We start from the raw sequence: 55160 nt of genomic DNA, 5'->3' as shown, positions 1-55160 counted from the left end.
CGTTGCCCGCCCCCTCTCGTCAGGAGGCCGAGGCGCTCCGGCCGTCGGGCGGGCCGGCCCGGCGTTTCCGACGGAGGCGCAGGGTGCGCAGCAGCGCGGTCAGCGGCCGCCGGCGCTCGCGGACGGCGGGGGCGCCGGCGCCCGGCGCGGCCGCGGTGTCCGCCGCGTCCGGGGCACCCGGCGCCGGATCGGCCGGGCCGCCCGACGGCGGCCGGCCGGGCGGCGGTGAGGTGGCCGGGGGAGGGGTTTTCGGGTGGGGGACGGTGCGCGAGGCCTCGGCGCGGACGAGCGCGCCCAGGGCCCCGAAGATGTCGCGGGGCATACCGGTTCTCCTGCGGTGCCGGTCCTGTGGGCGGATGGCGGCAGGCCGCGCCGGCCGCGCCCCGGTGTCCCCTCGAGGGGTGGGGGCAGGCGGGCGCGGCCGGGCCCGGTCAGCAGCGCAGAACGGTCACGCCCCCCGAAGGCGCGGCGGCGGCAAAGGCGCGGGCGGCACCGGACACCGGGACGCCGCTCGCGGTACGGGCGGCCGCCACCGGTGACGCCCCGAGCGCCTTGCCGGCCGCCCCGGTCGGGACGTGGTGGCGCAGATGGCAGACCGACCCCTCGCACCGGTGGCGGACGCCGCTGCCCGGATGCCTGTGGTCGTCGTCGGCGGACGCCAGTACCGGTGCCTGCGCGGCGCACGGCCGCTCGGCCGGTGCGGACGCGACGGGGGCCGCGGCCCGGGTGGCGCAGGCCCCGGCAACGGCACCGGCCGGCGGCGCCTCCGGGGAGTCCGGGGCGAACGCCGCGTGCAGCAGGGCCAGCAGAGCGATCAGGAACAGCACGCGCCGGCCCCGTGTCGCCGCGGAGCGGCCGGTGCTGACGGTGTCCCGCATACGGATCTCCCCAGGCTCTTCAGGAAGGGATCCCCGGTACGACAGCGGGACACTCCGGAGAGACCGGAATGAGCCCCGCATTCCACCCGTTCCGGCTACTGCCCGTACGTATGCCCCGCAATCGGACAGGCCGTTACGGGTTCCAGCAGCCCGGACAAGGACGTGGACGCGGGGCGCCCGCCCTACTTGTCCGCCGTGGCCCGCTCGAAGTGGTGCGTGAACCGCTCCAGGGGCTCGCCGTCGAGGCTCCACGGCCAGGGCGTGGCGATGCCCTTCGTGGCCCGCAGGACGATCGCCGCCTCGGTCATCCGGGCGGACTTGATCAGGGCGTAGGCCAGTACGTTCAGGTCCGCCATGGCCTGGGCGTGATGCAGGTAGCCGGGGGCCGGCCAGTACCGTGCCGCCTGGTCGAGGGCCCGGGCGGCGTCCGGGCGGCGCCAGATCTCGCCCGCGCCCAGGGCGGACAGCCCACCGGTGGCCACCGCCCGCTGATGGGCGCGGACCAGCGCGGTCAGTTCCAGGCCGGCGGCGGGGGCGTCCGGCGGCATGCTGTTGCGGACACCGTCGAGCAGGTCCAGCACCAGGGCGCTGGATCCGCACTCGTCGGGCGAGAGGTAGCCCAGGGCCTGGAGGTGCGCCTCGCGGTTCCAGGGGTCGCGGGCCTTGATCTCGCGCCAGATCGCCGACAGTTCCTGGGACGGGCGGCGCTCCAGCCGCAGCACGGCCAGCTGCAGGGTCCACGGTGTGGGATCGGCGGGCGCCAGATCGGCCGCGATCCGGCAGGTCTCCCGGGTCTCGGCCAGATCGACGGCGGAACCCGGCTCGCGGGCCCGGAGGAGATCGGACCAGGCGTGCAGCAGCAGGGCGCCCGGGTCGTGCGGGCTGTGCCGCCGCCAGATGCCGGGCAGCCCCCGGCCGGCCGACGCGGCCAGCACCGCCAGCCGGTGCGCCCTGCGGTCCCAGTCCTCGCCCGTGTCGTCGAGCAGCTGGCCCATCGTGGCCATCACGGCGGTGTCCAGCGAGCCGCGGGACCAGGCGGTCTCGACGCGCTTCCGGGTCCGGCCCAGGGTGACGTCGTCGAGTTCCGGGGCCATCCGGGGAACGTTGTCCTTGCGGCGTCTGAAGACGGGCATCGTCGTGGGCTGGCCTTCCGGAGGGGAGTCGTGGGCGGCGGGGGGCGGCGGTGAAGGGATGGTACGGGGCGGTGGCGTGCCGTGCACACCACCGCCCCTACGGGTTCGCTTTCTGCTAGCGGGCGAGACCCGCCGTCTTGTCGGACCTGCCGCCGATCCGGTCGCGGATCAGGGAGATCCCGACGACCACGACCGCCAGCAGCACCGACAGCAGCACCTGGATGCGGCCGCCGCCCGCGCTGTCGTCGGTCAGCATGTAGGCCAGCACGAAGGTGATCATCGCGATCGTGGCCCAGGTCAGGTACGGGAACAGCCACATCCGTACGACCAGCTTGTCCGGGTTCTCGCGCAGGATGATCCCGCGCATCCGCAGCTGCGAGAAGCAGATCACCAGCCACACGAAGAGCGCGACCGCGCCCGAGGAGTTCAGCAGGAACTGGAAGACGGTGGTCGGCCACAGGTAGTTGAAGCCGACCGCGACGAAGCCGAAGATGACCGAGGCCAGGATCGCGGCCTGCGGGACGCCGCGCGCGCTGGTCCGGGCGAAGCTCTTCGGCGCGTCGCCGCGCTGGCCGAGCGAGAACGCCATCCGCGAGGCGGTGTAGAGGCCGGAGTTCAGGCAGGACAGCACGGCGGTCAGCACGATGACGTTCATGATCTCGCCGGCGTGCGGGATGCCTATGGAGTCCAGGGCCGCGACGTAGGAGCCCTTCTTGGTGATCGAGGGGTCGTTCCACGGCAGGAGGGAGACGACGACCAGGATCGAGCCGAGGTAGAAGATGCCCACCCGCCAGATCACGCTCTTGGTGGCCTTGGTGACCGCGCGCTCGGGGTCCTCGGACTCACCGGCGGCGAGGGTGACGATCTCGGAGCCCATGAAGGAGAAGACGACCATCAGGACGCCGGTGAGGATCGCGCTGGGCCCGTGGGGCAGGAACCCACCGTGCGAGGTCAGGTTGCCGAAGCCGGTCGCCGCGTGGCCGGTGCCGGGCAGCACGCCGAAGATCGCCAGGCCGCCCAGGACGATGAAGGCGGCGATGGCGACGACCTTGATGCCCGCGAACCAGAACTCGAACTCGCCGAAGGAGGCGACCGAGGCGAGGTTGGTGGCGGTCAGGACGACCATCACGATCAGCGCCCAGGCCCACTGCGGGACGGCCGGGACCCAGCTCGTGAGGATGGCGGCACCGGCGGTCGCCTCCACGGCGAGCACGACGACCCAGAAGAACCAGTACAGCCAGCCGATGGAGAAGCCCGCCCAGCGGCCGAGCGCCCGGTCCGCGTACGCGGAGAAGGAGCCGGAGGTGGGGTTGGCCGCCGCCATTTCGCCGAGCATCCGCATGACGAACACGACCAGCGCGCCGACCAGGGCGTAGGACAGGAGGATGCCGGGGCCGGCCGCGGCGATGCCCGACCCGGAGCCGACGAACAGGCCCGCGCCGATGACGCCGCCCACGGCGATCATGGACAGGTGGCGGTTCTTGAGGCCGGAGCGCAGTCCTGACTGCTGCGACGCCGACCCGCCTTCCGGGGGTGCGGGCGGAGCGGTCAGATGGCTCTGGGGAGGTGTGCTCATTGCGACATCCGTTGAGGGTTTGGAGGGGTCATGCATGGGTGACTGCTGGGATCGCCTCGGTATGGACGCACGACGGGGCCGGGTGCTACCAGGTGGCGATCATGGCCCTGTCGAATGTCGGAAGCGGCGGCACGGGGCCGCGGATTCCGGATGCTCGCGCGGGTGGGGAGCGCTGATCGCGCCGCCGCAGCGTGCCCGGCCTCCTCGTGAGAGGTGAGCGTCATCACGTCCGAATGGATTTGCGTCAGCGTATGTGGCGATGCGCTGCGGCGTATTTGTGAGGGCCGACAAAGTCACCCCTGATGGCTGTGCGACCGGCCAATGCGGAATCCGTTGCCGACCGCCTACGAGGGTTCCCTCCGGTGCGGGGCGCGCCCGCCCTCGGCGCGTTCCCGGCGGTCCAGTTCGGCGAGCAGCCGGTGCAGGAACGCCCTGGTGTCGGTGACCGCGGACGCCGGGAGCGCGGGGGCCAGGGCGCGGTGGACGGCGGTGGCCCGCTCCGTGACGCGGGCCAGCGCCCGCCGCCCCTCGGAGGTGAGCACCAGCAGCGGGGAGCCGCGGTGGTCCGGGTTGGGTTCGAAGGTGAGGTGGCCCAGGTCCGCGAGGTCGTTGGCCACCCGCTGCACGTTCTGCCGGCTGACCCCGAGCCGCCGGGCCGCCTGCGGCACCGTCACGGTCGCGTCCGACACCACGCTCAGCACCTGCCACCTGGCCTGGGTGAGCCCTTCCGCCTGCGCGGTGCGCTCGCCCAGGCGGCGCAGCGCCCCGGCGGCCTCGAAGACATCGGCCACCAGTAGGGCCATTTCGTCCGGCACTCGGTCCTCCTTCCGGCGCCCTTCCCGGGCCGCCTCCCGCATATTGACAACGTCTTGTCAGAGTAGCAATGTGTTGTCTATATGCACAGTACGGCACCAGAAAGGCCCGCCATGAACACCAGTCGCTCGGTCACCAAGACCGTCACCATCGACCGCCCGCCGGACGAGGTGTTCGCCTTCCTCGCCGACCCGGCCAACTGGCCGCAGTGGGCCGTGGTGAACGTCCGGTCCGTCGAACCCACCGAGGACCCGCAGTGGTGGCGGATGTCCACCCCGCACGGGCCCGCCAGGCTCCGGATCCGCCCGCACGCCGCCCTGGGCGTCCTGGACCACGACTACCTCGACGACACCGCCTCCTGGCAGGTGCCCGCCCGCGTCGTGCCCAACGGCGCCGGCGCCGACTTCATGATCACGTTCTTCCGCCCGCCGACCCTCTCCGACGAGGACTTCCTCGAACAGGCCGCCCTGGTCGACACCGAACTGGCGACGCTCAAGGACGTACTGGAACGCCCGCGGCCGTGACCGGGCCGGACGGGTGCGCCGGCCCGCGACGCCCGCTGCCGGGCCGGGCCGTCACGCCACTTCCGCCTCGGACGGCAGGTCCTGCTCGGCCCAGATGATCTTGCCGGTCGGGGTGTAGCGGGTGCCCCAGCGCCGGGTCGTCTGGGCGATGATGAACAGCCCGCGGCCGCCCTCGTCGGTCGTCCGGGCATGGCGCAGATGCGGCGCGGTGCTGCCGCCGTCGAAGACCTCGCAGATCAGCCCGTCCTGCCGGATCAGCCGCAGGGTGATCGGGCCGGTGCCGTGCCGGATCGCGTTGGTGACCAGCTCGCTGACGACCAGCTCCGTCGTGAACTGCAGCTCCTCCATGCCCCAGGCGGCCAGCTGCCGGCCGGCCAGCGCCCGGGCGTTGCCGACCACGGCCGGGTCGGCGGGCAGGTCCCAGGAGGCCACCTGGTGCGCACCCAGCGCACGGGTACGGGCCAGCAGCAGCGCCGCGTCGTCCGACGGCGGCCCGGTCAGCAGCGCCTTGACCACCCGGCCGCCGATGTCCGTGAGCGTCGCCCCGGGCGACGTCAGCGCGCCGCTCAGCCGGGCCAGCCCGACCCCGATGTCCGGATCGCAGGTCTCGATCATTCCGTTGGTGTAGAGGGCGAGCAGACTGCCCTCGGGCAGCTCACGCTCGACCGCCTCGAACGGCAGCGAGCCCAGCCCCAGCGGTGGACCGGGGGGCAGGTCGATCAGCTCGACCGTGCCGTCCGGCCCGGCCACCGCGGGCGGGAGGTGCCCGGCCCGCGCCAGGCAGCACCGCCGGCTGACCGGGTCGTAGACCACGTACAGACAGGTCGCGCCCAGGAAGGTGGCCGCCACCGTGGCGTTCTCGGTGTCCGGTGCCGGCTCGGCGCCGTAGGTCTTCACCAGGCCGATGACCAGGTCGTCCAGCCGGGCCAGCAGCTCGTCGGGCGGCAGGTCGAGGTTGGCCAGGGTGTGCACCGCCGTCCGGAGTCGGCCCATGGTGGCCGCGGCGTTGATGCCGTGACCGACCACGTCCCCCACGACCAGCGCCACCCGGGCGCCGGACAGCGGGATCACGTCGAACCAGTCGCCGCCCACCCCGCTCGGCGCGTCGGCCGGGAAGTACCACGACGCGACCTCCAGGGCGGAGCCGCCGGTCAGTTCGTGCGGCAGCAGGTTCTGCTGCATCACCCGCGCCGCGGTCCGCTCCCGCGTGTAGCGGCGCGCGTTGTCGACGCACACCGCGGCCCGCGCCACCAGCTCCTCGGCCAGCCGCACGTCGTCCGCGGTGAACGGCCCCAGCCGGCGCGAGCGGAAGAACGTCGCCGCGCCCAGCGTCACCCCGCGGGCCTGCACCGGCGCCACCATCACCGACCGGAACCCGTACGCACGGATCACCGCGCCGCGTGCCGGGTCCTCGGTCACCCAGGCGCTGGTCGCCTGGTCCAGGGCCGTCTCCACCAGGGACTCGCCGGCCAGCAGACAGCGGGTGATGGGCGAGGCCGGGGAGCGCTGCACGGCCTCGCCGACCGCCAGCCCCGCTTCCGGGCAGCCCTCGTTGACCGACTGCTGGCCGCAGCGCCGCATCAGCAGACTGCTGTCGACCGGCCCGGGCACCGGCTCGTCGCCGCGGAGGACCGAGTCCAGCAGATCGACGGCGACGAAGTCGGCGAGCGCCGGCACCGCGACCTCGGCCAGCTCCTGGGCGGTGCGGGTGACGTCCAGCGTGCTGCCGATCCGGGCACTGGCGTCGTTCAGCAGGGCCAGCCGCTCCTGCGCCCGCCAGCGCTCGGTGACGTCGATGACCATGTACCAGATGCCGATCCGCCGGCCCTGCGGATCCGCCAGCCCGAAGAAGGACGCCGAGTAGGCGCGCTCCTGGCTGGGGTCGGCATAGGTGGGGCTGCGGAATTCGTAGTCCATCACCGGGGTGCCGGTGCGCAGGACCCGCAGCATCCGCTCGTGGAAGGCTTCCGCCTCCAGCGGCGGCAGGACCTGGTCCACGGTCCGCCCCAGCCGGCGTTCGAGGGGGATCAGCCGCTCCAGCACGTCGTTGACCCACACGTAGCGCAGCTCGGTGTCCAGCACGGCCATGCCGACCGGGGCGTGCGCCAGGAACGGTTCGAGCATCAGCTGGTTGACCCCGCCGCCCGGCGTCCGCCACTCCTCCAGGGCGAACACCGACCACCGCTCCCCGCCGGCGCCGTCGAGCACCGGCGTGACCTGGACGGCCAGCTGCAGATCGCGGCCGTCGCGGTGGCGCGCGGCCACCGAACCGCCCCAGCCGTCGCCGGTCCGGCACCACGCGGCGACCGCGGCCGCCCGCTCCTTGTCGCCGGGCAGCGCCAGCAGTTCCGCAGCGGGGTGGTGGAGGATCTCCTCGGCCCGGTAGCCGAGCAGCCGCTGCGCGGCCACGGTCCAGGAGATGATCAGCCCCTGTGCGTCCAGTTCGGCCGTGGCCGCCTTCGCGAGGTCACCTGCCCGGCCGGAACCGCCCGGTCGTGCCTTGTCGGAGCTCATGATCGCCAGTCCGTCGGCTCAACGAAGCGTCTCGCCCAGTCTAGGAGTTTTACCGACCGACAGCCGCTGCACTCGGTGACGGATCAGGGGGCCGGCGGCAGCCGCAGTTGCAGCATGGCCAGCAGGCGCTGGTCGGGGCGGCTGAGGTCGAGGCCGGTCAGCTCCTCGGCCCGCCGGATCCGGTAGCGGAGGGTGTTGGGGTGCACGTGCAGCTCGGCGGCGGCGGCCCGGACGTCGCCGAAGGCGTTCAGATAGGCGAGCACGGTCCCGGCCAGCTGCCCCTGGTTGCGGCTGTCGTGCGCGACCAGCGCGGTCAGCCGCGGATCTCGCATCTCCGGATGGCCGGAGAGCAGCGTCAGCACCTCGCTGACCAGCACCTCCGCCTGGATGTCCGGCAGCGCGGCGACCGTCGTGGCGACGCCCACGCTCATCATGGCGTCCAGGATGCGGTCCGCCTCCCGCCGCGACTCGGGGACCTCGCCCAGCGCCGGCACGATGCAGCCGACCGAGCCGCGCAACGACAGCCCCAGGTGGCGGCGGACCGCGTCGGTGATCTCCTGCCCCCAGCAGCGCAGGGTGCCGAGGTCGATGCTGCGCGGCAGCTGCGGCAGCAGCACATAGGTCCGGGAGTCGGCCTGGGTGACCAGGGCGCTGCGGTGCCGGGCGGCGGTGTGCACCGAGACCAGGTTGCCGACCTCGGCGCGGGCCAGCTCCGGCGGCGGGGCCTCGGGCCCGTAGGAGAAGCCCAGGACGGCCGCCGGGCGGGCGGCGTCGAGGCCCAGGTGGGAGGCGAGCGGCTGCGGCCCGGTGGTGCCCTCCAGCAGTCCGGCTGCCAGGGTGCGGGTCAGCGTGACGTCCGCCGAGAGCTCCCGGCGGCGGCGCACGAGATGCTGTGCGGCGACCCGGGCCGCGCCCAGCAGCGCCTGGTCGCAGTGGTCGGTCAGCGGCGTCGAGCCCTCCTGCACCCAGATGGTGCCCAGCTGCCGCTCCCCGGCCCGGATCGCCACCGCGAGCCGGGCGCGGATGCCCAGCTCCGGATGGCTGTCGATGCGGATCACCTCGTCGGAGGCGCGCAGCCGCTGGAAGACCCCCCACTTCCGGAGCCGGGCCAGATACGCCTCGGGGCCGTGCCAGCCCAGGATGGACAGCCGCCGCAGATCGTCGACCTCGTCGGAGTCGGTGGAGCGGGAGTACGCCAGCACCCGGTTCGCGGTGTCCTCGATGCTGACGATGCCGCCGGTGAGGACGGCGGTGGTCTGGGCGAGCGAGAACAGGTCGCCCTCCTCGTCGCCCGCTCCGGGCAGCCCCGGCGGCGCGCTCTCCAGGGCCGCCCGGGCCAGTGCGTCGATCTGCTCCCAGCGCGCCTCACTGCGGACGGACAGCAGCGCGATCCCGGCCTCGACGGCGGTCTCGCTGAGCGCCGCGGCCTGGCCGGGGGCGTCGAGCTTGACCGCGACCGCGGCCGCCCCGTCGCGCCCGCCGGCCCGCAGCGCGGGGAACGCGGCGCGGCCGCGGGCGCCTATGGCGAGGATCAGCTCGCCGGGGCGGGCCATCGGCGGGTCCTCGGGGTCGAGCAGGGCGACGCTGCGGATCTCGACGTCCAGCCCGGCGGGCGCCGCCTGCAGCTCGACCAGCGGCTCGCCCAGCGACATCAGCAGCTGGCGCAGGCTGATGCCGGTACGGGGTGGTGATGCCGCCGCGGCGGTGTCCATGATCGGCGCCTCTGCTGGGTCGGTTCGGCCCGGGCCGGACGGCGCCGGCCCTCTCATGGCGCATACGATCCCGGCCGCCAAGCAGCCGGTCGGCCAAAGTCGGGGCTGTTACGGCACGTATGAGCCACGCCAACAGTACTGCTGCTCCCCGCCGGGAGCTCCGCGGCCGCGGGGCGGCCGGCGGAAGGCCCAGGGCATCCGCGGCTCCACCGCGAACCGGAAGACCCGCCGTACGGGCGGGGTGCACAGCAGCGTCACCACCACGGCGGCGATCAGCGTCACCACGACGTGGCCCCACGGCGTACCGACCCAGGCCGCGTCGTACCAGTGCCACCAGCGCGAGCCCTTGGCCAGGAAGCCGTGCAGCAGATAGCCGTAGAGGGTGCCGGCGCCCAGGGCGGTGCACCACATCCGGCGGCCCGGCACCCAGGCGAGGAAGCAGGCGGTCAGCACCAGCGAGCAGCCGAACATGGCCAGCTGCATCAGCATGCCGCCCCACCACTGCGCTCCCAGCTTCTGGGCGCTGTCGGTGTGGTAGAACCACGCGTCGTTCATCCGCGGCACGGCCCAGTACGCGAAGGCGGTCGCACCCAGCACCACGGGCACGGCCGCGATCCGCACCGCCCTGCGCCGCAGCAGGCGGAAGTGCTCGGGGGTCAGGCACAGGCCCAGCACGAAGAACGGCAGGAACTGCAGCACGCGTTGGAGATCGAGATCGCTGCCGATCTCCGGGGAGGCCGAGGCGAGCGCGGCGATCGTCAGGGCGACCGGCACCGGCAGGCGGATGATCCGCCACAGCGGGGCGGTGAGCCGCCAGATGAACAGCGCCGGCAGGAACCAGGTGAGGAACCACGGATCCAGCAGGCCGACCGAGAGGTCCGGCTGATCACCGGCCGCGTAACGGAACAGGGCGTAAGCCGTCCGGAACAGGACATAGGGGACGGCGATGCCGGTGATCAGCCGCTGCAGCTGGTCGGGGCGGAAAGTGAAACTCCGGGAAAAATAGCCGGAGATGACGATGAACGCCGGCATGTGGAAGGCGTAGAGGACGAGGTAGAGCGCGGCCGAGGTCCGGCTTCCGGCGTAGAACGGCTCCCAGGCGTGGCCGATCGCCACCCATACGATGGCCAGGTATTTGGCATTGTCGAAGTAGGCGTCGCGCCGAGTGCCGCCGGGTTCGTCCGCGGCCGGCGGCGGGTCCTGGGGTGCGGCCGGGGCGGGGGCGCGCGCGGCGGCGGTGGTGGAGCGGCGGCGGAGCGGGGCCGCGGTCATGGATCGTTCCTCCCCTCGTTCGTCTACAGTGTTGTAGACCGTCCCGCACTGTAGGGGCCCGGGCAGGCACCGCGCATCCCGGTCCGCTCAGCCGGCCCGCGGGGGCCTTCCCGTCGGCCCGACGACGAAACCCCAGTAAAGTCACTCATCGCGCCAGGCGTGTCGCCCGGGTCGGCCAGGCCGGCCCACCGGACCCGCCCCACGCGCCGAGGCGTGCCTGCGCCCACCGTCCACCCGTCCCGAGAAATGGATCCCATGAGCGCGATCAGCATCGGCCAAGCCGTCGTCCTCGGAGCCGTGGAGGGGGTGACGGAATTCCTCCCCGTCTCCTCCACCGGCCACCTCAAGATCACCGAGGGGCTGATGGGTATCCCCGTCGACGACAAGGCCGTCGTCGGCTTCTCCGCCGTCATCCAGGTCGGCGCGATCGCCGCCGCGCTCGTCTACTTCGGCAAGGACATCGTGCGCATCGTGGGCGCGTGGTTCCGCGGGCTGGCCAACAAGGAGGAGCGCTACCACCACGACTACAAGTTCGCCTGGTGGGTGATCTTCGCCACCCTCCCGATCGTCGTCGTCGGCCTGGCCGCCAAGCCCCTGATCGAGGGCCCGCTCGCCTCCCTGTGGGTGGTGGCCGGCTCACTGATCGTCGGCAGTGGCGTCATGTGGGCCGCCGACCAGATGGGCCGCCACAAGCGCGGTGAGGACGACACCTCCCTGAAGGACGCCATGTGGGTCGGCTGCTCGCAGATCCTCGCGCTGCTCTTCCCCGGCTTCTCCCGCTCGGGCGCGACCATGTCCACCGCCCTCATCCTCGACCTGGAGCGGGTCGCCGCCACCCGGCTGTCCTTCTTCCTCGGCATCCCGGCCCTCACCGGCGCGGGCATCTACGAGCTCAAGGACGCCATCGGCTCCGGCGCCGCGATCGCCCCGCTGGCCGTCGGCACCGTCGTCTCCTTCGTCGTCGCCTACGCCTCGATCGCCTGGCTGCTGAAGTTCGTCGCCAAGCACTCCTTCAACTCCTTCGTCGTCTACCGCATCCTCATCGGTGCCCTCCTCTTCGGCCTGCTGGGCATGGGCGTGCTCAGCTGACCCCGCCGCGGCCGCCGCGCCGGACCGGGATCCGGTCCCTCCGGTGATATGGGTGCAACACCAGCAAACCCGCCCGTAGCGGGCGCAGCGCCCTGGAGGTGGCCGTCATGAACCGGGACCGCTCGGACGACGCGGGCCGGGACGCCGAGGACACCCGCCTACGGGCCCGGCTGCGCACCGCGGAGGAAGCCGCCGAGTGCATCGGCACCACCCTCGACGCCCGGACGACCTGCACCGAGCTGTCCCGTTTCCTGTGCCGGCACATCGGCGACGCCGCCGCGGTGGAACTCCTCCCCGAGGACGCCACCGCGGCCGGCCGGCCCACCGGGGCCCCCGAGCTCCGCCGGGTGGCCTCGGCCGGCCTGGTCAAGGTGCTCGAAGCGCGCTTCCCCGGCGACGACCCGGAGAACCCGGAAAACCGGCCAAGCCCGGGAAGCCCGGAAAACCCGGAGACCCCGGAAAGTCCGGTAAGCCCGGTAAGCCCGGGAACCGGCTCCCCCCTCCTGCGTGCCCTGGCCGAGGACCGCCCCGTCACCGCCCGGGCCGTCCTCCCCGGCGGGATGTCCGCCCAGGCCCTCGCGGTGCCGCTGTCCGCCCAGGGCCGCCGCCACGGCGTACTGCTCGTCCTCCGCGCCGGCGGCAGCTTCAGCGCGGACGAGACCGCCACCGTCCGGCACGCGGCCCGCCTGGCGGCCGCCCATCTCACCCACGCCCGCCGGCACTCCTCGGTGCAGCGCACCGCGATGGACCTCCAACGGGCGCTGCTGGCCGAACCGGGCCGCCCGCACCCCAACCTCGAACTCGCCACCCGCTACCTCCCCTCGGGCAGCAGCGCGCTGGTCGGCGGCGACTGGTTCGAAACCGTCCGGCTGCACTACGGGCGCACCCTGCTCGTGATGGGCGATGTCATGGGCCACGGACTCGACGCCGCGGTCGACATGAACGCCTACCGCTCCAGCCTCCGCTACGTCGCCTCGACCGACCTGCCGCCCCACCGCGTCCTGCGCCAGCTCGACACCACGGTGGCCGAGGACGAGTCCCGCCGCCCGGCCACCTGCCTGCTCGCCCGGGTGGACCCGGCCCGCAGCATCGCCGCGTTCGCCAGCGCCGGCCACCTCTCCCCGGTGGTCTTCGGCGGCGACGGCACCGCCGATCTCCTCCGGGTCCCCGTCGGCCCGCCCCTGGGCACCGGCACCGGCGGCTACGAACAGATCACCCGCACCCTCACCCCCGACGACACCCTGCTGATGTTCACCGACGGCCTGGTCGAACGCCGCGGCGAGGACATCGACACCTCGCTCTCCCGGCTCTCCCGCCTCCGCCTCCCCGCCGGAGCCGACGTCGAGCAGGTCCTCGACGAGGTCCTCGACCACCTCGACGGCCTGCACGCCGAGGACGACGTCGCCGTCCTCGCCGCCCGAATCCGCCGCCACCCGGAACCTCCGGCCGGGGAGTAACCCGCCAAAGCTCTGACGGCTCGTCAGGAAGGTCCGTAGGGACGGCTCGTCAGGTCGACTCGTTGCACCGAGACCCCGGCGGCGTACCGCGCAGCGACATGGAGGAAGATGCCCAGGTGGCAGACCACGCGGACACGGGGGAAGTCGTGAGACCGAAGATCAAAAGCGGGAGCGGGAGCAGGAGTACGGGGATAGCGCTCTCGGCGGCCGTACTGCCCTTCCTCGCCCTGGCGGTGCTTCTCGGGCGTACGGACACCGACAGCGCCTCCGGGGTACGCAACGAGGGCCCGGCCTATCCGGGGCCGCACCCCACCATGATCGGCTACCTGCACGAGGAAGAGGGCAAGGACGACTGGATGGTGCTGGTCCCCGCCACGGACAAGCGGTGACCACGCCGTCCCGATCCGCCCCCGACGGAGCCCGGCGAACACGCGGTCCCGGCCCGCCCCCAACGTAGCTGTGACGACCAGGACATCCCGGTCCACGCCGAACTGAGCGCAGACGCCTGCCCGTTGGGGAGTGAACAGCCCGCCCCAGGTGGCGGCGCGCGTGGCCTACGGGCCTATGGGGCGCCCTATGCCCAACAGACGTGACCGGTCCGTCGAGCCGTCCCGGCCTGGCGCCCACCCTCGACGGCCTCGACGCCTTCGACCGCTTCGACGGTCTCGCGCGCCGGGCGGCCCGGCTCGACTCCGTAGCCGCCCGCCACACCACCTGACCGAGGCGCCCCTCCCCAGGGGGTGTCCCAGGTCAGCGGTCGGATGGGTACGATCTTCAGCCGTTGCCGCCGCGCGCCGCGCCGGCACCGTTTTCGATGTCTCACGGGGGATCGCACATGTTCGGAATCGTCAGGCCCTGCAGCCATCGCCTGTCCCAAGGGCTCAAGGCCGAGTGGATGGCTCACCTCTGCGGCCTGTGCCTCGCGCTGCGCGGCGACCACGGCCAGTTCGCCCGGGTCGTCACCAACTACGACGGGCTGATCGTATCCGTCCTGACGGACGCCCAGGCCGGACGCACGGAGGCCGGCCGGCGCACCGCCGGGCCCTGCCCGCTCCGCGGCATGCGCACCGCCTCCGTGGCACAGGGCGAGGGCGCACGGCTCGCCGCCTCGGTGTCCCTCGTGCTCGCCTCGGCGAAGATCCGCGACCACGTCGCCGACCGGAACGGTCTGCTGCGCCGCCGCCCGGTGGCCGCCGCCGCGCGCCGGGTCGCCGCCGGCTGGGACCGGGCCGGGGCCCGCACCGGCGCCACCCTCGGTTTCGACACCTCCGTCCTCGTCGACGCGGTCGACCGCCAGCCGGCCATCGAGCAACTGGCCGGTCCGGGCACGCCGTTGACGGTCATCACCGAACCGACCGAGACCGCGACCGCCGCCGCCTTCGCCCACACCGCCGTACTCGCCGGCCGACCCGGGAACGCCGCGCCACTGGCCGAGGCCGGTCGGCTCTTCGGGCGGCTGGCCCACCTCCTCGACGCCGTGGAGGACCGGGCCGCGGACGCCGCCGAGGGCGCCTGGAACCCGCTCACCGCGACCGGCGCGAGCACCGCCGACGCCCGCCGGCTCTGCGACGACGCACTGCACGGCATCCGCCTCGCCCTGCGCGACGTGGAGTTCACCGACTCCGCCCTGGTGCATGTGCTGCTGGTGCACGAACTGCGGCGGTCGGTCGACCGCGCCTTCGGCACCGCGGCCTGCTCCCACCAGGCGCATGCCTCCCACCCGTATCAGGGCGGACCCGGCCAGCAGACTCCCTACGGCCAGCCGCCGCAGTACGGTCAGCCTCCGCAATACGGGCAGGCGCCGGCCGGGGGGCCGTACGCCCAGGGGCCGTACCTGAACGCCCCGCAGAATCCTTATGCGCAGAACCCTTACGGGCAGAACCCTTACGCGGGGGGATCGGTGCCGCCTGCTGGTCACGGCGGCGGCCACGGCGGAGGGCACGGTGGCGGTCACGGCGGAGGGCACGGTGGCGGCGGCAACGGCGGGGACGGCGGCGGCCTTCCGCACTTCCCGCACCAGCCGAAGAAGCCCCGGGGTTTCTTCGCGGGCTGCGCGGTGGCCATCGGGCTGTGCTGCACCTGCAAGGTGTGCTGCGCGGAGGAGTACGAGGGTGCCTGGTCGCGCAAGAAGCGCGAGGGATGCTGCCAGGACTGCGATTGCTGCGACAGCTGTGACCCCTGCAGCGGGTGCGACTGCTGTGACTGCTGCAGCTGCTGCGACTGCGGCTGACGCGCCGGCGAGGGCAGTGCCGGCGCCCGGACCGCCGGCCGCCGGGTATCACGCCACAAACTCACGCGCATGGCTGACGAGCAGGACTGACTGACGAGCATGAGTGACTGACGAACATGAGCGACGAGGCTCCATGACGAGCGGGGCGGTCACGGCACCATGCCGTGACCGCCCCGCCGTGCGGCTCGGGTCAGGCGCCCGGCGGCACCCGTGACGGGCGGCCGGAGCCGCGCGTGACGGAATAGCCGGCGATGCCCCCGAGGGCCGCGAGCAGGCCGCCGGCCGCGGTCCACAGCCAGCGGTCCGACCACCAGCCGGAGGACCAGCCGCCGTCCGGCTCCGCCATGGCCGCCGGCCGCGGCGACGGCGTCGCCCCGTCGGACTGCGGCGTGGCCGTACCGGCACCCGGCACCAGCGGAGCGGCGAGCGTGCCGTCCACCGCCTGGGCGCCGCCCTGGTCGGCCGTGCCCGCCTCGACCTTCGCATGGACCGGCAGCCCCAGGTCCTCTTGCGGAAGGTCGACGACCGTCAGGCGCACGTAATAGCTGCCGGGCAGCGGGTCGTTGGCCCACGGCTCCGCCCAGGCGCGCACCGTCCGCAACGTGCAGGTCAGCTCGACGGAACCGGCGCCCTGGGCCGCGGCCTTGGCCGGAGCGCCGTATTTGCACGGCTGCCGCCGGCGCAGCCCGTCGTAGACGTCCAGTTGCCAGGTGGCCGCACCGTGCCGGGCGGCGGCCGGCAGCGTCACCGTCGCGGTGACCGTGGCGCGCTGTCCCGCGTCGACCGGCAGCACCCAGTAGAGGTAGTCACCGGTGGACGCATCGGCCGTCGCGGGCTGACCGGGCTTGATGGCGGTCGCCGTACGGAACGAGGTCCCGGCCTCGGTCGGTGCCGCCTTCGTGCTCGCGCTCGGACTCGGCGTCGCGGTGTCGGCGACCGCGGGGCCCGCCACACCGAGGAGACCCGCCCCGGCCAGCGCGGCGGTCATCAGCATCCTGCGTACGGTGCGCATCAGTTGGTCCTCCAGACGGAGACGCGCCAACGGGAGATCCAGCCCCAGACCAGACCGGCCACCAGCCCGGTGAGGGCCAGGGTGATCAGCAGCCACCAGCCGTGGCCGAGCCCGAGGAACGCCGCGTCGGAGGCGTCGCTCGGACCGTCCACCACGTCGATGGCCAGCTCGACCGGCATACCGGGCTCGGTCTTGACCGAAGGCGGTGCCGAGAAGGAATTGCTGACCTGGAGGCAGACCGTCTTCGCCGGCGGCTCGTCCGCGCCGTCCGGGGCATCGGCCGGCGGCTCGGGATAGCGCAGACCGGACGAGATCACATCCGTCCGCCCGTCACCCGCCTCCGCGCCGCGCACCAACTCCCGCCCGTGCTCCGTGGAGGCCCGCAGGAGCACGCCGTAGTCGTTGTTGACGGCACGGTCGGCGCCGACGCTCACCGAGGCCCGGAGCTCCTGCCCGGGCCGGACGTCGACCTGGTACCAGCGGTGCTCGGCGAACTTCTCGCGGTCGCTGTAGAGCCCCGGCTTCAGCTTCGGCGCGCCCGCGCAGCTCTGCGCGCCCTGCGTCGCCACCGGCATGACGACCGGATCGGCGGTCCGCTCCACCAACTGGTGCACACGGTCCCGGAGTTGCTTGGTGTGCTGCACCGAGGTGTACGTTCCGCCGGTCGCCTCGGCGATACAGCTCAGCTGCTTACGGGTCTTGGCGTCCGGCAGCAGACCGAGCGTGTCGACGGTGAGGTGGATGCCCTGCGCGGCGATGTCCCGGGCCACCTGGCACGGGTCGAGCGGGGCGCAGGTGTCCTCGCCGTCGGTGATCAGTACGATCCGCCGGGACCCTTCGCCGCCCTTGAGGTCGTGCGCCGCGCCCAGCAGGGCGGGACCGATGGGCGTCCAGCCGGTCGGGCTGAGCGTCGCCACCGCGGTCTTCGCCTCGGTGCGGTCGAGCGGCCCCACGGGGTACAGCTGACGGGTGTCCTTGCAGCCGGTCTTCCGGTCCTCGCCGCGGTAGTCGGCGCCGAGCGTCCGTATGCCGAGCTGGACGCCGTCCGGTACGGCGTCCAGCACCTCGTTGAACGCCTGCTTCGCAGCGGACATCCGGCTCTGACCGTCAATGTCGCGGGCCCGCATCGAGCCGCTGACGTCGAGGGTCAGCTCCACCTTGGGAGCGGTCTTCGCATCCGGTTCCCCGGCGCTGGCGGGTGTGGGAAGGAGGGCGACGGCCATCGCGGCCAACAGCCCGCACACCCCGGCCGCCAGCCGTTTTCTTGTGATCATCGCTGGATCGTATGGAGAAACCCGCCCCACACCAAAACGGCGCCGGGGGCCGGCTACAGGGGGAGTTGGAGCCCGGGCGAGGGGACCGCAACGCACCGCCGTGGGCTGCTCGGGGCCCACCGGGCGCCGGTCTCCGGCGGCCCGCTGGGGGCCGTCGGCGTGTCGCCCGTCCGCCCGTCCGCTGTGGGCGCCGCGCCGGTACCGGCGCTCGCGCCGCGTTCCGGTACCCGCGCTGCTTATCCGCAGACGGTCTGGCCTCAGTGCTGCTTCGCCGCGGACGGTCTGGTGCCCGTGCTGCTTCGCCGCGGGCGGCCCGCGCCCGCGCAGTCTCGCTGTCTACGGCTCGCTGTCGACGGCTCGTCGTCGGTGTGGCCTGCCGCCCATGTCGCCCCGTCGCGGTCCCGCCGCCTCCCGACCCACGCCCGTTTCAGTGCGGCGCGTCGACCTCCCGCGCCATGCCGTTCCGTCGCGCCGTGCCGGTCTCTCGCGCCGTGCCGGTCTCTCGCGCCGTGCCGGTCTCTCGCGCCATGCCGGTCTTTCGCGCCATGCTGGGCACTGACGCCGCGCCGATCCCTCGCGCCATGCCGATTCAGCCAGCGCGTCGGCCCTCGCGTCGTGCGCCGGTTCAGTCCAGCGCGTCGGCCATCCGCCCCACCGCCTCGGTGAGTACTTCAGGGGAGGTCGCCAGATTGAGCCGCACATGGCCGGCGCCGCCGGTGCCGAAGTCCGGGCCGGAGCTGAGGGCGACCCTGCCGTGCTCCAGGAAGAACGCGGCGGGATCGTCGCCGAGGCCGAGCGGACGGCAGTCGAGCCAGGCGAGGAAGGTGCCCGCGGCCGGACGGTAGCGGACCGCCGGCAGCCGCTCGGCCAGCAACCGCGCGAGCAGTTGGCGGTTCTCGTCGAGCCCGGCGCGCAGCGCGTCGAGCCAGTCACCGCCGTCCCGCAGCGCAGCCGTGTGCGCGAGGATGCCGAGGTGGCTCGGGCCGTGGCTGACCTCCTCCGGCATCCGCGCCAGATCCCCGGCGGCATCGGGACCGGCGATGGCCAGCGCTGCCTTGAGCCCGGCGAGGTTCCACGCCTTGGACGCTGACATGAGCGAGAAGCCGCCCTCCGCGCCCGGCACGCTCAAGTACGGGACGAAGGCGGCGTCCAGCGCCACCACCGGTGCGTGGATCTCATCCACGACGACCCGCACGCCGTACTCGTCCGCCAGCGCCGCCACCGCCGCCAGCTCCTCCGCGCTGTGCACCGTGCCGGTCGGATTGTGCGGGCTGCACAGCAGGTACGCGCCCCGGCCACGGCTCGCAGCGGCATCCCGGAACGCCGCTTCCAGCGCATCGAAGTCGATCCGCTGACCGGCACCCAGCGGGGCCTCCACCACCCGCCGGTCCATATGCGTGAGGAACTGGTAGAACGGCGGATACACCGGGCAGTTGACGACCACCGGGTCGCCCGGCCGGGTGACCAGCTTCAGCACCTCGACGATGCCCAGCATCACATCGGGCACGATCGCCGTGCGTTCCACGGCGAGGTCGTGCCAGCCCCATCTCTCGCGGGCGAACCCGGCCAGCGCCCGGGCGTACGCCGTCCCGGCCGGATAGCCGGTGTCGCCGATCGCGACCGCGTCCGCGATCGCCCGGGCCACCGGAGCGGCCAGCGGTACGTCCATCTCGGCCACCCACAACGGCAGCACATCGGCGGGATACGTACGCCACTTCATGCTCGTCCGCCGCCGCAGCGTGTCGAGGGAGAGCGCACGCAGCGGGTTCGCGTCGGCGGGAACGTCGGACGGCCTGGGCTCCATGAGGCAACGATAGGCGCGTCGGCGCGTTCAGGAGGCGGTGAGGACCAGTGCGGCCTGGTCGTCGTCGGTGGCCTCGCCGGCGAAGGCGGTCACCGCCGCGGTGACGGACTCCAGCAGCGCGGCGGCGGAGGGAGCCGGGCCGCGCACCGCCACCAGCGCATCGGCCAGACGCTGTTCCTCGAAGAACTCGCCGTCGGTGTCACGGGCCTCGGTGATGCCGTCGGTGACCAGCACCAGACTGTCGCCCGGGAACAGGGCCACCGGGTACGGCGAACCGACGACGCCGGGCGCGATACCCAGCAACTGCCCCGGCTGGGCGAGGTGTTCCACCGTGCCGTCGGCCCGGCGTATGAGGGGTGGCACATGACCGGCGCGCATCATGTCCAGGACGAGCCGTCCACCCTCGCGCCGCAGTTCGCCGTATATCAGCGATACGAAGGTGTCCTCGCTGGTGCCCTCGATGAGCGCGTCATTGATGGCCGCGACGACGGCCGCCGGGTCGTGCAGAAGGCGCGCGGCGGCCCGCGCCGTGTGGCGGACCATGCCGGTCGTGGTGGCCGCCGCTGCACCGCGCCCACAGACGTCGCCGATCATCAGGCCCCAGCGGTCGTCGGGCAGCGGGAAGACGTCGTAGAAGTCACCACCGACATCGAGCCCTTCGCCGGCGGGGTGGTACGACGCCGCCAGGTCGGCGCCCGGCACGGTCGGCAGTTCGGGCGGCAGCAGACCGGCCTGCAGCTCACGGGCCAGCCGGACCCGGTCGGTGAACTGGTGGGCGTTGTCGGCACTCGATGCGGCCCGCCGGGCCAGCTCCTCGGCCAGCGCGATCACATGCCTGTCCAGCTCCCGGTCGGTTGCCAGCAGGGTCAGCACCCCGAACGTACGGCCACGGGTCGCCAACGGGACACACACATAGCCGGTGACGGTCGACCGCCCGGGAGGCGTGCCGGGGCGGAAGCTGCCGTCGGGGCCGGAGCTACCGTCGGCCCGGACGCGGCTGGCCGTGCCGTCGAGGTCGGTGCGGTTGTCGGGGCCGGCAGGACTGGTGTGGTTGCTGGGAGCGGTACGCCCGCCGGGACCGCAACTGCCGTCGTGGCCATGACCGCCGTTGGGGCCGGCGGCACGGCTCTCGGGGTCGGCGGCACGGCTCTCGGAACCGATGACACGGCTCTTAGGGTCGGTGGCACCGATTCGGCCCGTCTCGGTGGCGCCGGAGGCCAGCACCCGGGCGACCGCGCCGTCGATCTCGTCGCTCAGCCCGGGGGCGGACAGCAGGCTCTTGCCGGCCAGGCCGTCCGAGGCCACCGCGATCCGGTGGGTGTGGCCGTCCTCCACGACATGCACGGTGCACAGCGGTGCCAGCGAGGGCACGGTCAGGTGGGCCAGGCACTGCAGGCAGTCGAAGTAGTGCGGTTCGCGGGTGATGGCGGTGCTGGCGTCCAGCACGAACGCCAGGTCCTCCCGGGCCTCCTTCTCGCGCTCCTGGGCGGCCTCGCCGGCCTCCAGCGCACGGCGGCGCTCGATCGCCAGGGCCGCGATCCGGGCGAACGCCCCACTCAGCGCCACGTCCTTGTCGTCCGGCGCCTTCGGTGTCCGGTGGTACATCGCGAAGGTGCCCAGCAGCTGCCCGTCCACCCCCATGATCGGCGTGGACCAGCAGGCCGCCACCCCGGCCTGTTGCGCCAGCTCCTGATAGCCGTCCCACCGCGGGTCGGTGGCGATGTCCGTGACGATCACCGGAGCACGCAGATACGCGGCGGTGCCGCAGGAGCCCATGTCCGGGCCGATGGCGACCCCGTCGATCGCCTCGTTGTAGAAGGCGGGCAGGCTGGGCCCGGCCCCGTGCCGCAGATGCGCCCCGTCGGGATCGGCGAGCAGCACCGAGACGATCAGGTCAGGGGAGAACTCCTCGATCGCCCGGGCCATCCCGGTCAGGATCTCGCCGAGCGGTGCGTCGCGTGCGATCTGCTCCAGCAGCACCCGCTGCTCGGCGGCAAGGACCTGGGTGTGGTGATACGCGGTGATGTCCACCGCGATCACGACCACGCCGTCGACCGCGCCGTCCGCGTCCCGCCGCGGCTCGTAGGTGAAGTCGAAATACCCCTCCCGCTCCGCTCCCGGCGCGCCGAGCACCAGCCGGGCTCCTCGCGCACGGTAGGGGGTGCCGGTCCGGTACACCTCGTCGAGCCGGTTCAGTACGCCCTGCGGGCCGAGCTCCGGCAGCAGCTCACCGATCGGCACCCCGGTCCGCCCCCGGTCACCGCCGACCGCTTCCAGGAACGCCGGATTCGCCGCCTCAAGCCGGTGCTGCGGCCCGCTCAGCGCAGCGAAGATCACCGGAGCCTGGTCGAAGAGGTCCTCGTACTCCGTGCTCCGCCTGTGCAAGGACCTGCTCCGCTCGGTGACCGATCCGAGTCGATCCGTGGACATGGAAGGCTGCCCTCTCGTGCGTTCGCCGACCGCGCCGTCGCGCCCTCTCTTCACTGTGACATATCGGGCATATGCCCATCTGCTCCGGCCGGTGAGCCGGCTCCGCCGCCCGGCGTCGTCCGGTGGGTCCACCTGCTGGAATCCCCCGGCGGCGCGCCGGGCGCCGCCACGCCGCAGGCCACCGGGTTCCGTACCCTGACCTGGCCGTCTCGCCGATGGCTGGACGCTTTCGCGGCACGACAGGAGCGCACGATGCCCCCCTCCGCCCCCGCGGCCTCTTCCACCCCGTCCGGACCGCGGCATCGGCTGCGGGCATGGCTGCTGGAGGGGCTGACCGATATGGCCAAGCGCCATCCCGGCCCGCACGCCGGCCCGCAGAACGCTCACCAGGGTCAGCGGTGGTGGCGGGTGATGTGCCTGACGGGTGTCGATTACTTCTCCACCCTCGGCTACCAGCCGGGTATCGCAGCCCTCGCGGCCGGGCTGCTGTCGCCCGTGGCCACCCTCGTCCTGGTCCTGGTGACGCTGGCCGGGGCACTGCCGGTGTACCGCCGGGTGGCGAAGGAAAGCCCGCACGGGCAGGGGTCGATCGCGATGCTGGAGCGGCTGCTGTCCTTCTGGAAGGGCAAGCTGTTCGTCCTCACCCTGCTCGGCTTCGCCGCCACCGACTTCCTGATCACCATCACCCTCTCCGCGGCCGACGCCGCCACCCACCTGGTGGAGAACCCGCACCTCACCAGCGCGCTGCACGGTGAGCAGGTGCTCATCACGCTCATCCTGGTCGCGCTGCTCGGCGCGGTCTTCCTCAAGGGCTTCCTGGAGGCGATCGGCGTCGCGATCGTCCTGGTCGGTATCTACCTCGGGCTCAATGCGGTGGTCGTCGTGGTCGGCCTGTGGCACGTCCTGTCCGCGCCGCACGTCGTGACCGACTGGACCCAGGGGCTCACCACCGAGCACGGCAATGGCCTGGCGATGGTCGGCGTGGCCCTGCTGGTCTTCCCGAAGCTGGCCCTGGGCCTGTCCGGCTTCGAGACCGGCGTGGCGGTGATGCCGCACATCGAAGGCGACGCCGGCGACACCGAGGAGCGCCCCATCGGGCGGATCCGCGGCGCGAAGAAGCTGCTCACCACCGCCGCCGTGATCATGAGCGTCTTCCTGATCATCACCAGCTTCGTCACCACCCTGCTGATCCCCGAGTCCGCCTTCAAACCCGGCGGCCCGGCCAACGGTCGCGCCCTGGCCTACCTCGCCCACCAGTACCTGGGCTCCGCCTTCGGCTCCGTCTACGACATCTCCACCATCGCCATCCTCTGGTTCGCCGGCGCCTCGGCCATGGCCGGCCTGCTGAACCTCATGCCCCAGTACCTGCCGCGCTACGGCATGGCACCCCACTGGGCGCGGGCCGTGCGCCCGATGGTGCTGGTCTTCATCGCTGTCGCCTTCCTGGTGACCTGGATCTTCGACGCCAACGTGGACGCCCAGGGCGGCGCCTACGCCACGGGTGTGCTGGTGCTCATCAGCTCCGCCGCGATCGCGGTGACCATCGCCGCCCGGCGCAGCGGGCAGCGGGGCTGGACCGTCGGCTTCGCCGTGATCGCGGCGGTGTTCCTCTACACGACCGTGGCGAATGTGATCGAACGGCCCGACGGGGTGAAGATCGGCGCCTGCTTCATCGCCGGGATCATCCTGCTGTCGCTCCTCTCCCGGCTCGCCCGGGCCTTCGAGCTGCGGGTGACCAGCGTCGTGCTCGACGGCATGTCCGAGCGGTTCATCCGCGACGTCGCCCACCGCGAGATCCGGTTCATCGCGAACGAGCCCGACCAGCGCGACGTGGCCGAATACCGCGACAAGCTCCAGCAGATCCGCACCGACAACGACCTCCCGGCCGACGACGACTTCATCTTCGTCGAGGTCACCGTCCGCGACCCGTCCGAGTTCGAGAGCGAGCTGCGCGTGCGCGGCGAGGTCCTCCACAACCGCTATCGCGTACTCGCCCTCGAAAGCTCCACCATCTCCAACGCACTGGCCGCGCTGCTGCTGCACGTGCGCGACGAGACGGGCAAGCGCCCGCACATCTACTTCGAGTGGACCGAAGGCAATCCCTTCGCCCAGTTCCTCCGTTTCTTCCTCTTCGGCCAGGGCGAAGTCGCCCCCGTCACCCGGGAGGTCCTCCGCGAGGCCGAACCCGACCGTTCCCATCGCCCCCGTGTCCATGTCGGCTGACCTCAGCGGGTGAACGGCTGGACGGACTGGGCATGGCGGAACACGTTGCGCGGGTCCCAGTACTCCTTGACCTCTTGCAGCCGTGTGTAGTTGTCGCCGTAGTACAGACGGTGTGAGGGTTCGCCGGAGGTGTTCCACTCGGGATCGTCGAGGTCGGTGTCCGGGTAGTTGATGTAGCAGCCGTCGGTCACCGGTGCCGGCTGATCGTCCGCCGGAATGCCTTCGGGCGCCAGCACCGGAACGCCGCCGGTGTCCGCGTAGACATCGCGGTAGAACTCGCGGATCCAACGGAGATGCGGCGCTGCGATCGAGGGGTCGGCATCGGCATCGTGGTGGTCGGCGACACCGTCCTTGTTGACGTCCCGCTTCCAGCTCCAGTACGTCTGGTACTGCAGCTTCAGCACCGAACTGCGCTGGTAGACCGCCGTGTCGGCGCTGTCGGGCAGGTTGATGGCGCCGCCGTAGGAGTCGACCTGGAGCAGTGCCTGTGGATTGTCGTAGTCCGCACGGGTCAGATGGTGGAAGACGGCGTCGAGCTGGTGCTCGGTGAATCCCCGCGTCATATACGCCGACTTGTATTTGCCGCACTGGTTATCACCGGAGCCGTTGAGCGTCTGGGTGGCCGTCAGCCAGGGCAGCCGGGTCGGCACGTGCAGTCCGCCCATGGGTGCGTGTTCGCCCATCCGCCGGTCCAGCGGCGTCGGGTCGACGCCCAGGTCCTGGGTGATCCAGTCCAGGAAGGCGTTGAGCCGCTGCACGCTGTCCGGCCTCGTGGCGTCGAGCTGGGTGATCAGGCCGATCTTGCCGTTGGCGCGGTGGTTCAGCTTCAGCAGGGTGAACATGTCGGTGTAGTCGCCGCGGAGCGATGCGGGGAGTCGCGGGGTGTTCTCGTACTCGAAGAACAGCCCGTAGTTGCGCACCAGGGACTTGAAGCGCTCCGGCTGGCACTTGAGCTTCTCCCAGGGCCAGGCGATGGCATGCAGCAGTACCTGCCCCGGGGGCTTGGGCAGCCCCTTGAACCAGTACCGCGTGACCACGCCGAAGTTGCCGCCGCCCCCGCCGGTGTGTGCCCACCACAGGTCCCGCAGCTCGGGCTCCGGGGAGTCGCGGCGCGCGACCACCACCTCGGCGTGCTGACCGTCGCGAACGACGACGACCTCGACCGCGTAGAGATAGTCCACCGTCAGCCCGTGCTGGCGGGACAGCAGCCCGTACCCGCCTCCCGAGACATGGCCGCCGGCGCCGACGGAGTAGCACGACCCGCCGGGCAGCGCCACGCCGAACGGTGCGTAGAGGTGCGTGGCGACATGCCAGTTGGTCGCGCCGGACTCGACGCAGTACGCGCCCATGTCCTGATCCAGATAGGCCCGGTCCATCTGCCCGAGGTCGAGGATGACGCCCACGTCCTCACCGCAGACGAAGTTCTCGTAGCAGTGGCCTCCCGAACGGACCGTGATGCGGCGGCCGAGGCTCCCGTCGGAGCGGTGATCCGCGAGGTATTTGTTGAGCGCGGCGACGACCTCGCCGGTCGAGCCGATCACGGACACATAGTCAGGTGTCGCGATGAAGCGCTGGTTGAATCCCCTTCTCAGCGCCTCGTAGCGCGCGTCCCCCGGAACTACTTCGGTACCGCTCTCGGTGCCGGCGCTGATCTGATACGCGGCCATGATGGCCTCCCTACGACGATGGATCGATTCCGGGAATGTGACGGCTGCGAGCATCGACGCGACACCGCGTGGGAACTCTGCGTAGCCATCACCCTTCACTTGATTACCATCCGTGATCGCCCTGCCGCTGTGAATGCCCGGAAGGTGTGCGTCCGGCGGCGTCATGTTGACGCTCGGCCTCGGCGTCCGGCCGACCCGCTTCGACCTGAGGCGACCGGAGCTCCGCCGCGACGCCGGCTCGGTCCTAGCCTGGAAGAGTGGACGGTGACCTGGTCACGGTGTTCCTGTGCGGGGATGTGATGCTCGGTCGCGGCGTCGACCAGATCCTCCCGTACCCGGGCGACCCCGCGCTGCGCGAGGGCTATCTCCACGACGCCCGCGCCTACGTCGAGCTGGCCGAGGCGGCCAACGGCCCGATCCCCCGTCCGGTCGGCTTCGCCTGGCCCTGGGGAGAGGCGCTATCCGTCCTCGACGAAGCCGCCCCCGCAGCCCGGGTGATCAATCTGGAAACCAGCGTCACGCGCAGCGACACCTTCGCGTCCGGCAAGGAAGTCCACTACCGGATGAACCCCGGCAACCTCCCGTGCTTGACCCTCGCACGCCCCGACGTCTGCGTTCTGGCCAACAACCACGTCCTGGACTTCGGCCGCAACGGCCTGGCGGAAACCCTCGATGTCCTGGCCGGGGCGGGGCTGCGGACGGCGGGTGCCGGAGCGGACGCCGACGCGGCGCGGCGTCCGGCGATCGTCCCCCTCGACGGCGACCGGCGCGTACTGGTCTTCTCGTTCGGCCTGCCGACCAGCGGCATCCCCTTCTCCTGGGCAGCGACTGAAGACCGGAGCGGAGTGGCATTCCTGTCCGAACCGTCGCAATCCGCCGCAAACGGCCTGGCCGCACGGGTACGGCAGCTCAAACGGCCGGGCGACATCGCCATCGCCTCGGTCCACTGGGGCCCCAACTGGGGCTACGGAGTCTCCCGCAGCGAGGCCGCCTTCGCGCGGCTGCTCCTCGACGGCGGCGTCGACGTCGTGCACGGACACTCCTCGCACCATCCGCGCAGCCTGGAGAACCATCACGGAAAGCTGGTGATCCATGGGTGCGGCGACTTCATCGACGACTACGAGGGCATCACGGGCTACGAGCAGTACCGGGACGACCTGCGCCTGCTCTTCCTCGTCTCGTTGGAGCAGCCGACCGGCAGGCTCCACGAGGTGCGCATCGTCCCCTTCCAGGCCCACAGGATGCGCCTACGGCACCCGTCCGCCCGCGACGGCCACTGGCTGCAACGGCTCCTGGACCGCATCAGCACCGGATTCCATCCCTGCACCACCGTGGAGGGGGACGGCCACACGCTCACCCTCCGACCGTTGTGATGCCGGCCGGTCGGAGGTGCGAGGGCTTCAGATGTGCAATGTCAGTGGGGGATGGGTCCCGTTCAGATAGTGGTCGCCGATGTCGCGCAGCCTGTGGGTGGGCGAGCCCTGGGCGGTCAGCACACGAGCGTTGCGCCAGAAGCGGTCGAACCCCGGCCCGTCCGCGGGGGAGTCGGCGCCGTCGGTGAGTTCCAGGACGCGGGTGGTGATCTCCAGAGTGGACTTGCTCGTGACCGCCTCGGCCGCGGCGACGAGCACGGCGATGTCCGCGCGCTGGTCGACATCGAGCTCCCGCCCCATGAGGAGCCCCCTCGCCAGCGCCTCGGTGGCCGGCTCGACCACGGCCGCCGCGGTGTGCGCGGCGGCCACCAGCTCCCCGTAGGCAAGAAGGAGATACGGGTCGCTTCCGGGGCGCCGCTCGAAGGCGCCGCCGTCCGGGTCGGCAGACGGCCAGTTGCGCGGTGCGGTGCGGCTGAAGTCCCGGGCCTCGGCCAGCGTTCCCTCGGCGATACCCAGACAGACGTGGACCAGGGCGAGCCGGAGCGCCAGCGGGGCGAGCGTGGCGAACGGGGAGACGTCGTGTTCGTCGTGCGGCACCGTTCCGAGGATGCGGTCCGGCTGCACCTGTACGCCGTCGAAATCGACACTGCCGGCTCCGGTGAGCCGCTGGCCTAGGCGGTCGTGCGCGGGGACCGCCGAGACCCGGGGATCGGCCGGGTCCACCTGCGCGATCAGGGTCTCCCCGGTGGCCGTGCAGACCGCGCTCACCACCAGTTGGTCGGCCACCGTGACGCCCGCCGGGAAGACCTGGCGACCGTGGAGGAGATATCCGCTCCCGGCCGGCGTGAGGGTGAGTTCAGGTCCGGTCTCGGTCTCCTGCTCCGGTTCCGTGCCCGGCAGATCGATGCTGCCGCCCCAGAGCCACTGCCCCGCTCCCGCTTGACGCTCGATCCTGTCGGCCTGCTCGGGGGAGCCGAAGAAGCGGGCGCTCCACGACAGGGTGTAGTGCCTTCCGAGGAGCTCGCCGATGGAGCTGTCGGCCGCCGCGATCTCCCGGATGACCGCACATGCCGTACGCCAGTCGGTACCCCACCGGGACGGACCCGGCGGCATGAGGAGGGCCGGCAGGCCGGCTTCGCGCAGCCGGGAGAGCTCGTCGAACGGAGGCTTGCCGGCGCGGTCGCGGGCGATCGCGTCCACGGCGAGATCCTCCGCGACCTCACGGGTGACGCGTGGCCAGGCGGCCTCTTCCGCCATGTCGTCGACCTGGGGGGCGGCGGTGCATGCTGCGGACTTCTTCGGCATGGCGCCGGTCACCGTCCTGTCGGGTGGTCTGGCGGGTCAACTTCCCTAGTTTTCCCACTGGATTAGTAGGGAATGATGCGCCCGTACTCCCGTGGCGGCAAGGGCCGTTCAAGGCGTGGACAGCCGGATCTTGTCATCCGGACGGAAGGGGAGCTCCAGTCCGAGCAGTTCCCGGCGTGTAAATGGCGCCGAGGGCTACGGCCTCAGGGGTTCGTCCAGGAGGCGGGGTCCTCGGCCAGCGCGGATACCCGGGTGGGGAGTTCCGCCGAGGCGACATCGGCGAGCGAAACCCCGTCGAGGATCTGCCGGACGTTGGCGCGGAGGGCGACCCAGAGTGGGAGCAGGGACTCCGCCGGGCCGGTGTAGGACAACTCCGGTGGACGGACACCGCGAACGGATACCAGGGGGCCGTCGACGACGCGGATGACGTCGGCGATGCTGATGGACTCGGGCGCCTTGGCCAAGCGGTAGCCGCCGTTCCCGCCGCGCTGGCTGAGGACGAGCCCGCCGCGGCGCATGTCGTTCAGAATGCCTTCGAGGAACTTGTGCGGAATGTCCTGCGCGTCCGCGATGGCCTCCGCCTTGAGCGGTCCTGCGTCCCGGGCGTGAGCGAGTTGCAGCGCGGCGCGCACCGCGTAGTCCGCTCTGGCTGAAATCCGCATGCTCGCATTATTCCGCAGGGCGGCTGGGGCCTGGAGGGGTGGCGCGGGAGGTCGGTCAGTGGTCGACCGTGACCTCGAAGTGTTTCGGAGCGGCCCCCTCCGCGGTCACGGTGAAGGACGCGGTGCCCGCCGCATCACCCGCCACCAACGGCGGGGTCTGTGCGTACCCCTGGGAGTCGGTGTCGACCGTGACAGTAGTTTCTCCGCCTTCGAAAAGGACCTGCTGGGTCGTGGACAACCAGGCGAACGTCACCGCCGCGTCGGTCACCGGGAGGCCGCTTCTGCGGTCGACGAGTCGCGCCTTCAAGGGGTCCGAGAAGGTCTCGTGGGGGCCGGCGTGCTGTCCCGTCCCCCCGGCCGACTCGATGGCCACCGTCAGGTCCGTGCCCGCTTCCGCATTCATTGCGCCTCCTCATTCCATGGCCCTGAACAGCCTGCTTGCGCATCGGCCCGCCCGCTCCGCCGTCACTCGAACGGGTGTTTCCTGTCTCGACCGCGACCGATTGCTTGCGCACGCGGGTTATTTCGAGGCAGGCTTTACAGCGGATGCAATGAATCGATTAGGGGGCGGGGTACATGTCCAACACCCTTGAATACGGGCACAGTTACCGGACCGTGGGACTACGGGCGCAGCTCAGGCGAGCGGTGGTGACGCTGGTCAGCGGCCGAGGGCCTTACGAAGCTCGTCCTTGTTCATCGAGGAGCGGCCGTCGATGTTGCGCTTCTTGGCTTCCTCGTAGAGCTGGTCCTTGGTGGGGCCCTGGGCGCCGCGGTGAGAACGCTCGCCGCCGCGTTGCGGCGCGGACTTCCTGTCCCGGGTCGAGACCTTGCTGGCGGTCTTCGACTCCCCGGACCGGGCGCGTTCCTTGTTCACGGTCCGAGCGGCGATCTCCTTCGCGCGCTTCGTCGACTCGCCTCGCTGCTCGGCCCCCTCCTTGATGTGCTCGTACTGACGCTCACGCTTCTTGCTCGAACCTGCAGGCATGACGGCTCCTTGACCGGTTGATGTGTCGTTCGTCGGCCGGCCGCGTGACGGGGCGGTCGACGCCACCCCTTCAGTTCACTCCGTTCGGCGGCAGCGCGCGAGGCAGAGCGGCCGATCGGGCGGGTGGGGCTCGCCGGGTGGGAACCCGCCGGTGGCGAGCTCGCGCGCCCCGCCTGCCGGACCCGCCGCCGCCACCAGGCACCGGCCGGACGATGACGCGGGGCAAGGGCAGGTGCGGCGCGCGAGGGAAGGGGTGCCGGGTCGGTGCGTGTTGGTGTAGTGGGGTCAGTCGGTGGAGAGCGCCTCAAGGAGGTCGCCGACCTGCGGGTCGGGGAGGGCGCGGGCGACATCGGCCAGGGCCACCATGCCGACGAGGCGATGACCGTCGATGACCGGCAGTCGACGGACCTTGTGACGGGCCATCGTTGAGAAGATCTCGTCGGCTCCGTCGTCGGCGCCGATGGTGACCGCTTCGCCCTGGGCGAGTTCGCCGGCCTTGGTCTGCTGCGGGTCCAAGTTCTTGCCCAGCACCTTGACGACGACATCCCGGTCGGTGAGGACGCCCTTGAGTTTGTCGTCCGTGCCGCAGATAGGAAGCGCTCCGACGCCGAGGGAGGTCAGCTTGCGAGCCGCTTCGAGGATGGTCTCGTTCGCGCCGATGCATTCCGCACCGGGCGTCATGATGTCGCGTGCCACAGGCATGACTGTTCGTCCTTCCTGAAGGAGGGATCTTGATGTGAGGGGGGTGAGTTTCCGTGCGGGTTACCGGCCTCGACCGGTGACGTAGTCGCGTACCCGGTCCACCAGCCCCAGGCCGGGAGCAAGCAGCTTGTTGGCCGGGGGCGTGCTCGGGGCCATGGGATGGGCGCGGGTCGGGGCGGTCTTCTTCGCCTCGCGGACCTTCCGGCCGAGGCTTTCCAGGACATAGGGATGGACACCCTCGCGCAGCTGGGGAAAGAGCTGGTTCTCCTCGTCCTCCACGTGCGCGGTGACCTCGGTGCGCAGTTCGCGTACGAGGCGGTCGAAGTCGGTGTCGTCGGGCTCTCGTCCTTCGAGCTCCTTGAGCAGCTGCTCGACGCGGAGGTGGTCGGCGATCTCCTTGTCCGCCAGCATCCCGCCGTTCTCCAGGTGGTCGCGTACGGCCGGGTAGAGGTGTTCCTCTTCGGCGACCGAGTGGCGCACCAGCTCGATGGTCAGGGCGTCCAGGAGCCGTTTGCGGGCGCTGCTGCCGGGCGCCGCGTTGTCGAACTGCTCGAAGAGGTCGTCGACCTCCCGGTGGTCCGCGGTCAGCTCCGCGATGACGTCCTCGCCGTGCTCCATGATCTGTCCTGTCCCTCCGGTGACCCGGGCGCTGCCGGCCCGTTGCCGGGCGCACCCAGAGCAACGGGTTCCCGAGTCGTCCGGCGGATAACGTCAAGTCCGGGGAATTGCGTCGGATGCCGGGATGCCGGGATGCCGGGATGGTGGCCGTGGTGCGGCGGGTGGCGGCGGGGGGTGGGAGCGGGGAGGGGGAGGCGGGAGGGCGGGTTGGTGAGGGGGTGTGCCTCGGGTGCTGGGGTGCGTGGAGTTTGGGGTGCCGGGGCACCGCCGTTCCCGTGGCGGGCTCATGGTGCGGGCTCATGGCGGGCCCGTGGTGGGCTTCTGGTGGGCTCGTGGGGGGCCCTGTGACGGGCCGCGGGGATCTACGGCGTGCGCAGCTGGCCGCGCTACCAGGTGTGGCCGGCTGTCACCTGCCGCTGGGTTGCGGCCTGCTACTGCCGCATGGAGGTCGGGTGCGTGCAGCTGCTGAGAGGTGGGGCGCCGTCGCCAGGGGCCGGGTGCTGCCGCTGGGAGGTTGGGGCCGTCGCCTGGAGGGCGGGACGTGCGCGACGTGCGGTCAGGGCCTCTGGTCGGGGCTGCGGTGGCTCGGGTCAGCGCGCCATGATCACCGCATAGGCGATGAAGAACGCCGCGCAGAGGACGACGACGATGCCGAGGATGATGGCCGGGCCCTTGGCCCATCCGCGGGTGGGGAGGTCGCGGGGGCCGGTCTCCGAGCCCGTGCTGTCCTCGCCCGGCGGGGTTTCGCCCGGCGGCACGCCGCCTCCGGGGCCGAGGCCCGGGGTTTCGCGAGGATCTGGATCAGGGTGGTGAGTGCTCATACCGGGAGTTTGCCCGAAAAAGACCAGTTTCACCGGTGGGGTAGAGGGAGTGGAGTGAAGTGAAGTGGTGAGGGGGCGGTGTGGGGCGGTCGAGGTGGTGGGCCGTGGAGGTAAGGGGGTGGGAGGGGGGAGCGGTGGGGCTGGGCCGGGAGGAATGGGGAGGGGGTGGGGAGCAGGAGGGGGGAGGGGATGCGGTTTATGTTGCGTCTCGCGCGCCGGTGAATCCGTGCTTGGGGCGCGCGATGGCCGATTGGCTTAACTGCGCATCCCGCAATTCCTCCGCCACCGTGTGGTGGCGGAGGAATTGCGGGTCCTTAGGCCCGCGTGCGGCATTCCGCTTGCGGGCGTGTGGCGCTACCAGTAGTGCCGTCGGCCGGCTACTGCGTGACCCATTGCCCCGAGGACCCAGAGGATCGCCCCGATGACGGCGAGGATGATTCCGATGGTCCAAAGGATGCCGATGCCGGTCACGAACCCAACGACCAGCAAAATAATTCCGAGAACGATCACGATGTGCTCCGATCTCGCATATGTTCCCCTCTTAACTGTGATCCCGGTGTGACGCACGGGCAACTTCTGCCGTCGACCTATGCGAAGCCCCTGGGAGGGGGGAGGGCGTGATCACGTAGGTGAGCGGGTGGGTAATTCCGGGTCCGGCCGGCAGCCAGGGGCTGGCTGGCCGTGGAGAAGGGAAGGCGAGGGGCTGCCGACCGCTGGCTGTAAATTCCCTGTGGGGGCCGCGGGTCGGCCGTGATGCGCCGCATTCGGTTTTTACTCTTCAGTGGTGGCCATGGGTGCGGTGGTGTCGGTGTTGGTCTTCGGGGGCGGGTCGGGGACCGGGTCCGAGGACGGGTCGGGGAAGGGGGCCGGGATCGGGGGAGTCGGTGAGTACTGCCCGATGCGCCGATGGGTGGATGGGCCGTGAAAAGGGGGCCCTATTCCTTCATCGCTGCGGCGGTATGGCGTCGTAAGTATTCCGTGCTCGTCGCGGTCGGTTATGCGGTGGCCGCTCTGGGCGTGGTGTGCGGACTGTGGGTGTTCCTGGTCGGCCTGGGAATCATGGGCGGCGGGGCCTTCGGCTTCACTTTTCAGTACCAGGAAGGGGAGGACTGAGCTGCCTGGAGGACGAGTACTGCCGTGGGGCGGTGAGGAGGTGGGAGGGCGTGACTGTCAGACGCTGGGGGAGAGGGCGCCGGGCGAGGGAGTTGAGGGGGCGTCAAGGTGGGGGCACGGACATGAAGTTGGGTGGCGGCCGGGGCTGGTGGGCCTGGGGGTTATGGCGCCTCGGGAGTGTCGTTGTGGGGCGCCCTGCGGTGGTGGTGGCGGGAGCGGTGGTTGCTCCAGTTCGCTGCGGCGTCGATTTGCAGCAGGTTGAGTCCGGTCTCCGCGACCAGCCGCTCCCGGGAAAGGCCCTCCGGGTGCCGGCGCAGCGCTCGGGCGATCTTCCCGGCCCACAGCTCGGCATTCACAAAGGGACGTGCGTGGTAATGCTGCTGCAGTTCGCCGAGGTGCGCGGTGGAACAGGCCGTCAGCGACCGGTTTCCGTCCAGTGCCGGATCGTGGACATGGATCGCCGAGGAATCCGGAACGATGGCATGGACCCCGGTTCCGTCCACCACGCTCGCGCCGCACAGTCCGCACAGCACAGGAAGCGGTTCCGCTTCCTCCGACTCAATTGCCTCACCCACAGCGTTGTTTCTACCTCGCGGTCGCCGCTGGGGCCGGTTCGGCACGCCGCATCACCCGTACCTTCCGCCGCGTTCGCAACCTTCGGTCGGGGCGTCAACAGTCCGACGACAACAAGGCGATGGCGGGTTTCGGGACATGCCTCGGGAGTCGTCGGGTAGAGGCGGGTCGAGGGGGGACTGCAGACGGGGACCGAGTCAACAGCTAGGAGCCCGAGCATGACCAGCACCGGCACCATGACAGCAGCGACTGCGGTAGCAACCCCGGCCACCACTACGTCCAAGGGGAGTCCTGCCACGGCTCCGTCGGTGTCTCTGCCGCCGATCGATGAGCCGCAGCGCCTTGCGCCGAGTGAAGCCAGGGAATTGTCGAGGGTCTTCTTCGAGCGACTCGCCGTCCTTGAGGAGGGCACCTCCGAGTACCAGTACGTGCGCAACACGCTGATCGAAATGAACCTGTCCCTCGTGCGCTATGTCGCCCGGCGCTTCCGCAGCCGGGGGGAAAGCACCGAGGACATTCTGCAGGTGGGCACCATAGGTCTCATCAAGGCGATAGACCGCTACGACGTTGACCGGGACGTGGAGTTCACCACGTTGGCCGTGCCGTACATCCGTGGGGAGATCAGGCGTTTCTTCCGTGACGCCACCTGGTCCGTCCATGTGCCGCGCCGGCTGCAGGAACTCCGCATCGACCTCGCGCGCGCCTTCGAAGACTTGGAGGCCGCCAACAACCACGATCCGTCGGCGGCAGAGCTCGCCGCGCATCTGAAGCTGCCGGAGGAGGAGGTGAGGGAGGGGCTCATCGCCTGCAACGGCTATGACACCGACTCCATCGACCGGCCGATCCAGACCGCGGGGAAGCAGCAGACCGGGCTTGTCGCGGACCTCATGGGCAGCACCGACCCCGCGCTCGACCTCGCCGAGAACATCCAGGCACTCAAGCCGCATCTCGCGCAGCTCGACGAGCGGGAACGCACACTGCTCCGGCTCCGGTTCGGGGCGGAGATGACCCAGGCCGAGATCGGCAAGGAGCTCAACCTCTCCCAGATGCACATTTCCCGGCTGCTGAACCGCGCCTGCACCAAGTTGCGGAAGGGACTGCTCGCCGAGGTGTGAGGGAGTGCCGCCGTGGCACCCCGGGCGATGAGGGCGGAACTGGCGCCAGGAGTGAGGGCAGGAGTGAGGGGAGGCGATCGGAGCGAGAGACGTTCGGAACGAAGGGCCAACGAAGGGCCGGGGCGGCAAGGCGCCCCGGCCCTGTCGCGTGCGCGTCGCGGTCACCGCTCACCGCTCGCTGCTCGCCGCTCGTGTTCGCGTTCGTGCTCGCGTGCGCGTTCGTGCGCGGCGTTGTGTTCGTGCTCGTGTCGCGTTTCGTGCCTGCGTCGCGTCGCGTCGCGTCGCGTCGCGTCGCGTCGCGTCGCGTCGCGTCGCGTCGTGTCGTGTTGGGGTTCCTCGTCTCCGGGACCTGCGCTCAGGGGGTGCGTCCAGGGATGATGTTGATGACGTCACGGGTGGTCAGGGCGCTGCTCTTCGGGCACGCCGCCGCCGCGGCCGCCGCCCTTGCTTCCTTTGTCGGTGCCGTGCGCCTTCCGGCTGCCGCCGGGGCCCACCGGGTGATCGGTGTCGGCCTTCGTCTCGGCGGCGTCCTGGACGGTCGCCCCCTTGTCGCTACGGCGTACTTCGGGCTGCTGGGGGTTCTTCGACATGGCGTTCGTCTCCGTCCGGTCGGTCCCGCTCGGGTCGGTCGTTCCGTCAGTAGTTCCGTCAGTCGTTCCGCTGGTCTCGCTCCCCTTTGGGGCCGCGACCTCGCTCGGTTCGCGGTCCCTGGCTGCGCCACTTCGGGTCGCTCTCCAGGGTTTCCTTCGCGTCCTCCGTGGCGTGCTTGTCGGGAATGCCGCGGTCCTCGGCCTCGCTGCGAAGCCTCGCGCGCCGCTTGTCGAATTTCTTGCTGCCAGGCTCGGGCATGGCCACCTCCCCCTTTCCTCGGGCTTTGGGAAGGCTTCTCTCTCGGCCCGTGCCCGAAGTTCTCAGGGCAAAACCTCGCAAAAGGGGCGATTGGTTGTCCCGGTGTAGGTGCCGTCCGGTGGCCCGGTCCTATCCCGTCCCGGTCCTATCCCATCCCTTCCGGTCCGCCCCTTCCGGCCCGTCCCTTCCGGTCCTGTACGGCCCGGGCCGATCCCATGCGATTCGTTCGGCATCCCGCCATACCGGCGGCGGGCTACCGCCGTCACCGGGAGTCACCGTGAGGGAAGCCGGCACGAGACGGCGGCACGGGTCGACGAGCAGCTGCACGACGACGAGCAGCTGCACGACGACGAGCAGCTGCACGACGACGAGGAGATGCACGGCGACGTGGAGATGCACGCTTCGATCACGTACGGCTACCTCGCCATGACCGCCGAACTTCCGGACGGCGCGCCGCCGCTGTAGTCGGGCAGGGAGGGAGGGGTCTCGCTGGAGGAGGAGCCGGTGCTGTCGCTTCTCGGTGCTTGCCTGACCACCGCCTTCGGGTGTCGGGCGAGCACCGGGACCGCAATGATCCGCGGGGTGTGGATGAGTCGGCCGAGGAGTGCCTCAGCCGGGGGTGGTGGCCTCCGTCGGGGCCCGTCCGGGGGGCGTAACGCACAAGCTGGACGCCTTCGTTGGCGCTCAACGCGTGGGTGTGCCAGGAGTCGCGCCCGGGGCGGGCACGGCGTAGACAGGAGGGGCGGCGGGGCGGGCAGCGGCGCCCTGGCCGGCCGCGGGCGAGGAGAAGAGGAGCGGGGCCCAGGGAGCAAGGGCCAGAGGGAGAGCGAGTGTGAGGAGGAGGCACCCATGACGGTGAAGGTCATCGAGGGGTCCGGGACCACGGTTTGCCCGCCGCACTGCTACGCCCTCTACGAGGGCGGTCATTTCAACGAGGGGGAGGAGGACGCCCGGCGGGTGCTGGTCGCCGACGAGCCCGTGCCGGACCTCGCGGCGCACGGCTTCGACGCCGTGGTCCAGTCGCTGGTGAACTTCAGCCGGTTCGCCGTGGAGCTGTACGAGGAGCCCGGCCACCGGGGCGAGCATCTGACCTTCGGGCCGACCCTCTCGCCGAAGGACCTCGGCGGATTCCGGACCGAGGCGGGGGAGAGCTGGGGCCGCCGGGCCCGCTCCGTCAATACCTCTACCGTCCGGCCGGAGGGCCGGCAGCCCGGGACCGTGCCGAGCGGATCTGCGGAATGAGCGTGGTCACCAGAACGTCGCGGTGAGCGGTGCGCGCCGGGTCCAGCGGGCGGATCGGGGACACGCCGTGCAGGGTGCTGCGGTCGTCCGACACCAGGAGCGCGGCGGGCTCGTCGAGGGTGACGGACAGCAGCTCGCGGCCGTCCGGGGCGTACACGGTGCTCCGGCCTCCGGTGGCGTTGCTGCGCTGGACCAGCAGGGAGGACACCAGGGTGACGCCGTCCTGGTGCTTGCCCTCCGGCGTGGGGTTCCCCGGGCCGTCCGCCGCGGCGACGACCCGGAACGGATGGATCTTGGCGTTCCAGGTGGTGACCGTGTCGTCCAGGGCGCCTGCGAGGCGGCCCAGGAGCGCCAGTACGGCGCGCAGGACGGGGTCGGCCGTGAAGGCGTCGGTGAGGGGCTCGAAGTGCCGGTCGACCCCGTCGTAGAGCGGATTGGTGCGTTCGGGCTGGACGAAGGGGAGGTGCGGGAGGTGGGACAGTTCGCCGGTGGCGGGGGTGAGCGCGAACTGGCCGTACCGACGTCGCCGGCAGGTGCCCTGTTCGGCGGCGTAACGGTCCGGGGCGAGATCCTCCCAGTGGGCGGCGAAGCGCGCCCAGGCAGCCCCGTCGGCGGCCAGCAGGGACCTCGTGACGGCCGCGGGAAGGAGATGGGCCCCGGCTGTTGCCAGGGAGGCGCGGGCGGTGGCCACCGGGGTGGCGACGGCGGTCTCGTCCATGTGCGGACACCTCCTGTCCTGACGGCTGACCTGCGGGTTCAGGATCCGGATCTCCGGGGGCCCGGATCCTCGTGAGTCCGGATCCCCATGGGTCCGGATCCCCGTGGGTCCGGATCCTCGTGGGTTCGGATTCTCAAGGTTCGGGTTCGGATGGTTCGGATGGTCAGGGGTTCGGAATCTTGGGAGGCCGGGTTCTCGTGGGTTCGGAATTTCGGGGGTTCCGACCAGCGTCCACCGGTGAGGGCAAGGGGGCTCGCAGTGCGGTGCGGTCGTGGCGCCAGGCGTCGAGGAGGTGGGTGGCGAGCCGGTCTTCGAGGTGGACGGTGGCGCCGATGCCGAAGGCCACGTCGGGGTCGAGGGCCGGTTCGTCGGTCAGCAGGCCCTCGACGACCTCGCGGCGCACCACCTGCTCGTGCACCGCGTCGGCCTCGACGTGTTCGTCGTAGAACCGCTCCGCCGCCGGGCCGGCACCGGTGCGGCGCATGGCGTCCGCGAGGCGCCGTGCGGCGGGGGAGGAGGTCACCTCCACGGTGGCGAAGTGACCGACCAGCGCTCCGCGCAGTGACCGGTGCAGACCGAACAGGGACATCAGGTTGACCGTGGCCAGCGCTTCGGCGGGCGCCAGGTCGAGGTAGTGCCCGTAGGCGGTGTCCAGGCCGAGGTCCGTCATGAGGTCGGCGAACAGCTGGGCGTGGATGTCCTCGGCGCGTCCGGCGCCGAACTCGTCGAATTCGACGGCGACCATCCCGGCCTTGGCGCGGCCCCGCAACCGGGGGATGACCCAGGCGTGCGGGTCGGCCTCCTTGAGGTGGTACAGCGAGCGCAGGGCGGCGTACTCCCGCAGCTGCCACAGCCGGCCCTCGCGCCGCAGATGGTGGCTCACGCCGGTGCCGTCGTCGGCGACCGGCTCGACCAGCAGGCCGTCCAGTGCCTCCGCCGCGCCGACGGACGGGACGGCCGCCCGCAGCACCCGGAGGAACACCTTTTCCAGCGCGCTCCGAACCGCCAGCAGCGCGGGATCCCATTCACGGTCGTCGTCCACGCCGTCGAAGCCCTGGTAGTGCAGCTCGTAGAGCACATACAGGGCGAGCTGGAGATCGGCTCCGTAGGGGTCGGCGTGCTGGGCTTCGGTCTCCGTGGTGCTGAGCAGGGTGTCGTTTCCTGGCGTCCGCAAGGAGGAGAGCGGTGAGTGGGGCGTGGGTGGGGAAGGCGAGGTAAGCGCGGAGAGCACTGCGGTCGAGAGCCTGCCCTGGGGGTGGGGCAGCCGTGGCCGGCCGGCCGGGCGGGGTGGTGTGGCGGGTGGCGTGCCGGTTGAAGTGGTGAGGGGGGCCGCCGGCCTCATGGCGCGTCTCCTTCCCGTTCGGGGGTGCGGCTCGGCTCGGGAGCAGGGCCCGGCTCGGGAGCAGGGCCCGGCTCGGGGGTGGGGCGTGCGCGGCGGCGGTGACTGGTGTCGCACCAGGGGTAGCTGTGGCTGCGCCGGCACGTGCAGAGGGCGACGACGAAGCGGTCGGAGACGGCGACGGAACCGTCGTCGCAGACCACCTCCACCGGGCCTTCCACCAGCATCGGGCCGTCCCGGGTGAGGGTGATGCGGCGCCGGGGGCGCTCAGGGACGTTCGGCACGGATGATCACCAGTTCCTCGGTGTGCGGCGAGCTGTGCCCTGTCGTGTCGAGCAGGCCGTTGCTGCGCAACCACGGAAGCCGGGAGCGCAGGACCGGGCCGAACGGGATGTGCGCACGGTCGCTGACCTCGGCCCGGAGCCCGGAACGGGACAGTCGCGACAGGGTGTCCCCGGTGCCGCACAGCCCGGAATGGACCATCAGCAGCACCCCGCCGGGGCGCAGCGCCGCCGGTGCGAGGTCGCAGATCCGGTCGATGTGCAGCCGCCCGTCGCGTCCGGCGTCCCAGGCCCGCGCCGCGCCCCGGGGCGGGCGGCGGCCGGGTGCGGGGACGTACGGCGGATTGCTCACGAGCAGGTCGAAGGTGCGGCCGCGGACGGCGGTGGCCAGATCGCCGCGGCGGACCGTGAGGCGCAGGCCGGCGAGCCGGGCGTTGAGCCAGGTGGTCAGCACCGCCCGCCAGGCGATGTCCACCGCCGTGACCCGGGCCCCGCGGCGGGCGGCACCCAGCGCGAGGGCACCGCTGCCCGTGCCCAGGTCCAGCAGTTCGGTACCCGGGCCGATGCCTTCCCGGTACAGGGCGTGCAGGAGGAGCCGGGTGTCGTCCTGGGGCGCGTAGACGCCGGGGAGGGTCATCAAGGGACGCGGCCGGACGAGCTCGGCGGTATCGGGGGTCATCTTCCGCACCTCCTTTCACGGGGTTGCACGGGTCTGGTACGGCCTTGCACGGGCCCGCGGCCATCCCTGGCTCCCGCAGCTTCGGTTCCAGCGTTGCGGCAATCCGGTGAGGCGACCACTGGGAAGCACAGCGCCCGCCGGAAGCGGGCTGAGGTGCGGACGCCCCGGATGGCCCTCAGCCTGGAGAGAGGGGCGGGCGAGCGCGGCTCGCCGGGACGCCTGAGACGAGGAGTGGAAGTGGCCAAGCACCGGAAGTCCTCGCACCCGAAGATGGGCGAGGGCCACAGCATGCACAAAGGCACCGAGCAGCACGGTTGGTCACCGGACATCGACCAGTCCGAGCAGCACGCCGACGACAGTGCGCACCGCTCGTTCCACCCCGAGCGTTACGCGCCGGAGCGGGACCGCAGCAAGGAGACCGAGGACACCGGGAAGGAGAAGGTGTCCCCGGCGAGCGAGGTCAAGAGCGAGTCCGAGCCGGGCGAGCGCCGGGCGGCCCGTACCGACGAGAAGGGGATGCACCGCAAGGAGCCCAAGGGCCCCGCGGGGCGGCCCAGCGGTGGCCGGGATGCCGAGGCGCACACCGGCGTCGACCCGCAGAATCCCTGAAGCCGGGAAGCCGCGGGGTCGAGAGCCCGCCGGCGAAGGCGCGCACAGCGAGAACCCGGATGTCGGGAGGTCGGGAGGCCGCAAGCACGGGCTCGGAAGCCGGCAAGCCGTGAGCCTGGATCAGTGGTGCCCGTGTGCGGTGTCCGAGGCTCCTCCGAAGAGCCGGGCCACGGCCCTGAAGGGAAGCGTCACGACGGTGGCGAGGGCGCCACCGATGGCGCGGAGAACATCGGCGATCGCGGTGAGCACGAGGGGCCTCCATCTCTTCACACTCTTCGCTTTCTCTCTTCTCACGGGCGAGTTCCCTTCGGAAGACCTCCGAAACGGACCCGGCGCCTCGCCCTGCACGAAAAGACCGGCTGTCGCATGGTGGAACTCGGGCCCGTCGGGAACCCGGCTTCTGTACGCGGCCGCGGCTTCGGTACGCGGCCCACTCGTCCGTGCGCGCACCAGGAGGTCTCGATATGGCAGACGGAAAGGCAGCCCCGGAGAACCGGGAACGCCCCGAGGGCCCCGAGAACGCCGAGAACCCGGTCACGGCATATCCGCAGCCGGAATTCCCGAACCAGGACCAGGAGCACCCCGGATGGACCGGGCCGATGGATCCGCCCCCCGACCACGGCGAGGAATCGTATCGGGGAAGTGGGCTCCTGACAGGGCGCAAGGCGCTGCTGACGGGCGGGGATTCCGGTATCGGGCGGGCCGTCGCGCTGGCATTCGCCCGTGAGGGCGCGGACGTGCTGTTCACCTTTCTTCCCGAGGAGGAGAAGGAGGCCGAGGAGACCGCCCGGCTCGTCACGGACGCGGGCCGTACGGCCGTGCCGCTGGCCTGCGACATCCGTGCGGAGGAGCAGTGCCGGCTGCTCGTCGAACGCGCGGTGAAGGAGTTCGGCCGGATCGACATCCTGGTGAACAACGCGGCTTATCAGATGTCGCAGCCGGACGGAATCCAGGCCATCACCACGGAACAGTTCGACCGGGTGATGCGGACCAACCTGTACGGCATGTTCTGGCTGTGCAAGATGGCGCTGCCGCACATTCCCAAGGGCGGGGTCATCATCAATTCCACGTCGGTGCAGGCCTACAAGCCCAGTCCGCATCTGCTCGACTACGCGACGACGAAGGGAGCCATCGTCACCTTCACGCAGGGGCTGGCGCAGATGCTCGCGTCCGACGGCATCCGGGTCAATGCGGTCGCCCCCGGGCCGGTCTGGACCCCGCTGATTCCGGCGACGCTTCCGGACACCACCACATTCGGTAAACAGGCCCCGCTCGGCCGCCCGGCGCAGCCCGCGGAAATGGCGCCCGCTTATGTCTTCCTCGCCTCCCCGCAGGCGAGTTACATCACCGCCGAGATCGTCAACGCCACCGGCGGGACACCCCTGCCCTGACGTTTCTGTCCTGACGTTCCCTGACGTTCCGCCCTGACGTTCCGGCTTTGCGTTCCCGGCCTGACCTTTCTGCCCGTTCGTGAGTGTGATGAGGGAGTGGGGTGACGTGAGATGACCGGTCAGCGGCAGTGGCTCGCGGGGCGCGTCGTGGTGGTGACAGGGGCCGCCCGCGGGCTGGGGGAGTGCATGACCCGGGCGCTCGTCCGCCGCGGCGCGACGGTGGCGCTGGTCGGGCTGGAGGAGGACGGTCTGGAGCGGCTCACCGAGACCTTCCCGGGGCGGACGCAGTACTGGTTCGCGGATGTCACCGACGAGGCCGCGCTGGCCGCCGTCGCCGACGGGGTGCAGCGCGGCCTCGGTCCCCCCTCCGTAGTGGTCGCCAATGCCGGTGTGGCGGCCGGCGGCCCCTTCCTGGAATCCGACCCCGCCGTCTGGCGCCGGGTCATCGAGGTCAATCTCATCGGCAGCTCACTCACCCTGCGGGCCTTCCTGCCCGGACTGCTCGCCACCCGCGGCTACTTCCTGCAGATGGGCTCCCTGGCGAGCATCACCGCGGCGCCCATGATGTCGGCGTACTGCGCCTCCAAGTCCGGCGTCGAGGCGTTCGCCCACGCGATCCGGGCAGAAGTGGCGCACCGCGGCGTCGGGGTCGGTGTCGCCTATCTGAGCTGGACGGAGACCGACATGATCGACGCCGCGGTGCTGCGGGAGCTGCGGTTGCGGTTGCCGTGGCCCGCCGGCCGGATCCATTCGCCCCAGGCGGTCGCCGACCGGATCGTCGACGGGGTGGAGCGGCGGGCCACGGCCGTCTACGCCCAGCCCTGGCTGCGCGCCGCGCAGTTCGCCAGGGCCGGGCTCCCGGCGGCCGTCACCCGCCTGTTCCGCAGCCAGGTGCCGGAGATCGCGGCCCGCGGCGATGTCACGGCCACCGGTCTGATCGGGGCCGGAGGGCGGGCGGACGACCTGGCCCGGGCGGCGGCGGGCCGGCGGCTACCAGCGGTACCAGCGGGCGCGGCCGCCACCGGCGCCGGTCGACCGCATCAGGAAGCCGAGCAGCCAGAAGGCCAGCACGACGACGGCGGCGATCCACAGCGCCTTGAGCGCGAAGCCGGCGCCGAACAGCAGCAGCGCGAGCAGCAGGACGAGTAGCAGGGGTGCCATGGGGTTCCTCCTCTGGGTCGACGAAGACTTCGGGAACGAAAACTTCGTGGGAACGTCTGTGGGGAGCTTTCGTGGGAACGTCTGGTGGAACTTCTGTGGGAACTTCTGGGGAAACGGTTCTGTGACGGCTCAGGACCGTGCGGAATTCAGCGCGAGTTCTGCGGCAGGAGGGAGCCCAGGGGGCCGAGGTCGAGGTTGAGGTCGTCCATCGTGAAGCCGTAGCGCTCACACAGTTCCGACATCCGGTCGTGGAGGATCATCAGCGTCATACCGACCTTCTCCTCCTGATCCTCCGTCAGATCGCCCTGGTCCGCCCGGTGGAGTGCGGTGCGCTCCATGAGTTGCCGCAGCAGCTCGACGATCGTCAGCACGAGTTTGATCAGATCGCGTTCGACCGTCTCCGGGTCGCTCTCCAGCCGCTGGGCGAGGGTCTTGGGCGCCGTCGGCCCGGTGGAGTCCTGCCTCATGAAGGGATGCCTCCTGACAAGGGGATGCGTCCTGTTGGACGATCGAATGGATGACGGCGCGGAGGCTGATCCGGACCAGGTCCACATCGGCGATGGACAGCACCAGGTCGCCGGTGAGGACCGCGCCGCCGTTGAGGAGCCGGTCGAGGAGGTCGATCAGGGCGATCTGCGGGCCGGCGATTCCGGCCGGTTCGCCGAGGCCGGACGAGCCGCCGGCCGGCACCGCGACCTCACGGCCCGTCATGTGCAGCCATCCGTCCCGCGCCGCCGCCCGTCATGCCGCGCCGCTTTCCGCCGGCCGGGTCGCGAAGGAGTACGGCGCCCACGGGCCGGTGATCTCGACCCGTACGCCGGCGTCGCTCCCGGTCAGACCGGCCAGTGCCTGGTGGAACTCCCGGACGCGGGTGCGGGGGACGAGATACGCCTCGTTGGCGATGTTCTCGCCGGGGCCGGCGGCCAGTTCGCCCTGCTGCGGGCGGTGGGCGACCACGCCCCGGGTCAGCGGGGCCACCGTGTCCCGGACCGCGCCGGCCACCGCACCGGCCGCGCGGTAGGTGTCGTCCCGCAGGCGTCGCTGGTCCCGGCGCCGGCGCAGATAGGCGCGGCCCGAACCGGCCGACGGCGCGGCCGGGGCGGCTTCGGCCTGGGCGCTCACCGGGTCCGCGTAGACCTTCACCCCGAGCTCGGCATGGCCGTCGAGCCAGGTCAGCAACTCGCCGAATTCCGGGGCGCGTTCGGACAGCATCGCACTCACCCCGGTGTCGTCGAGGTAGACCGTCGCCAGCCGCATCGGCAACACCGTCGTACGGGCGTGGGCCGCTTCGACGACCTCGTGGTGCGTGCGGGCCAGCGCCTCCAGCTCCGCCAGGTCCGCCATCCGCTCGGTGAGCCCGTCCGTACCGAAGTCGTCGGCCGGGACGGAGGACACCAGAGCGGTGAGGCCGTCCTCGGCCACGGTCCGCAGGGGCGCACCGCGCAGCCCGGTCAGCTCGGCGGCCACCGCGTCGAGAGCGCCGCCGGCCCGCCCGACCGCGTAGACATAGCTGTGCCACGGGCCGTTCACCGACTCTCCTCCCTTCGCTGTTGCTGCTCCCGCCCGGCTTCTCGTCCTGCCTCTGCTTCGACCGCCGCCCGCTCCTGGCCGGCGGGGAGCGGCCCGGTGTCGGCCGGGCGGGCCCGGGAGGAGAGCGAGGGATCGTGCTCCCACCAGTCGATGCCCATCTCCTTGGCCTTGTCGACGGAGGCGACGAGCAACCGGAGCTTGATGGTCAGCAGCTCGATGTCGAGCAGATTGATCTGGATGTCGCCGGCGATGACCACGCCCTTGTCGAGGACGCGTTCCAGGATGTCGGCGAGATTGGTGGAGGAGCCGGTCCCGGCCCCCGGCCGGCCGTAGGGGGACGGCGCGGGGGAGGCCCTCATGGGCGAGGCGGGTCCCCCCGGCCCGGTCAGCGGGTCGGACATGTGCGGTTCAGCCTCCTCGTGATTGCTGCCGGCGGGCCTGGAGCCACTCCAGCCGGTCCAGCAGTTCGTCCTCGCGGGCGTCGAACTCCTCGGGCCCGATCCGGCCGTCGACCAACTGCCGTTCCAGTTCGGCAAGTTCGTCATGGACCGGCTCCGGGTCGTAGAACTCTTCCTCCGCGGTGAGCATTACCTGGTCGAGGACCCAGACCGTGCCCCGCACCGGGGCGAGCGGCAGGGTCAGCAGCTGGGTGAGCAGTCCCATCCGGACCTCCCGCTCGGTCGGTGTCCCCGGTGCCGAGGGCACGGCCCGGGGCGCGGTCAGACGAAGCTGTACGGCGGCAGCGGGCCGTAGAGCCGGAAGGTGTAGTGGTCGCCGCGCCGTTCCGCCTCGGTGTGGACCGCCTGGGAGAACACGGCGGACCGCGCCCGCGCGACGAGGAACGAGGTGGTGAGGAAGTGGCGCTTGGTGGGTTCCCCGTCCTCGATGCGCTCGGCGGCGGGTGCGAGCCGGGCCAGGATGTCCGCGCGGGCACGGTCCTGGCGGGCCCGGACCTCCTGCGAGATCAGCTCGCCGAGCGCCAGTTTGTCGTCGTACGCCCCGGAGTTCTGCCGGGTGCGGTCGTTGAGCCGCCGCGCCTCGGCGGAGTCCCGCAGGATCTCCCGCAGCAGGTCCTCCTCGTCGCGCGTCACCTTGAGGTGGTACTCGCGGCACCCGGCCAGCTCCCCGAGCCGCTGGGTGTAGGTGTCGTGCTGCTCCTCCAGTACGGCGGCGACCTGCTCGTCGTCCGGACCGACCAGCCCGAAGCGCATCGGCAGACAACTGCCGTCGGCCAGCAGGGCTTCCTGGACGTCCTGGTGGGCCGCCACGTCCCGGCGTTTGGCACGCAGCTCCGCCGGGGCGTCGCTGACCACCGCGCACAGGTCCTTGGCCCGCACGGTGCGCAGCGGTGCCGCGGGGTTGCCCACCCCGGAGATGCCGGACAGCCGCAGCGGATGGCCGGCGCCGGTGATGGCGTAGACGTACGTCGTCATGGGTTACTCCTCCCGGCGGGCGGTACGGCGGCCGGCGGTCGACGACGTCTTGCGCGCCGGGCGCTTCTTGGGTTCCTCGGTTTCCTCGGATTCGTCGTGGCCCTTGCGGAGGGATTCGCCGACCGCCTCAACGGCCCCTGCGAGCGCGCCCTTCGACTTTCCCTTGGCGCCGCTCTCGGTGGCCTGGCCGACGAGATCGGTGAGCTGTTCCGGCGCCTTGCGGCCCGATTCGAGATCCAGCCGGTTGCACGCCTCCGCGAAACGCAGATAGGTGTCCACGCTCGCGACCACGACGCGTACGTCGATCTTGAGTATTTCGATGCCGACGAGGGAGACCCGAATGAAGGCATCGATGACCAGCCCGCGGTCGAGAATGAGCTCCAGGACGTCGTAGAGAGTGCCCGAGCCGCTGCCGCCGGCCGGCGTCGCCTGGGTCTGTTGCTGAATGGCAGTCACGGTCTTGTCCGTCCCTTCCAGTTGACTGGAGCGGGCCATGGCCGTGCGGGGGAATTGCGGATGCGCAGCTGCCGCCCTAGCGGTCGATCTGACCCCGCCCGTAGCGGCGCGTGCGCGCGTATTCCATGAGATGGCCCTGCTCATCGAGGCGGACGCGGTAGGACGCCATCACGCTCGCGGTGTCCGGAACCCTTTCGAGTTCCACCACTTCCACGTCCGCCAGCCAGCCGTCACCGGCGGCCTTCAGCGCGGACACCGAGCCGGGTGCGCAGTTGAGCATCTCGGCAAGTTGCCCGGCGGCGAGGCGCATTGCCGCAGGAGCGGCGATGCGGTCCGGTCCGCTGTGCGCCGTTTCCGTTTCGGTCGGCGCAAGGCTTTCCTCATCTGCCACGCCCGCTTCCACCTTTTCCACGGTGCTTTCCTCGGTCGCCATGATCCCGCCTGTCGTGCGTCGTAGAGGTCATCTGCCGAAGGTCTTTCCGTCGAACGACGGTTGGCCGTTCTGTGGCGATGAAAAGGCGGTTGCCCGCGAAAGCCGGACGTATGCGTGAGCGGAAAATCTCAGGGGGAGTCAGCCGGTGGTGACCGTGAAAAGACCGCCGTCGGGGTCGCGGATCAGCGCCTGGCCGACCGCGGGGCCGGCCGGCGGGGTCAGATGGGTGGCCTGGCCGCCCGCCGCGATGGCGGCCGCGGCGACCTTCTCGACGTCCTCGACGGGGAACTGGACGTGCCAGCGGGGCCGGATGTGCGGGTCGGGGGCGGCCTCCATGACACCGCCGCGCACCGTGGCCACCACCTGGCTGCCGTCCCGCACCAGCACCTCGCCGTGCTCGTACGCGACCTCGACCCCGCCGGGCTCCTCGGAGGCCCAGTCGAGCACCTCGGCGTAGAAGATCGTGGCGTCGAAGGCGTCGCGGGTCCGCAGGTCCAGATAGACCGGGGCGCTGCCGCGGCCGATGGCCCAGGCGGGGGTGTGGCCCTCCCACACGCCGAAGACCGCACCGTCCCGGTCCGCGGCGAGCGCCACCCGGCCGGCGCCGAGCCGCAGCGGGCCCACCGCGATGGTGGCGCCGCGCTCGCGGATCCGTCCCGCGGCGTCGTTCGCACTCGCGACCGCGAAGTACGGCGTCCAGGCCACCGACACCTGCCAGTCCGCGGCCAGCGCGGTGACCCCCGCGATCGGCCGGCCGTCGGTCAGCGCCACGGTGAACTCCTCGCCCAGTCCGCCCGGCCGGAAGGTCCAGCCCAGGACCTGCGAGTAGAAGTCCTGGGCACGCCGGAGATCGTGGGTGGTCAGGCTCACCCAGCACGGGGTGCCGCGTACGGCGACGGCGGACGGTTTGACCGGCATGGCGATGCGCCTCCTGGAACGGGTGCCACCGTCCACTCTGCCAGGACTTCGCGTCCGCATCCTTCTACGGCTCGGCCGAGTGCGGCGCCCGGGGGTGACGGTCCGGTGCGCGGCGCCGGCGGCCGGCCGGCCGGTCAGGGCTGCAGCAGCGTCTTGATCATGCCGTCTTCCTTGGCCTGGAAGGTCTTGTAGGCCTGCGGCCCGTCCTCCAGCGGCAGCTTGTGGGTGGCAAACCCCTCGACGCCGAGCCGGTCCTCGTCGTCGAGCAGCGGCAGGATGTCGTCCACCCAGTTCCGCACGTTGGCCTGCCCCATCCGCAGCTGCACCTGCTTGTCGAACATGGTGAGCAGCGGCAGCGGGTCGATCGCGCCGCCGTAGACCCCGACCACGGAGATCGTGCCGCCCCGGCGGACCACGTCCACGGCGGCGTGGAAGGCCGCCATCCGGTCCACCCCGGCGCGGGACATCAGCTTCTCCGCGAGCCGGTCCGGGAGCATCCCGACCATCTGCTGCGCGGCCTTCGCCACGGGTGCCCCGTGGGCCTCCATGCCGACGGCCTCGATGACCGCGTCGGCGCCGCGTCCGTCGGTGAGCCGGCGGACCTCGTCACCCAGGTCCTCGCCGAGCTCGTCGACGTTCAGGGTGTGGACGCCGCGGTCCCGGGCGCGGGCCAGCCGCTCGGGCACCAGGTCCACGCCGATCACCTGCCGGGCTCCGCGGTGCAGGGCGATCCGGGCGGCCATGTCGCCGATCGGGCCCAGGCCGAGGACCACGACGTGGGCGTCCGGCGGCGGGTCCGCGTAGGCGACCGCCTGCCAGGCGGTGGGCAGGACGTCGGAGAGGTAGACGAACCGTTCGTCCGGAGGGCCGTGCGGGACCTTGACCGGGAGGGTGTTGCCGAAGGGCACCCGCAGGAACTCCGCCTGACCGCCCGGCACCTGGCCGTAGAGCTTGGTGTAGCCGAACAGCGAGGCGCCCATGCCGTGTTCCCTGACCTGGGTGGTCTCGCACTGCGAGTGCAGGCCCCGGTCGCACATCCAGCAGGAGCCGCAGGAGACGTTGAAGGGCACCACCACCCGGTCACCGGGGGCGAGCGCGGTCACCTCGGGCCCCACCTCCTCGACGAGGCCCATCGGCTCGTGGCCGAGGATGTCGCCCGGCTCCAGATAGGGCCCCAGCACCTCGTAGAGGTGGAGGTCGGAACCGCAGATACCGGTGGATGTGATCTTGACCAGGACATCCGTCGGTTCGATGATCTTCGGATCGGGGACCGTGTCGATCCGCACGTCCCGCTTGCCGTGCCACGTCAGTGCCCGCACCCTGTCCTCCTTCGCCGTAACCGGTCGGCAGGAACTGGTTCGTTTCGGGACGACCGATTCGTCTGACGGGTCATCACGCCGGTTCTCCGGACCACGCCGGTCTCCGTGCGTCGCCGGTATGGCCGGACCACGCCGCGCTCCGGGCGGCTCCTCCTGCGCAGGCGGCAGGCGCGCACCGCTCGACGGAGCCGGCCGCTCAGCCCAGTCTCCGGCCGGCCCCCCGATCGTGCAAACGCCCGAACGGACCACTGCCGGCCGCGCGCACCGGGCGGCGGCCGTGACCGAGGGTGCCCGCAGACCGCGGCCCGATGCCCGCGGCCGCCCGCCGGTACGGCTGCGCGTCCGCACGCGGTCGGGGGGACCATGGGAACGGCGGCGATCCGCAGGCGGAGGGAGGGCCGGATGTCCACAGCCGACCCCGTCGGCGCGGCGGGCGACTGGCCCGTCGGCAGGGTGCCGCAACGCAGCGGACTGCTGGACCTGCTCGGCGTCGCTGCGGTGCTCCTGGACGCCGAGGGCCGGATCGTGCTGTGGAGCCCGCAGGCCGAAACGCTCTTCGGCTACTCCGCGCAGGAGGCGCTGGGGGAGTTCGCCGGGCGGCTGCTGGTCCACGAGCACCAGCTGGACCTGGTGGTCAGGCTCTTCGCCGAGGTCATGGCGACCGGCCAGAGCTGGGCCGGGGCCTTCCCGGTCCGGCACAAGGACGGCAGCACCCGGATGGTGGAGTTCCGCAACGTTCGGCTGCTGAACGACCGGGGGGACTACTACGCCCTGGGCATCGCCACCGACGAGGCCACCCTGAGCAAGGTGGAACGCGATGTGGCGCTGTCCACCCGGCTGGTCTCGCAGTCCCCGATCGGACTCGGCGTGCTGGACACCGACCTGCGGTACCTGGCCGTCAATCCCGCGCTGGAACGGATCGACGGGGTCTCCGCCCGGGAACACCTCGGCCGGTCGGTCCACGAGGTGCTGCCGTTCATCCGGACCGAGGCCCTGGAGGGCGCCCTGCGGCGGGTGCTGGAGACCGGGCAGCCGCTGGTCGACCGGTACGTCGTGGGGCGCACCCTCGCCGACCCCGAGAACGAGCACGCCTGGTCGGTCTCGTTCTACCGGCTGGAGGACCCCGGCGGGCGGACCCTCGGCGTGGCCGGGGTGATCGTGGACGTCACCGACCGGCACCGCGCGGCCGGGGAGGCGGCGCGCGCCCGGCGCCGGTTGGCCATGATCGCGGACGGTTCGGCGCGGATCGGCACCACGCTGGAGGTGGAGCGGACCGCCCATGAGCTGGCCGAGGTCACCGTGCCCGAGCTCGCCGACGTGGCCACCGTGGACATCCTGGACTCCTTCCTGGACGACCGCCGGCCCACCAGCTCCGGCGCCCACCCGGCGGTCTTCCGGGCGCTCGCGGTGCACACCGCCTACCCCACCGAGGCGGCCCGGGCCGCCGACCCGCCCGGCCACATCGCCAGCTACGGCGCCGACCGGCTGGTCACCCAATGCGTACGGACCGGCCGGCCCATCCTCGTGCGCCACGTCGACGAGCAGTCCCTGGCGCGTATCGCCCGCAACCCCGAGGCCGCCGCGATCCTGGCCCGGGCCGGCATCCACAGCTACCTCGCGACCCCGCTGATCGCCCGCGGCGAGGTGCTCGGCGCACTGGGCCTCACCCGCAGCCGCAACCCTGTCCCGTTCGACGAGGACGATGTGACCCTGGCCGCCGAACTGGCCGACCGGGCCGCCGTGAGCATGGACAACGCCCGGCTCTACCAGAGCCTGCGGGACACCGCCGTCACGCTCCAGCGCAGCCTGCTCCCGGACCGCCCGCCGCAGCGGGCCGGGCTGGAGATCGCCACCCGCTACCGGCCGGCCGGCACCACGAACGAGGTCGGCGGCGACTGGTTCGACGTGATCCCGCTCGCCGGGGAGCAGACGGCACTCGTGGTCGGCGACGTGATGGGCAGCGGCACCAAGGCCGCCACCACGATGGGACGGCTGCGGACCGCCACCGGCACCCTGGCCGACCTGGACATGCCGCCGGCCGAGGTGCTGCGGCACGTCGACCGGATCACGGTGGGCCTGGACCAGTACGCCACCTGCGTCTACGCCGTGCACGATCCGCAGCAGGCGGTCTGCCGGATCGCGGCCGCCGGGCACCTGCCGCCGGTGCTGATCCACTCCGGCCGGCCGCCCGAACTGCTCGACCTGCCCACCGGCGTCCCGCTCGGCGTCGGCGGCGTCCCCTTCGAGGAGACCACCTTCCCGCTGCGCCCCGGCGACCGGCTGGTGCTGTACACCGACGGGCTGGTCGAGACCCGCCGGGACACCATCGACGAGCGCCTGGACCGCCTGCTCGGTCTCCTGGACCGCCCGGACCCGTCCCTGGAGGACACCTGCGACCGGCTGCTCGACGCGCTGCGCGACCCCGACGACGCGGATGACGTGGCCCTGCTCATCGCCCGGGCCCGGCCCGGGCCGCCCGGTGCGGACGGCGACGGCTGAGGAATTTCTCCGCCGCATTTCCGCGGCCGCCGCCGGTAAGGAACCGGATGCGGCATCCGGCGCAATTCCCGCCGGTCGAGGCGTTAGCCGGGACGGTGCGGGGGAACCCGTTCTGGTGGCCGAAGGGCGGACGCGCGCGCATGGGCGGGAGGTACGACCATGGGACACGGCGGAGATGTCATCACGGAACTGGCCGCGGACCATCGGGAGATGATCGCGCTGTTCGAGCAGATCGAGGCGGCGGTCCCCGCGGCCCCGCTGCGCAAAAGCCTGCTCGACCGGCTGACGATCGAAATCGTCCGGCATTCCGTCGCCGAGGAGCAGTACCTCTACCCCGCGGTCCGCGAGAAGCTGCCGGACGGCGCCGCACTGGCCGACCGGGAAATCGCCGACCACCAGCGAGTGGAAGGGCTGCTGAAGGACCTGGAACGGCTCGATGCGGAAGACCGGGCGTTCAACGAGCTGTTCGTGAAACTCCGGACGGAGGTCCGGGCGCACATCCAGGACGAGGAGAGCGAACTGTTCGCCCGATTGCGTGAGGCGTGCCTCCCCGGGGAACTCGAAGCGCTCGGGGAGAAGGTCCGGGCGGCCAAGAAGCTCGCGCCCACCCGGCCGCACCCGGGCGTCCCCGACGCCCCGCCGGCGAACAGGTTGCTGGGCCCGGGGCTCGGGCTGGTGGACCGCGCCCGGGACCTGCTCACCGGCCGCGGCGGCGGCCCGGACTGATCCGCCGGAACCGCCCCGGGCCCGTACGCCCCGGCCGTCCGCGCGGGCGTCCGGGCCTTTCGTAGCGCAGAAACGGCAGAAGGTGTGTATGGACCACCGACAGGAGACCACGCCGGGCGAGCGGCAGAACGGCTCGCCGGAGACCTTCCCCGCCGCACGGACCGGTGCGCTGGAAAAGGCGCTGCGCGCGCGGGTGGACGGTGAGGTGCGCTTCGACGCGGGCAGCCGCGGCGCCTATGCCACGGACGGTTCCAACTACCGGCAGGTGCCGATCGGCGTGGTCGTTCCGCGGAACGTCGACGCCGGCGCGGCCGCGGTCGAGGTGTGCGCCGAATTCGGTGCGCCGGTGCTCTCCCGGGGCGGCGGGACCAGCCTCGGCGGGCAGTGCACGAACACCGCCGTGGTCATCGACTGGACGAAATACTGCGACCGCCTGGTGTCGGTGGACGCCGAACGGCGCCGGTGCGTGGTCGAACCGGGCATCGTGCTCGACGAACTCAATCGGCAACTTGCCGGGGAGAAACTGAAGTTCGGCCCGAAACCCGCCACGCACAGCCACTGCTCGCTGGGCGGAATGGTCGGCAACAATTCCTGTGGCGCCTCGGCCCAGGCGTACGGAAAGACCGTCGACAATGTGCGGCGGCTGGAGATCCTCACCTATGACGGCGTCCGGATGTGGGTGGGACCCACCTCGCCGGAGGAATACGCGGAAATCCAGGCGGAAGGCGGCCGGCGGGCGGAAATCTACCGGGGCCTGCGGGAACTCGCGGACCGGTACCTGGGCGACATCCGGCGGGGATTTCCCGACATTCCGCGGCGGGTGTCGGGATACAACCTCGACTCGCTGCTGCCCGAGAAGGGCTTCGACGTCGCGCGGGCGCTGGTGGGCAGCGAGGGCACCCTGGTCACCGTCCTGCACGCCGAGCTGGACCTCGTGCCGGTGCCGCCCTGCGAGGCCATGGTGGTGCTCGGCTACCCCGACATCTGCGCGGCCGCCGACGACGTCCCACGGCTGCTGGCGCACGGCAACCCCACCCAACTGGAGGCCCTGGACGGGCGGATGGCGCAGCTGATGCGCGAGGAGCACGCCTACCTCGACTCGCTGGAGATCTTCCCGGAGGGCGACAGCTGGCTGCTGGTGCAGTACACCGGCGACACCAAGGAGGACGTCGACGGACAGTGCCACGACCTGCTCCGGGCGCTGGGCCGCAAGGAGAGCGACCCGACCGTGGCGTTCTCCGACGACCCCGCGCGCGAGCAGCGGATGCTCAAGGCGCGCGAGGCCGGCCTCGGTGTGACCGCGCGGCCGCCGGACGACCGGGAGACCTGGGAGGGCTGGGAGGACTCCGCCGTTCCGCCGGAGAAGCTCGGTGACTACCTGCGCGATCTGAAGGCGCTGTTCGCCGAGTTCGACTACGACCATCCGTCGCTGTACGGCCACTTCGGCCAGGGGTGCGTGCACACCCGCATCCCCTTCGAGCTCAACACCGCCCGGGGAGTGGCGGACTTCCGCGCCTTCCTGCACCGCGCGGCCGACCTCGTCGTCTCGTACGGCGGGTCGCTCTCCGGCGAGCACGGCGACGGGCAGGCGCGCGGCGAACTGCTCCCGAAGATGTTCGGGGAACGGCTCACCGGGGCCTTCGGCGAGCTGAAGGCGCTCTTCGACCCGGACGACCGGATGAACCCCGGCAAGGTCGTGCGCCCCCACCGGACCGACGACCACCTGCGGCTCGGCCCGGCCTGGCGGCCCGAGACCCACCGCACCCACTTCGGCTACCCGGACGACGAGCACTCCTTCACCCGGGCGGTGATGCGCTGCGTCGGCATCGGCAACTGCCGCACCCACACCGGCGGGGTGATGTGCCCCTCGTACCGGGCCACCGGCGAGGAGGAGCACTCCACCCGCGGGCGGGCCCGGCTGCTGTTCGAGATGCTGAACGGGCACGCCGACTCGGCGATCACCGACGGCTGGCGGTCCACCGAGGTCCGCGACGCGCTCGACCTGTGCCTGGCCTGCAAGGGCTGCAAGTCCGACTGCCCCACCGGCGTCGACATGGCCACCTACAAGGCGGAGTTCCTCGCCCACCACTACGCCGGCCGGCTGCGCCCGGCCGCCCACTACGCCCTGGGCTGGCTGCCGCTGTGGGCGAAGCTGGCGCGCGGCGCGCCACGGCTGGTCAACGCGGCGCTGCGGGCGCCCGTACTGGCCCGGCTGGGCAAACGCGCCGCCGGGGTGGCCACCGAACGGACCGCACCAGCCTTCGCCGCGGAGTCGTTCACCGAATGGTGGACCGCGCGCGGCGGCCCGCAGCCGGACCCCGGGGACGCCCGGACGGTGCTGCTCTGGCCGGACACCTTCAGCAACCACCTCCATCCGAACGTCGCCAGGGCGGCGGTGCGGGTCCTGGAGGACGCCGGTTTCCGGGTCGCGGTACCGCCGGGGCCCGTGTGCTGCGGGCTGACCTGGATCTCGACCGGGCAGCTGACGACCGCCAAGCGGGTGCTGCGCCGCACCCTCCGTGAGCTCCGGCCGTGGATCGAGGCCGGGACACCGGTCATCGGGCTGGAGCCGTCGTGCACCGCGGTGTTCCGCGCCGACGCCCCCGAGCTGTTCCCCGACGACAAGGACGTGGCGCGGCTGGCCGGGCAGTTCCGGACCTTCGCCGAACAACTCGTCCACCACGCCCCCGGGGACTGGCGGC

At 71.7% G+C, this 55160-nt stretch carries 55 protein-coding genes and 2 pseudogenes (1 of these 57 only partly in view); 17 read left to right on the top strand and 40 right to left on the bottom strand.

Annotated elements, in window-relative coordinates; all coding sequences use genetic code 11:
• Positions 1-19: 19 nt before the first annotated feature.
• From ACZ7MX_RS34280 to ACZ7MX_RS34260, 5 genes are all read right to left on the bottom strand, one after another.
• Positions 20-322 (bottom strand): hypothetical protein, encoded by a 303-nt coding sequence (locus ACZ7MX_RS34280; RefSeq protein WP_472137906.1) that lies wholly within the window; start codon positions 320-322, stop codon positions 20-22.
• A 109-nt stretch (positions 323-431) separates the two neighbouring features.
• Entirely contained in the window at positions 432-878 is a 447-nt protein-coding gene (locus ACZ7MX_RS34275) for a hypothetical protein (protein WP_472137905.1), read from the bottom strand.
• Between the two features lie 182 nt (positions 879-1060).
• Complete coding sequence (locus ACZ7MX_RS34270) at positions 1061-2011, bottom strand: hypothetical protein (protein ID WP_472137903.1); 951 nt, start codon at positions 2009-2011, stop codon at positions 1061-1063.
• Positions 2012-2126: 115 nt separating this feature from the next.
• Positions 2127-3587: an amino acid permease gene (locus tag ACZ7MX_RS34265; RefSeq protein WP_472137901.1), complete on the bottom strand. Its 1461-nt coding sequence runs from the start codon at positions 3585-3587 to the stop codon at positions 2127-2129.
• A 344-nt stretch (positions 3588-3931) separates the two neighbouring features.
• The gene (locus tag ACZ7MX_RS34260) at positions 3932-4402 is read right to left on the bottom strand and encodes a MarR family winged helix-turn-helix transcriptional regulator (RefSeq protein WP_472137899.1); all 471 of its coding nucleotides are present in this window, start codon (positions 4400-4402) and stop codon (positions 3932-3934) included.
• Positions 4403-4513: 111 nt separating this feature from the next.
• Between ACZ7MX_RS34260 and ACZ7MX_RS34255 the strand changes: the two genes are divergently transcribed.
• Positions 4514-4924 carry an SRPBCC family protein gene (locus ACZ7MX_RS34255; protein ID WP_472137897.1) on the top strand — a complete coding sequence of 137 codons (411 nt, stop codon included), beginning with the start codon at positions 4514-4516 and terminating at the stop codon, positions 4922-4924.
• A 51-nt stretch (positions 4925-4975) separates the two neighbouring features.
• Here the strand turns inward: ACZ7MX_RS34255 and ACZ7MX_RS34250 are convergent, their stop codons facing one another.
• The 3 genes from ACZ7MX_RS34250 to ACZ7MX_RS34240 all read right to left on the bottom strand — a co-directional run bounded on the left by ACZ7MX_RS34250 (position 4976) and on the right by ACZ7MX_RS34240 (position 10422).
• Positions 4976-7438, bottom strand: coding sequence for a SpoIIE family protein phosphatase (locus tag ACZ7MX_RS34250; RefSeq protein ID WP_472137895.1), 2463 nt, complete (start codon positions 7436-7438; stop codon positions 4976-4978).
• An 83-nt stretch (positions 7439-7521) separates the two neighbouring features.
• Complete coding sequence (locus ACZ7MX_RS34245; RefSeq protein ID WP_472137893.1) at positions 7522-9150, bottom strand: helix-turn-helix domain-containing protein; 1629 nt, start codon at positions 9148-9150, stop codon at positions 7522-7524.
• Positions 9151-9258: 108 nt separating this feature from the next.
• Entirely contained in the window at positions 9259-10422 is a 1164-nt protein-coding gene (locus ACZ7MX_RS34240) for an acyltransferase family protein (RefSeq protein ID WP_472137891.1), read from the bottom strand.
• Positions 10423-10677: 255 nt separating this feature from the next.
• Here ACZ7MX_RS34240 and ACZ7MX_RS34235 point away from each other — a divergent pair, with 255 nt between their 5' ends.
• The 5 genes from ACZ7MX_RS34235 to ACZ7MX_RS34215 all read left to right on the top strand — a co-directional run bounded on the left by ACZ7MX_RS34235 (position 10678) and on the right by ACZ7MX_RS34215 (position 15198).
• Entirely contained in the window at positions 10678-11511 is an 834-nt protein-coding gene (locus ACZ7MX_RS34235; protein ID WP_472137889.1) for an undecaprenyl-diphosphate phosphatase, read from the top strand.
• A gap of 107 nt (positions 11512-11618) precedes the next feature.
• The gene (locus tag ACZ7MX_RS34230) at positions 11619-12968 is read left to right on the top strand and encodes a PP2C family protein-serine/threonine phosphatase (protein WP_472137887.1); all 1350 of its coding nucleotides are present in this window, start codon (positions 11619-11621) and stop codon (positions 12966-12968) included.
• A gap of 146 nt (positions 12969-13114) precedes the next feature.
• Positions 13115-13357 (top strand): hypothetical protein, encoded by a 243-nt coding sequence (locus ACZ7MX_RS34225; protein ID WP_472137885.1) that lies wholly within the window; start codon positions 13115-13117, stop codon positions 13355-13357.
• Positions 13358-13557: 200 nt separating this feature from the next.
• Positions 13558-13686 carry a hypothetical protein gene (locus ACZ7MX_RS34220; protein ID WP_472137883.1) on the top strand — a complete coding sequence of 43 codons (129 nt, stop codon included), beginning with the start codon at positions 13558-13560 and terminating at the stop codon, positions 13684-13686.
• 117 nt (positions 13687-13803) lie between these two features.
• Positions 13804-15198, top strand: a complete 1395-nt coding sequence (locus ACZ7MX_RS34215; protein WP_472137881.1) for a DUF5685 family protein — start codon at positions 13804-13806, stop codon at positions 15196-15198.
• 190 nt (positions 15199-15388) lie between these two features.
• Here ACZ7MX_RS34215 and ACZ7MX_RS34210 read toward each other — a convergent pair whose 3' ends face one another.
• From ACZ7MX_RS34210 to ACZ7MX_RS34195, 4 genes are all read right to left on the bottom strand, one after another.
• On the bottom strand, positions 15389-16210 hold the full coding sequence (locus tag ACZ7MX_RS34210; protein ID WP_472137879.1) for a hypothetical protein: 822 nt from the start codon (positions 16208-16210) through the stop codon (positions 15389-15391).
• Positions 16210-17484 carry a VWA domain-containing protein gene (locus ACZ7MX_RS34205; protein ID WP_472137877.1) on the bottom strand — a complete coding sequence of 425 codons (1275 nt, stop codon included), beginning with the start codon at positions 17482-17484 and terminating at the stop codon, positions 16210-16212. Before ACZ7MX_RS34205 ends, ACZ7MX_RS34210 begins: the two co-directional genes overlap by 1 nt.
• Before the next feature lie 625 nt (positions 17485-18109).
• Entirely contained in the window at positions 18110-19288 is a 1179-nt protein-coding gene (locus ACZ7MX_RS34200; protein ID WP_472137875.1) for a MalY/PatB family protein, read from the bottom strand.
• 27 nt (positions 19289-19315) lie between these two features.
• Positions 19316-21673: a GAF domain-containing SpoIIE family protein phosphatase gene (locus ACZ7MX_RS34195; protein WP_472137874.1), complete on the bottom strand. Its 2358-nt coding sequence runs from the start codon at positions 21671-21673 to the stop codon at positions 19316-19318.
• A 297-nt stretch (positions 21674-21970) separates the two neighbouring features.
• Here ACZ7MX_RS34195 and ACZ7MX_RS34190 point away from each other — a divergent pair, with 297 nt between their 5' ends.
• Entirely contained in the window at positions 21971-23941 is a 1971-nt protein-coding gene (locus ACZ7MX_RS34190; protein WP_472137872.1) for an APC family permease, read from the top strand.
• Between the two features lie 2 nt (positions 23942-23943).
• On the opposite strand, the gene ACZ7MX_RS34185 is transcribed toward ACZ7MX_RS34190, so the two are convergent.
• The gene (locus ACZ7MX_RS34185; protein ID WP_472137870.1) at positions 23944-25608 is read right to left on the bottom strand and encodes an FAD-binding oxidoreductase; all 1665 of its coding nucleotides are present in this window, start codon (positions 25606-25608) and stop codon (positions 23944-23946) included.
• Between the two features lie 257 nt (positions 25609-25865).
• Here ACZ7MX_RS34185 and ACZ7MX_RS34180 point away from each other — a divergent pair, with 257 nt between their 5' ends.
• Complete coding sequence (locus ACZ7MX_RS34180; protein WP_472137868.1) at positions 25866-26981, top strand: CapA family protein; 1116 nt, start codon at positions 25866-25868, stop codon at positions 26979-26981.
• A 27-nt stretch (positions 26982-27008) separates the two neighbouring features.
• Here ACZ7MX_RS34180 and ACZ7MX_RS34175 read toward each other — a convergent pair whose 3' ends face one another.
• The 8 genes from ACZ7MX_RS34175 to ACZ7MX_RS34140 all read right to left on the bottom strand — a co-directional run bounded on the left by ACZ7MX_RS34175 (position 27009) and on the right by ACZ7MX_RS34140 (position 32584).
• On the bottom strand, positions 27009-28286 hold the full coding sequence (locus tag ACZ7MX_RS34175; RefSeq protein ID WP_472137866.1) for an acyl-CoA dehydrogenase family protein: 1278 nt from the start codon (positions 28284-28286) through the stop codon (positions 27009-27011).
• Between the two features lie 203 nt (positions 28287-28489).
• Entirely contained in the window at positions 28490-28948 is a 459-nt protein-coding gene (locus ACZ7MX_RS34170) for an RrF2 family transcriptional regulator (protein ID WP_030811543.1), read from the bottom strand.
• Positions 28949-29003: 55 nt separating this feature from the next.
• A complete protein-coding gene (locus ACZ7MX_RS34165) occupies positions 29004-29351 on the bottom strand; it encodes an Ig domain-containing protein (RefSeq protein ID WP_472137864.1) in 348 nt (115 codons plus the stop codon).
• 255 nt (positions 29352-29606) lie between these two features.
• Positions 29607-29933 carry a plasmid stabilization protein gene (locus ACZ7MX_RS34160; RefSeq protein WP_472137862.1) on the bottom strand — a complete coding sequence of 109 codons (327 nt, stop codon included), beginning with the start codon at positions 29931-29933 and terminating at the stop codon, positions 29607-29609.
• A 285-nt stretch (positions 29934-30218) separates the two neighbouring features.
• A complete protein-coding gene (locus ACZ7MX_RS34155) occupies positions 30219-30635 on the bottom strand; it encodes a CBS domain-containing protein (protein ID WP_472137860.1) in 417 nt (138 codons plus the stop codon).
• Positions 30636-30695: 60 nt separating this feature from the next.
• Positions 30696-31253, bottom strand: a complete 558-nt coding sequence (locus ACZ7MX_RS34150) for a hemerythrin domain-containing protein (protein ID WP_472137858.1) — start codon at positions 31251-31253, stop codon at positions 30696-30698.
• 590 nt (positions 31254-31843) lie between these two features.
• Positions 31844-32074, bottom strand: coding sequence for a DUF6480 family protein (locus ACZ7MX_RS34145; RefSeq protein WP_030417347.1), 231 nt, complete (start codon positions 32072-32074; stop codon positions 31844-31846).
• Between the two features lie 354 nt (positions 32075-32428).
• Positions 32429-32584: a DUF6131 family protein gene (locus ACZ7MX_RS34140; RefSeq protein WP_234326649.1), complete on the bottom strand. Its 156-nt coding sequence runs from the start codon at positions 32582-32584 to the stop codon at positions 32429-32431.
• Positions 32585-33052: 468 nt separating this feature from the next.
• On the opposite strand from ACZ7MX_RS34140, the gene ACZ7MX_RS34135 reads away from it, so the two are divergent.
• On the top strand, positions 33053-33187 hold the full coding sequence (locus ACZ7MX_RS34135; protein WP_472137856.1) for a hypothetical protein: 135 nt from the start codon (positions 33053-33055) through the stop codon (positions 33185-33187).
• Positions 33188-33348: 161 nt separating this feature from the next.
• On the opposite strand, the gene ACZ7MX_RS34130 is transcribed toward ACZ7MX_RS34135, so the two are convergent.
• Positions 33349-33762 carry a hypothetical protein gene (locus ACZ7MX_RS34130; protein ID WP_472137855.1) on the bottom strand — a complete coding sequence of 138 codons (414 nt, stop codon included), beginning with the start codon at positions 33760-33762 and terminating at the stop codon, positions 33349-33351.
• 216 nt (positions 33763-33978) lie between these two features.
• Between ACZ7MX_RS34130 and ACZ7MX_RS34125 the strand changes: the two genes are divergently transcribed.
• Complete coding sequence (locus ACZ7MX_RS34125) at positions 33979-34875, top strand: SigB/SigF/SigG family RNA polymerase sigma factor (protein WP_472137853.1); 897 nt, start codon at positions 33979-33981, stop codon at positions 34873-34875.
• Positions 34876-35264: 389 nt separating this feature from the next.
• Here the strand turns inward: ACZ7MX_RS34125 and ACZ7MX_RS34120 are convergent, their stop codons facing one another.
• Both ACZ7MX_RS34120 and ACZ7MX_RS34115 read right to left on the bottom strand, forming a co-directional pair.
• The gene (locus tag ACZ7MX_RS34120) at positions 35265-35465 is read right to left on the bottom strand and encodes a hypothetical protein (RefSeq protein WP_472137852.1); all 201 of its coding nucleotides are present in this window, start codon (positions 35463-35465) and stop codon (positions 35265-35267) included.
• A 58-nt stretch (positions 35466-35523) separates the two neighbouring features.
• Positions 35524-35724, bottom strand: a complete 201-nt coding sequence (locus ACZ7MX_RS34115; protein ID WP_362141963.1) for a hypothetical protein — start codon at positions 35722-35724, stop codon at positions 35524-35526.
• Between the two features lie 849 nt (positions 35725-36573).
• Between ACZ7MX_RS34115 and ACZ7MX_RS34110 the strand changes: the two genes are divergently transcribed.
• The gene (locus ACZ7MX_RS34110) at positions 36574-36966 is read left to right on the top strand and encodes a hypothetical protein (protein ID WP_472137850.1); all 393 of its coding nucleotides are present in this window, start codon (positions 36574-36576) and stop codon (positions 36964-36966) included.
• Here the strand turns inward: ACZ7MX_RS34110 and ACZ7MX_RS34105 are convergent.
• The 4 genes from ACZ7MX_RS34105 to ACZ7MX_RS34090 form a co-directional block, all read right to left on the bottom strand.
• Positions 36908-37684 (bottom strand): 2OG-Fe dioxygenase family protein, encoded by a 777-nt coding sequence (locus ACZ7MX_RS34105; RefSeq protein ID WP_472137848.1) that lies wholly within the window; start codon positions 37682-37684, stop codon positions 36908-36910. The genes ACZ7MX_RS34110 and ACZ7MX_RS34105 overlap by 59 nt on opposite strands.
• A gap of 163 nt (positions 37685-37847) precedes the next feature.
• Positions 37848-39026 (bottom strand): iron-containing redox enzyme family protein, encoded by a 1179-nt coding sequence (locus tag ACZ7MX_RS34100; RefSeq protein ID WP_472137846.1) that lies wholly within the window; start codon positions 39024-39026, stop codon positions 37848-37850.
• On the bottom strand, positions 39023-39307 hold the full coding sequence (locus ACZ7MX_RS34095; RefSeq protein ID WP_472137844.1) for a CDGSH iron-sulfur domain-containing protein: 285 nt from the start codon (positions 39305-39307) through the stop codon (positions 39023-39025). Before ACZ7MX_RS34095 ends, ACZ7MX_RS34100 begins: the two co-directional genes overlap by 4 nt.
• Positions 39291-39983, bottom strand: a complete 693-nt coding sequence (locus ACZ7MX_RS34090; RefSeq protein ID WP_472137843.1) for a HemK2/MTQ2 family protein methyltransferase — start codon at positions 39981-39983, stop codon at positions 39291-39293. The genes ACZ7MX_RS34095 and ACZ7MX_RS34090 overlap by 17 nt, the downstream gene beginning before the upstream one ends.
• A gap of 237 nt (positions 39984-40220) precedes the next feature.
• On the opposite strand from ACZ7MX_RS34090, the gene ACZ7MX_RS34085 reads away from it, so the two are divergent.
• Positions 40221-40592 (top strand): hypothetical protein, encoded by a 372-nt coding sequence (locus tag ACZ7MX_RS34085; protein ID WP_472137841.1) that lies wholly within the window; start codon positions 40221-40223, stop codon positions 40590-40592.
• Positions 40593-40712: 120 nt separating this feature from the next.
• Here ACZ7MX_RS34085 and ACZ7MX_RS34080 read toward each other — a convergent pair whose 3' ends face one another.
• Complete coding sequence (locus ACZ7MX_RS34080; RefSeq protein WP_472137840.1) at positions 40713-40841, bottom strand: LPFR motif small protein; 129 nt, start codon at positions 40839-40841, stop codon at positions 40713-40715.
• 215 nt (positions 40842-41056) lie between these two features.
• Here ACZ7MX_RS34080 and ACZ7MX_RS34075 point away from each other — a divergent pair, with 215 nt between their 5' ends.
• A complete protein-coding gene (locus ACZ7MX_RS34075) occupies positions 41057-41983 on the top strand; it encodes an SDR family oxidoreductase (protein ID WP_472137838.1) in 927 nt (308 codons plus the stop codon).
• Positions 41984-42094: 111 nt separating this feature from the next.
• A pseudogene (locus ACZ7MX_RS34070) lies at positions 42095-42892 on the top strand (SDR family oxidoreductase); the annotation flags it as partial.
• A gap of 81 nt (positions 42893-42973) precedes the next feature.
• Here the strand turns inward: ACZ7MX_RS34070 and ACZ7MX_RS34065 are convergent.
• From ACZ7MX_RS34065 to ACZ7MX_RS34015, 11 genes and pseudogenes are all read right to left on the bottom strand, one after another.
• Positions 42974-43144, bottom strand: a complete 171-nt coding sequence (locus ACZ7MX_RS34065) for a hydrophobic protein (protein WP_234442092.1) — start codon at positions 43142-43144, stop codon at positions 42974-42976.
• A 146-nt stretch (positions 43145-43290) separates the two neighbouring features.
• A complete protein-coding gene (locus tag ACZ7MX_RS34060) occupies positions 43291-43611 on the bottom strand; it encodes a gas vesicle protein K (protein ID WP_472137837.1) in 321 nt (106 codons plus the stop codon).
• Positions 43612-43642: 31 nt separating this feature from the next.
• A pseudogene (locus tag ACZ7MX_RS34055) lies at positions 43643-43855 on the bottom strand (gas vesicle protein); the annotation flags it as partial.
• Between the two features lie 30 nt (positions 43856-43885).
• Entirely contained in the window at positions 43886-44674 is a 789-nt protein-coding gene (locus ACZ7MX_RS34050; RefSeq protein WP_472137835.1) for a GvpL/GvpF family gas vesicle protein, read from the bottom strand.
• Complete coding sequence (locus tag ACZ7MX_RS34045) at positions 44671-45075, bottom strand: gas vesicle protein (RefSeq protein WP_472137833.1); 405 nt, start codon at positions 45073-45075, stop codon at positions 44671-44673. Before ACZ7MX_RS34045 ends, ACZ7MX_RS34050 begins: the two co-directional genes overlap by 4 nt.
• A 7-nt stretch (positions 45076-45082) precedes the next feature.
• On the bottom strand, positions 45083-45337 hold the full coding sequence (locus ACZ7MX_RS34040) for a gas vesicle protein GvpG (RefSeq protein WP_472137831.1): 255 nt from the start codon (positions 45335-45337) through the stop codon (positions 45083-45085).
• Positions 45338-45393: 56 nt separating this feature from the next.
• Entirely contained in the window at positions 45394-46107 is a 714-nt protein-coding gene (locus tag ACZ7MX_RS34035; RefSeq protein ID WP_472137830.1) for a GvpL/GvpF family gas vesicle protein, read from the bottom strand.
• Positions 46108-46110: 3 nt separating this feature from the next.
• Positions 46111-46563 (bottom strand): gas vesicle structural protein GvpA, encoded by a 453-nt coding sequence (locus tag ACZ7MX_RS34030; RefSeq protein WP_472137828.1) that lies wholly within the window; start codon positions 46561-46563, stop codon positions 46111-46113.
• A gap of 76 nt (positions 46564-46639) precedes the next feature.
• Positions 46640-46996 (bottom strand): gas vesicle protein GvpO, encoded by a 357-nt coding sequence (locus ACZ7MX_RS34025; protein WP_472137827.1) that lies wholly within the window; start codon positions 46994-46996, stop codon positions 46640-46642.
• Between the two features lie 138 nt (positions 46997-47134).
• Entirely contained in the window at positions 47135-47914 is a 780-nt protein-coding gene (locus ACZ7MX_RS34020; protein WP_472137825.1) for a VOC family protein, read from the bottom strand.
• A gap of 134 nt (positions 47915-48048) precedes the next feature.
• Positions 48049-49233, bottom strand: a complete 1185-nt coding sequence (locus ACZ7MX_RS34015; RefSeq protein WP_472137823.1) for a zinc-dependent alcohol dehydrogenase — start codon at positions 49231-49233, stop codon at positions 48049-48051.
• 402 nt (positions 49234-49635) lie between these two features.
• Here ACZ7MX_RS34015 and ACZ7MX_RS34010 point away from each other — a divergent pair, with 402 nt between their 5' ends.
• From ACZ7MX_RS34010 to ACZ7MX_RS34000, 3 genes are all read left to right on the top strand, one after another.
• The gene (locus ACZ7MX_RS34010; protein ID WP_472137821.1) at positions 49636-51732 is read left to right on the top strand and encodes a SpoIIE family protein phosphatase; all 2097 of its coding nucleotides are present in this window, start codon (positions 49636-49638) and stop codon (positions 51730-51732) included.
• A gap of 159 nt (positions 51733-51891) precedes the next feature.
• On the top strand, positions 51892-52458 hold the full coding sequence (locus tag ACZ7MX_RS34005; RefSeq protein ID WP_472137820.1) for a hemerythrin domain-containing protein: 567 nt from the start codon (positions 51892-51894) through the stop codon (positions 52456-52458).
• Positions 52459-52546: 88 nt separating this feature from the next.
• Positions 52547-55160, top strand: the 5' portion of a protein-coding gene (locus tag ACZ7MX_RS34000) for an FAD-binding and (Fe-S)-binding domain-containing protein (protein WP_472137818.1). It continues 518 nt past the right edge of the window; the window shows 2614 of its 3132 coding nt (coding positions 1-2614); it begins with the start codon at positions 52547-52549; the stop codon falls past the right edge of the window.

Source organism: Streptomyces sp. NPDC107765 (assembly GCF_055657085.1).
This window is presented reverse-complemented; position numbering and strand designations above follow the sequence as displayed.

Bases quoted from the DNA above. Each gene is read 5' to 3' on its own strand.
- ACZ7MX_RS34280 (WP_472137906.1), bottom strand. From the start codon at position 322: ATGCCCCGCGACATCTTCGGGGCCCTGGGCGCGCTCGTCCGCGCCGAG.
- ACZ7MX_RS34275 (WP_472137905.1), bottom strand. From the start codon at position 878: ATGCGGGACACCGTCAGCACCGGCCGCTCCGCGGCGACACGGGGCCGG.
- ACZ7MX_RS34270 (WP_472137903.1), bottom strand. From the start codon at position 2,011: ATGCCCGTCTTCAGACGCCGCAAGGACAACGTTCCCCGGATGGCCCCG.
- ACZ7MX_RS34265 (WP_472137901.1), bottom strand. From the start codon at position 3,587: ATGAGCACACCTCCCCAGAGCCATCTGACCGCTCCGCCCGCACCCCCG.
- ACZ7MX_RS34255 (WP_472137897.1), top strand. From the start codon at position 4,514: ATGAACACCAGTCGCTCGGTCACCAAGACCGTCACCATCGACCGCCCG.
- ACZ7MX_RS34250 (WP_472137895.1), bottom strand. From the start codon at position 7,438: ATGAGCTCCGACAAGGCACGACCGGGCGGTTCCGGCCGGGCAGGTGAC.
- ACZ7MX_RS34245 (WP_472137893.1), bottom strand. From the start codon at position 9,150: ATGGACACCGCCGCGGCGGCATCACCACCCCGTACCGGCATCAGCCTG.
- ACZ7MX_RS34240 (WP_472137891.1), bottom strand. From the start codon at position 10,422: ATGACCGCGGCCCCGCTCCGCCGCCGCTCCACCACCGCCGCCGCGCGC.
- ACZ7MX_RS34235 (WP_472137889.1), top strand. From the start codon at position 10,678: ATGAGCGCGATCAGCATCGGCCAAGCCGTCGTCCTCGGAGCCGTGGAG.
- ACZ7MX_RS34230 (WP_472137887.1), top strand. From the start codon at position 11,619: ATGAACCGGGACCGCTCGGACGACGCGGGCCGGGACGCCGAGGACACC.
- ACZ7MX_RS34215 (WP_472137881.1), top strand. From the start codon at position 13,804: ATGTTCGGAATCGTCAGGCCCTGCAGCCATCGCCTGTCCCAAGGGCTC.
- ACZ7MX_RS34210 (WP_472137879.1), bottom strand. From the start codon at position 16,210: ATGCGCACCGTACGCAGGATGCTGATGACCGCCGCGCTGGCCGGGGCG.
- ACZ7MX_RS34205 (WP_472137877.1), bottom strand. From the start codon at position 17,484: ATGATCACAAGAAAACGGCTGGCGGCCGGGGTGTGCGGGCTGTTGGCC.
- ACZ7MX_RS34200 (WP_472137875.1), bottom strand. From the start codon at position 19,288: ATGGAGCCCAGGCCGTCCGACGTTCCCGCCGACGCGAACCCGCTGCGT.
- ACZ7MX_RS34190 (WP_472137872.1), top strand. From the start codon at position 21,971: ATGCCCCCCTCCGCCCCCGCGGCCTCTTCCACCCCGTCCGGACCGCGG.
- ACZ7MX_RS34185 (WP_472137870.1), bottom strand. From the start codon at position 25,608: ATGGCCGCGTATCAGATCAGCGCCGGCACCGAGAGCGGTACCGAAGTA.
- ACZ7MX_RS34175 (WP_472137866.1), bottom strand. From the start codon at position 28,286: ATGCCGAAGAAGTCCGCAGCATGCACCGCCGCCCCCCAGGTCGACGAC.
- ACZ7MX_RS34170 (WP_030811543.1), bottom strand. From the start codon at position 28,948: ATGCGGATTTCAGCCAGAGCGGACTACGCGGTGCGCGCCGCGCTGCAA.
- ACZ7MX_RS34165 (WP_472137864.1), bottom strand. From the start codon at position 29,351: ATGAATGCGGAAGCGGGCACGGACCTGACGGTGGCCATCGAGTCGGCC.
- ACZ7MX_RS34160 (WP_472137862.1), bottom strand. From the start codon at position 29,933: ATGCCTGCAGGTTCGAGCAAGAAGCGTGAGCGTCAGTACGAGCACATC.
- ACZ7MX_RS34155 (WP_472137860.1), bottom strand. From the start codon at position 30,635: ATGCCTGTGGCACGCGACATCATGACGCCCGGTGCGGAATGCATCGGC.
- ACZ7MX_RS34150 (WP_472137858.1), bottom strand. From the start codon at position 31,253: ATGGAGCACGGCGAGGACGTCATCGCGGAGCTGACCGCGGACCACCGG.
- ACZ7MX_RS34145 (WP_030417347.1), bottom strand. From the start codon at position 32,074: ATGAGCACTCACCACCCTGATCCAGATCCTCGCGAAACCCCGGGCCTC.
- ACZ7MX_RS34125 (WP_472137853.1), top strand. From the start codon at position 33,979: ATGACCAGCACCGGCACCATGACAGCAGCGACTGCGGTAGCAACCCCG.
- ACZ7MX_RS34120 (WP_472137852.1), bottom strand. From the start codon at position 35,465: ATGTCGAAGAACCCCCAGCAGCCCGAAGTACGCCGTAGCGACAAGGGG.
- ACZ7MX_RS34115 (WP_362141963.1), bottom strand. From the start codon at position 35,724: ATGCCCGAGCCTGGCAGCAAGAAATTCGACAAGCGGCGCGCGAGGCTT.
- ACZ7MX_RS34110 (WP_472137850.1), top strand. From the start codon at position 36,574: ATGACGGTGAAGGTCATCGAGGGGTCCGGGACCACGGTTTGCCCGCCG.
- ACZ7MX_RS34105 (WP_472137848.1), bottom strand. From the start codon at position 37,684: ATGGACGAGACCGCCGTCGCCACCCCGGTGGCCACCGCCCGCGCCTCC.
- ACZ7MX_RS34100 (WP_472137846.1), bottom strand. From the start codon at position 39,026: ATGAGGCCGGCGGCCCCCCTCACCACTTCAACCGGCACGCCACCCGCC.
- ACZ7MX_RS34090 (WP_472137843.1), bottom strand. From the start codon at position 39,983: ATGACCCCCGATACCGCCGAGCTCGTCCGGCCGCGTCCCTTGATGACC.
- ACZ7MX_RS34075 (WP_472137838.1), top strand. From the start codon at position 41,057: ATGGCAGACGGAAAGGCAGCCCCGGAGAACCGGGAACGCCCCGAGGGC.
- ACZ7MX_RS34065 (WP_234442092.1), bottom strand. From the start codon at position 43,144: ATGGCACCCCTGCTACTCGTCCTGCTGCTCGCGCTGCTGCTGTTCGGC.
- ACZ7MX_RS34060 (WP_472137837.1), bottom strand. From the start codon at position 43,611: ATGAGGCAGGACTCCACCGGGCCGACGGCGCCCAAGACCCTCGCCCAG.
- ACZ7MX_RS34045 (WP_472137833.1), bottom strand. From the start codon at position 45,075: ATGTCCGACCCGCTGACCGGGCCGGGGGGACCCGCCTCGCCCATGAGG.
- ACZ7MX_RS34040 (WP_472137831.1), bottom strand. From the start codon at position 45,337: ATGGGACTGCTCACCCAGCTGCTGACCCTGCCGCTCGCCCCGGTGCGG.
- ACZ7MX_RS34035 (WP_472137830.1), bottom strand. From the start codon at position 46,107: ATGACGACGTACGTCTACGCCATCACCGGCGCCGGCCATCCGCTGCGG.
- ACZ7MX_RS34025 (WP_472137827.1), bottom strand. From the start codon at position 46,996: ATGGCGACCGAGGAAAGCACCGTGGAAAAGGTGGAAGCGGGCGTGGCA.
- ACZ7MX_RS34020 (WP_472137825.1), bottom strand. From the start codon at position 47,914: ATGCCGGTCAAACCGTCCGCCGTCGCCGTACGCGGCACCCCGTGCTGG.
- ACZ7MX_RS34010 (WP_472137821.1), top strand. From the start codon at position 49,636: ATGTCCACAGCCGACCCCGTCGGCGCGGCGGGCGACTGGCCCGTCGGC.
- ACZ7MX_RS34005 (WP_472137820.1), top strand. From the start codon at position 51,892: ATGGGACACGGCGGAGATGTCATCACGGAACTGGCCGCGGACCATCGG.